We start from the raw sequence: 53,602 nt of genomic DNA on the forward strand, positions 1-53,602 counted from the left end.
CCCGGCCGGAGCACGGCGGGCGTCGTGCCGTGGAAGAGGCCGCGCCGCTCGCTGAGATAGGGCGCCAGCAGGTCGGGATCGGTCAGGACGTGGCGGTCGCCGAGGGCACCGCGCAGGGCGTCGAGGAGAGGGGAGGGGGCGGGCTCGGACATCGCATGAATTTTGCGCTCCACGGCCCGCTCAGCAAGCCCGGCCGGATGGCGGCCCGTGGCGGATGGCTTACAACGAGGCTCGCGCCCGGCAGCCTTCCTGCCGCAGGCGACGCGAAGACCTGAGGATCCCGATGCTCTCCGTCATCCAGAATCCGCCCCGGACCACCCTGCCCATCGTCGGCAGCCAGGATTTCTTCCCGGTACGGCGGGTCTATTGCGTCGGTCGCAACTACGCCGCCCATGCCCGCGAGATGGGCGCCGACCCGGATCGCGAGCCGCCGTTCTTCTTCATGAAGCCGTCCGACGCCCTGCAGGTGGTCGGCGCGGAGCCGGCCCCGCATCCCTACCCGTCCAAGACCAGCAACTACCATTTCGAGGTGGAGATGGTGGCCGCGCTCTCTGGGGGCGGCACCGACATCCCGGTCGAGGCGGCCCTCGATCTCGTCTACGGCTACGCGGTCGGCCTCGACATGACCCGCCGCGACTTGCAGGACGAGGCTAAGAAGATGTCCCGCCCCTGGGACACGGGCAAGGCGGCCGATTCCTCCGCGCCCATCGGCGCGCTCCATCCGGTCTCCCTGATCGGGCACCCGACCAGGGGCGCGATCACCCTCTCCGTCGATGGCACGGTGAAGCAGAAGGGCGACCTCGGCGATCTGATCTGGTCCGTTGCCGAGCAGATCGCGTACCTGTCGAGCTACTTCGCCCTTCAGCCCGGCGACCTGATCTTCACCGGCACGCCCTCCGGCGTCGGCCCGGTGGAGCGCGGGCAGCGCATGCTGGCGGCCGTCGAGGGCCTGGGCGCGATCACCCTGGACGTCGTGTGACGAAGCGGCTGATCCTCGACCGCCCGGCCCTCCGCCGGCTGTTCTTCTTCGGCGCCCTCGCCACGCGGGGCGTCACCCTCGGCGTGCGCGGGATCGCGCGGGACGGGGAGGGGCGCGTGTTTCTCGTGCGCCACACCTATCTCAGCGGCTGGCACCTGCCGGGCGGCGGCGTCGAGCGCGGCGAGACCGCCGAAGAGGCGATGGTGCGGGAATTCCGCGAGGAGGGGGAACTCCGCACCGAGGGGCCGCTGCGGCTCCTCGGGCTGTTCCACAACAACGCGGGCTCCGCCCTGGATCACGTCGCGCTCTACGAGGCGCCGGCCTTCACCGTGCTGCGCCCGAAGGCGCCGGATCGGGAGATCGCCGAGGGCGGCTTTTTCTCCGCCGACGCCCTGCCCGAGGGCACGAGCCGGGGCACCCTGGCCCGCCTGCGGGAGTTCCGGGAGGGCCTTTCTCCAGCTTTGCGATGGTGAGGTGGAAAACGGGCTTGCGTCGCCCGTCGGAATGGTGTTTAGAGAGCGCCGCCGGGGGCCGCCGGCACGGACTTCCGGGGCGGCCAACAGCACAGTGAGCGGGTGTAGCTCAGGGGTAGAGCACAACCTTGCCAAGGTTGGGGTCGAGGGTTCGAATCCCTTCGCCCGCTCCAGTTTTCCCAACCATACGACCGGACTAACGATAAGCCGCCTTCGGGCGGCTTCGTCGTTTCTGGGTGTCTTCAACCGTGCCTTGCTTGCAGTGGCCGGGGGACGGTCAGAACGTCCGCGCCATGGCAAGGCTCGACGATCCCGATGGCAGTGCAGCGGCCGCGACCCGGATGGATTTCGAGGTCAAGATCGCCAGGAACCTCGACTTCGGCGTCTGGTACGTTTCCGAGTCAGCGATCCCGGGTCTGAACGCCGAGGCAGCGACGTTCGACGAACTGGTGGAGATCATCACCGATCTCGTGCCCGATCTCGTGGCGGCCAACCACCTCGAGTCCGATGTCCCGGCGGGGCGTGGCATTCCGGTGCGCATCGCGCACCTCGTCCACGCCAAACTGGCCTCTGCCTGCTGAAGCGCGCCCGTGGGCGGCAACCTCTATCCGGCGCTCGTGTCTGCCGAAGGCAGTCTGAGGGGCGGTGGCCCCTCACACCCGCGCGGCGGCCCCGTCCAGCGCCGCGCGGATGCGGGGGAGGGCGGTGCGGGCCGCGTGGTAGCCGAGGGCGATGCCGTCGGCGGCGCGGTGGAAGTCGAACAGGCCGAAGGCCGCCACGTCCGGGCCGATGGCCACGTCCGGCGGGTCGCGCTCCAGGCGGGCGCGGGAGATGCGGTCCTGCGTGATGTTGAAGGCGTCGAGGACGACGCTGGCGATGCCCGGCAGCGGCGCGGCCTCCGGCGGCGTGCGGGCAAAGCCCGGCAGGCGTCCGCGCACGGCGTGTAGCAGGCCCCGGCGCGGCGTGGGTGCCGTCACCTCGCGGACCACCGGCCCGCCCGTGTCGCCGTTGAGGTTCACGCAGACGACGACGTCCGCCCCCAGGGCCCGCGCCAGCGCCACGGGCACCGGGTTGACGAGGGTGCCGTCCATGAAGAACCGCCCGGCGATGTCCACCGGGGGGAACAGGCCTGGAATCGCGTAGGAAGCCCGCACCGCCTCGACCAGCGGCCCCTCGGTGAGGGCGACCTCCGCGCCGGTGCCGAACTCCGTGGCGACGCAGCCGAAAGCGATCCGCAGGGTCTCGATCCGGCTGTCGCCGAGATCCGTCAGAAGGCGCCGCCGCAGGCGGTTGCCCGCGATGAGGCCGGAGCCCGGCAGGCGCGGGTCCACGAGGCGCACGACGCGGCCCCGCGTCAGGGAGCGGGCGAAGGATTCGAGCCGGTCGAGCCGCCCCGCCGCGTAGCAGGCGCCGACCACGGCGCCGATGGAGCAGCCGGCGACGACGGTGGGCGCGAGGCCCGCCTCCTCCAGGGCGCGGATGACGCCGATATGCGCCCAGCCCCGGGCCGAGCCGCCGCCGAGCGCAAGGCCGAGGCGCGGACCGGTCTCGGCGGCGCGCACCGGCTCGACGGCGCCGGGCGGGAAGACGGGCTTGGCCACGGGCTTGGCCCCGGACTTGGCCCACGCGGCGGGGCGCCGGGGCGCCTCGGCGCTGCGGGTCGGAACGGGGAGAGGGCGAGGAAGAGGCTCGCGCCGCTCGGGCCGGTGGGTCATTCCCCGGCGAGCCGCAGCCGCACCTGTCCGGTCTCCCGGTCGAGGGCGACGGTGCGGTAGAAGCAGGCGCGGCGGCCCGTGTGGCAGCAGCCGCCATCGCCGCCGACCGCGACGGTGATCAGCACGGCGTCCTGATCGCAATCGGTGCGCATCTCCAGGACGCGCTGGGTCTGGCCGCTCGTGGCCCCCTTGCGCCACAACTCGCCGCGGGAGCGCGACCAGTACCACGCCTCGCCGGTCTCGACCGTCCGCGCCAGGGACTCGGCGTTCATGTGCGCGACCATCAGCACCCGCCCGTCGCCGGCATCGACCGTGACGCAGGTCACGAGGCCGTCCCGGTCGAAGCGGGGCATGAAGAGGTCGCCCTCCTCGACCTCGGCCTTGCTGCCGGGTTCGGGGAAGACGATGCGGGACGCGGGCGACGGGGCGGTTTCGGGCATGGCGGTCAAAAAGCGTGAGGGCTTATTTGGCTCCGCCGCGGACGAGGGTCAGGAAGCGGACCTGCTCGTCGGGCGCATTCTTGAACACGCCGCGGAACTGGGTGGTGAGGGTCGAGACGCCGGCCTTCTGCACGCCGCGCATGGCCATGCACAGGTGCTCGGCCTCCAGCATCACGGCGACGCCGCGCGGCTTGAGGATGCTCTCGATCACGTCCGCGATCTGCGCCGTCATCGTCTCCTGCGTCTGCAGGCGCTTGGCGAAGGCATCGACCACGCGGGCGAGCTTCGAGAGGCCGACCACGCCCTTGGACGGGTAATAGGCGATATGCGCCAGCCCCATGAACGGCACCATGTGGTGCTCGCAATGGGAGTGGAACGGGATGTCCCGCACGAGGACGATGTCGGAATAGCCCTCGACCTCCTCGAACACCCGCTCCAGCAGCGAATCGGCATTCAAGCTGTAGCCGGAGAACAGCTGCTCGTAGGCCTTGGCCACGCGGGCGGGGGTCTCGATCAGGCCCTCGCGGGTCGGGTCGTCGCCGGCCCAGCGCAGCAGGGTGCGCACGGCGGCCTCGGCCTCCTCGCGGCTCGGACGGCCCAGGGCGAGGCCCTCGGGGACGCGGGTCGCGGAGGCCGGCTCCGGCGCGATCTCAGTCACGGCGGCGGTGCCGTCGCGAAACGGCCGATTATCGTTGCGCATGCCGTTCAGGGACTGACCATCGACACTGTAGGAAAGGGACTTGAGGGCGGCATCCATGGCATCTCCGGCCCGCGCCACACGGGTCTTCATCGTGGTGCTGTCGGGCTTGGCGTACATGCGGATCGGGCTCGGGCTCTGGTGTGGGACCCGCGCCCGTAGCTGGCGCACGGGCCGGTGCCCCGGATGGAATTGGGCGGATGAGCCCGACCTCGGCCTTGGGCGCGACCTCGGTCGACCGGCCGCCTCCTCGCGAAGCAGCGGCACATCGCCTATATCGTGCCTCCTGAGCAAACGCGCAATCCGACGCCGGCTGCGCAGGCGGTCTAGCTGCCCTTATGCTTGCTCAACTGAGGCTTTAATGCTGGACGATATATACAACCGACGCATCCTGGAACTCGCCGCCGACATCCCGAGGCTCGGCCGGCTCGACGCGCCCGATGCGAGCGCCACCGCCCATTCCCGGCTCTGCGGCTCGACCGTCACCGTCGACGTGACCCTCGGCGAGGACGGCCGGGTGACGGATTTCGCGCAGGATGTCAAAGCCTGCGCGCTGGGCCAGGCCTCCTCGTCGCTGATGGGCCGGCATGTGGTCGGCACCTCGGCGGGGGACCTGCGAGGCCTGCGCGAGGCCGTGCGGGCGATGCTGAAGGAGGGCGCCCCGCCGCCGGACGGTCCCTTCGCCGATTTCGCGGTGCTGGAACCGGTGCGGGACTTCAAGGCGCGGCACGCCTCGACGCTCCTGACCTTCGACGCGGTGGTGGATGCCCTCGACCAGATCGAGGCCAGGCGGAGGGCGGCGGCGTGAGCCTGCCGCAGCAGGCCGCGCGGCTGGCGCTGCGCACCTATCAGCTCAGCCTGTCGTCCCTGGTCGGACGCCAGTGCCGCCACTGGCCGAGCTGTTCCGCCTACGCGGACCAAGCCATCGCCACCTACGGCGTCTGGCCGGGGGCGTGGATGGGCTTCGCCCGCTTCTGCCGCTGCGGTCCGTTCGGCACCCATGGCATCGACCTCGTGCCCGGCCGCCTGCCGGAGAACGCGGCGTGGTACCGGCCCTGGTCCTACGGACGCTGGCGCGGTGTCGAGGCTCCGCCCCTGCCGGAGGGGTCGTTGCTCGTCTGCGAGGAGGTCGAGGAGCCGGCGCCCCTGCCGCCACCCACGCCTCCCGCCGAATCGCGGGCGGAGACCCCTCCGCTGGTGGACTTCCCCTTCCGCGCCCCGCCCTTCCGCTGGGAGTGACAGCCGGGCCCGTTCCACGCGTGCCCGTGAAACCTAATCTGCGGCCTCCGGTTGACCCGGAAAGAGCCCGGCGCGGCCGGGCACCTCCAGAGATCGGGATCGGGCGCCATGACGATGGGAACCGAGGGCAAGAGCCATATCGACATCTTCGACCGCGCCAGCCGGGCCGTCTGGGCCCAGCATTTCGGCGGGAGCGAGGAGCGCCTGCGCAAGGCGGTGACGATGGTGGGCACCCGCGTCACCAGCATCACCGCCTACCTGCACCGGCCCGGATCCTGAGGACGCGCCGATGGCGCGGCGCGTGGCACCGGTTCGGTAGGGCGCGATGACCTCAGAACGGAATGCAGGCGGGGATGCCCCCGGCCGGGACGTGATCACCTTCGATCAGATCCGGGAGCGCGCCTACGAATTGTGGGAGCGCAACCACCGGCCCGAAGGCCTCGAAATCGAGTTCTGGCTGATCGCCGAGCGCGAGTTGCGCGCAGAGCGGGGGCGCAGCAAGGACAAGCGGGGCGGCGGCGGGGCCTAGGACGCCCCGCCGGCCTCGGCCTCAGGCGGCCGGCTTGATGAAGCGGAACATGTTCGCCCGCGCCTCGTCGTCCATCTCGGCCTTGAAGGCGTGGCGGCCCTTCAGCGCCTCGGCGCGCTGGGCCGCCGGGCGGGCGTTGATCGTGTCGAGCAGCCGCTTGACGTTGGGCAGGCCGGCGAACGCATCCTCGCCGAGCACGAACGGCACCATCCGCGCCCAGCCCCAGGCCGCCATGTCGACGATCGAGTAGGCGTCGCCCACCATGAAGGACCGGCCTTCGAGATGCGTGTCGAGCACGTCCCAGTGGCGGCGTGCCTCGTAGACGTAGCGGTCCAGGGCGTAGGCGCCCGCGTCCTTCGGCGCGAAATGCCGGAAGTGGACGCACTGGCCGGAGAACGGCCCGATGCCGGTGGCCACGAACATCAGCCAGGACAGCATCTCGCCCCGCGCCGCGCCGTTCTGCGGCGGCAGGAACTGGCCCGTCTTCTCGGCGAGGTAGAGGAGGATGGCGTTCGAATCGAACACCGTCGTCTCCCCGTCCACGATCGCCGGCACCTTGGCGTTCGGGTTGACCGCCGCGTAGGCGGCGTCGAACTGGTCGCCCTTGCGGGTGTCCACCGGCACCGGCTCGTAGGGGAGGCCCAGCTCCTCCAGGCAGAGGGCGACCTTCATCGGATTGGGCGAGAGGTTGTAATAGAAGCGGATCACGCGCGCTCTCCGGGGCTGACGCCTATTCGGTGACGATCTTGTAGCTGCGGCCTGGCACGAGGGCCGCCCCGCGCTCCAGGCCGTTCAGGACGAGGAACCGGTCGAGGGCGCGGTCGGACACGACCATGCGCCGGGCAAGCTCCTCCGCATTGGCGCCCCCCGCCTGGACGATCTGCAGATGGGTCGGGCGCAGGGCCGCGACCTCCTCCGGCGGGACCTCGGCGAGGCTCGACACCCAGCGCTGGAAGGCGGCCTCCGGGTCGGCGCTGCCCTTGGCCGCCATGATCATCCGGTAGGTCGCGCCGCCGAGGCAGATCGCGGCGAGGCGGAACGTCCAGTCCTTGCCCCGCGACAGGGCGAAGGCGGCCGGGTTGCCGTTGACCTCCCGGCTCTCCGAGCCGGCGGGGTCGAGGCTGTCGTTCCAGGTCGCCTTGAGCATCGCGTCGAGGCCCTGGCCCTCCTTGGTCTCGATCTGGTCGAACAGGAGGCGGCGGTTGCCGTCCGCCGTGGTGCCGAGCACCGCCGAGCGGGTGTTCTCCAGGCTGAACCCCTCCGGCACCGCGAAGGCGATGCCGAGGCCGGAATGGATGAAGCGCCCGCTGCGCACCACGCCGTCGCGGGGGCTGTCGCCGTAGGCCAGCCCGTCGATGGCGGTGAGGTAGCGGCTGCGGTCGTCGGTGCCGATGCCCGGCGCGCCGATCTTGCGGGCGGCGCGGATGGCGAGGTTCACGCGCTCGGTCGTGCCGGGATGGGTGGCGAGCATGTCGGGCTCGCCCGCCGTGCCGCCGCCCTGCTTCAACTGGACGGTGCGGTTGAGCGCCGTGAGGAACCGCGCCGCCGCGAAGGGGTCGTAGCCCGCCGTCGCGAGGGTCTTCACCCCGGCGGCGTCGGCCTCCAGTTCCTGCTCGCGGGAGAAGCGGGCGAGGGCGAAGCGCGACTGGCTCTTGAGCTGCGCCCCCGTGTCGGGGTCGTTCAGCACGTCCGCCACCACCTTGCTCACCAGGGCGGAGCGCAGTTCCAGCTCGCTGCGGGCGGTGGCGTGGTTGAGGGTGACGTGAGCGATCTCATGCGCCAGCACCGCCGCGACCTCGGACGTGTCGTTGGCGAGCGCCACGAGCCCGCGCGTGACGTAGAGCCGCCCGTTCGGCAGGGCGAAGGCGTTGACGACGGGCGAATCCAGCAGGGTGACGGCGTAGCTCTGGTCCGGCCGGTCGCTCGCCTTCACGAGGCGGTCGGTGACTTCGGTCAGCAGGCGCGTGACGGCGGGGGCCTTCACCTCGCCGCCGAAGGAGGCGACGAGCTTCTGGTGGTCGGCATCGGTCGCGCGCTCGCGGCCCGTCACCTTGGGCGCCCCGGCCGGCACGCGCACGGCGGTGGGCGTGCTCACGGAACCGGTCTGGTCCGCCACGCAGGCGCCCAGAGCCAGGGCGGCGAGGCCGAGACAGGCCGCCCGCCGGAAACCGACCAACCCCCGCATCACGTCCATCGCGCTCAGCGCCGCATCCCAGAATCGTCCTGCCCGTGCAGCACCTCGATCGCATCGGGCGTCGCGGCCGCGATGACGGGGCCGCGCCCGATCTCGATGACGCCACGGACCCGCACGCGTGTGCCGTGCAGCGAGTCGGCAGTCAAACCATGGGCGGCCATCGTTCGCCAAGTGCGTTTCGTTACCGTGACGGTCAAGCCGTCGCCGCCCCGAGGGACGAAGTCGAGATAGGTGCGCGTGCCGCGCTCGCCGACATGGCGGACGATGCCCTCGATCACGGCGAAGCGCCCGGCCAACCGCCGGAGGGCGGGGCCGTCCTGCGCATCGGGGGAGGCTTCGCGCCACAGGCCGAGCCGGCGCCGCCGGGCGGCCTCCTCCACAAGGCGGAGGGCGGGGCGGCAGAGGGCGTCCGCCTCGCCGGGATCGACGGCGGCGAGGCCCGCCGCCACGAGGTCTCCGGCGAGGTCGGCGTCGTCGTCGAGGGCTTCGGCGCCGACGCGCTCCCGGCCCCAGCGGTTCGGCAGGCCGCGCGGCGTCACGAGGATGCGCTGCCCGGCCCTGGCCGAGAGCCTTTCGCACGCCGATTCGTCGTCCTCCGGCCAGCGGAGGGAATCGAGCACGGCCCGTCCGCCCGAGGCGAATCGCAATTCGCCCCGGGGGCCGAGTCCCGCCAGGGTCTCGGTCCGGGCCGGGGCCGCCCGGCAATCGGGGTGGGCGACGGGCTCGGCGGGGGCGGAACACGGCCACACCAGGAGCGTGAGAAGCGCCGAGTGACGCCGCACACCCATGGTTCCCGGCCTCCGACGGTGTTGGCCGCGCCCCACGGAGATGCTAAGGACGCGCGGTTGTCTCCGTAGCTCAGCTGGACAGAGCACAGGTTTCCTAGAGGTTCAAATTGGGCGTCGCGCTGGGAAACCGCGCGACGGATCCGCTCAAAGTCGGGGAAAGCTTCCGGCCCGGTGCCTCGGCACCACGGCCCTGCCGATCCCGAGCCAAGCCCGCCCCGGCGGGAAGGTGTAGAGACTAGACGGGCGGCACCTACAGGCCGAAAGGCCCAGGGTGAAGGGATAGTCCAGACCACGAACGCCTTGGGCCGACGGCCGGGCGGCGGCGAAAGCCGAGGTGGTATGAAACCTGGGGTCGCAGGTTCGAGCCCTGCCGGGGACACCATCATCCTCTAAGGCCTTGATTGGCCTGAAACTCCGACGATATCAGTACCTTAGCAGCCGCCGGTCCTACATCCGGTGATGCAAACGCTATGGCTCTGATGTCGTATTTCATCCGCGACCGCCACAGCACCTACTACTTCCGACGGCCGATCCCGGTGGCGCTGCGGCCCTTCATGCTGGTCCCGTGGACGGGCAAGACGGCTTGGATCAAGAGCCTTAGGACGAAGGTCCCGGCAGTCGCCAAAAAGGCTGGCGCGGCTGCCCTGAGGGACAGTCTCGCTGACTTCGAGGCGGCCGAACGGGCGCAACGTGGTGAGACCCCTGTGGCCCAAGCGCATCGGTTTGGCGCCATGCCTGCGGCGGAGGAGATTACCTCTGACTTCCTCGCCACCTTGCTCGCAGCGGATGAGGCCGAGCGGCTTGATGGTGATTCGCGGCGCCACCTTCAGACCGCAGCGGAGCGGGCTCAGTGGGCTGCTCTGGAGAAGGTCCAACACGGTCGCCGGGGGATGGGCCGGGACCATGCCCACGTCTACCGTCTTGAGCTAGAGGAACTGCACGCGGAGTACCGCGAGGCGCTGTCCCGGTTTGACCCCTCGATAGTGGACGCTGAGTGCCGGGCCTACCTCCGCGCTAAAAACACACCGATAGACCCTGAGTCCGAAGCCTTTCATGAGGCCGGTCTTGCGATCCTTCGGCCCCACACTGAGCCGCCACGGAGAAGTCGGAACGTCGCACCATACGGATGGTTGGCCTTCAAACAGGGAGGCTACGACATGAAGACCATCACGCTCGCCATTGCCGCCACGCTGGCGCTGGGTACCGCCGCCTACGCCGCGGAAGGCACCACCGCGACAGGTTCCGGGGAGACCCGCTCGGGCACCATGAACAGCACCGGGGCCAAGGACGCGGGCTCGGGGTCAACTCCAGGTGCTGCCGGGAGCGGGCCGTCAACGGGCAGCATGAGCCGTTCGGGTACGCAGAACAGCACGGGTGCCAAGGACGCGGGCTCGGGCTCGACACCGGGTGCCGCTGGCGGCGCAGGTAGCGGGCGGTAGGTTGCTTAAGGTCGGGCCCGCAGGACTGGGCCCGGCCGAATGCTTGCAAGCGGAACGAGACGACGGGTGCTACGGGGGAAATCCAACTCCCGCCTGTCTCGGGTGACGCCTCACGTGCGTGACCCCTCGGGGCGGAACTAAGCAGGGACAGGGCGACAAGGCGGAGGGCGGATGCAGCGCTACTTCTTTCACACTCACATTGGTGATGAAGTGATTGTGGACCCCGATGGCCGCGAGTTGGCGAACGCCGATGAAGCCTGGGAGGCCGCCAAAGTGCTGGCGCTGCAATTGCTCCAGGGCGCCGACAGCGATCCCGATCTGATGAGTGCGGTATTGTTTGTGTCTGATGACGCAGCGGAGCTTGTGCTGGAGTTCCCTCTAACGGAGGCTTTGACGGCAGAGCTAATTCCTGAGGCTGAGGAGGGCGGCAACACGCTGCATTGAAGCTCGATTGAGCGCTTTCGTCGCCTGATCCCCGGAGAAATGTAATGCAGCTCAGCCAACATCTCGCTCTGCCGAGATGCCCGCACTGCAAACGTGCTAATCCGACGCTCGCTATGCGATGGCCCCCTACCATCACCGAACGAGCTGATGGCGGCAAACAAGAACTCTGGGCGGGATATAGCTGCACAACGTGTGGTTCAGTCGTTTTGGCTCGGGCAAGACCGGAGGCTTACGGGAGCATTCACGAAAGCGATATCATCAGTCTCTACCCATCTACGCGATCTGTTCACGAAGACATTCCCCCGATAGCAAGAAAATTTCTGCAACAGGCGGTGGATACTCTTCACGCTCCCGATGCTTCAGCGGTCATGGCAGGAAGTGCTGTCGATGCTATGCTGAAAGAGCTTAGCTATACCGAGGGCTCGGTCTACAAGCGCATCGAATCCGCAGTTGCAGACCATAAGCTTACGGAGGGCATGGGTGAGTGGGCCCATTCGGTTCGCCTAGGATCAAATCGCCCGCGACATGCAGACTCGGAAAATCCGCATGTCTCTCCGAAGGAAGCCGAACAGGCAGTCGAGTTCGCTTTGGCCCTAGGGGATTTTCTGTTCGTTCTAAAGGCTAAGATCGATAGGGGGATCGCGAGGGCGAAAGCCTGAACCATTCGTTTGAAGCGAATTTCATATTGACTACCAACAAGCCACTCCTACTTATTACGCGGACTTGGCGTTGGCAAGATACTGTTATCGTTGGTTGATTAGTGTTCGGCACGCCCCCCTGCCGGGGACACCATTCTTCTTTCCACCCCACCGCCGCACCATGCCGCGTGGCATCCCCCCTCAGGCGGACTTCCGTCCGCCTGAATCTTGAATACAATCGCCCGCAGAAGAGAGCCCGGACGAGGCTCGACGGGGGGAATTCGTGGCGGCAGGGACGGCTGAGACACCCCGCGCGGCGGCGCGGAAGGATGCCGGGCTGGCCCGGCGGCTCGCGGAACGGCTCAAGGGCGAGGCGCGCTTCGACGCCTTCACCCGGGGGCGCTACGCCACCGACGCCTCGATCTACCAGATCACCCCCGCCGGCGTGGTCCTGCCGCGCTCCGGCGACGACATCGCCGCGACCCTGCAGATCGCCGCCGAGCACGGCGTGCCCGTCATCATGCGGGGCGGCGGCACCTCGCAGAACGGCCAGCCCATCGGCACCGGCCTCGTCGTGGATTGCTCGCGCCACTTCAACGGCGTGCTCGATTACGATGCGGAGGCCGGCACGATCACCGTCGAGCCGGGGGTGGTGCTGGAACGGCTGAACGCAAGGCTGAAGGCGGATGGGTGGTTCTTCCCCGTCGAGCCCTCCACGGCGACCCGCTGCACCATCGGCGGCATGGCCGGCAACAATTCCTGCGGCGCCCGCTCCCTCCGCTACGGCACGATGCGCGACAACGTGCTGGCGATCCGCGCCCTGCTGCCGGACGGCGAGCCCTTCGCCTTCTCCCTTACTGGCAACGACGCCTCGGGCGTCGCCGGATCGGCGCGGGCGGAAGACCTCGCGGTGCGGATGCTGCGCCTCGCCCACGACCACCGGGACGAGATCGAGGCGCGCTACCCGAAGGTGCAGCGCCGGGTCGGCGGCTACAACCTCGATGCGCTGGTGATGGACCGGCCGAACCTCGCCCACCTGCTCGTCGGGTCCGAGGGGACGCTGGCCGCCACCACGGCGGTGACGCTGAAGCTCTCGCGCCTACCGACGCACCGGGTGATGGGCGTCTGCCATTTCCCCTCGTTCCGCGCGGCGATGGAGACGACCCGGCACATCGTCGCCCTCGACCCGGTGGCGGTGGAACTCGTGGACAACAACGTCCTCGTGCTCGGCGCCGACATCCCGCTGTTCCGCACGACGCTGGCCGACATCACCCGCGGCAAGCCGAACTGCCTGCTGCTGGCCGAATTCGCGGGGGACGACCTCGCGGCCCTGAAGCGCGACCTCAAGCGCCTCGAGTCCTGCATGGCCGACCACGGCTTCCCGAACGCGGTGGTCGAGGTGATCGAGCCCGCCCGGCAGAAGCCGGTCTGGGAGGTGCGGGAAGCCTGCCTCAACATCATGATGTCGATGAAGGGCGACGCGAAGCCGGTGTCCTTCATCGAGGATTGCGCCGTCCCCCTCGAACACCTCGCCGACTACACCGACGCCGTGACCGAAGTGTTCACCAAGCACGGCACGCGGGGCACGTGGTACGCCCACGCCTCGGTGGGCTGCCTGCATGTGCGCCCGATCCTCGACATGAAGCTCGGGGGCGACGTCGCGAAGATGCGTGCCATCGCCGAGGAGACCTCGGAACTGGTCCGCCGCTACAAGGGCTCGTATTCCGGCGAGCACGGCGACGGCATCTCCCGCTCGGAATTCGTGGAGCCGCTGTTCGGCGCGACGCTGGCCCGCGCCTTCGAGACGGTGAAGGACGGGTTCGACCCGGAGAACCACCTCAACCCCGGCAAGATCGTCCGCCCCCTGCGGATGGACGACCGCAGCCTGTTCCGCTTCAAGCCCGATTACGCGGTGACGGCGCCCGCCCGGACGGCCCTCGACTGGGCGGACTGGGGCGGCTTCGGCGGCGCCGTGGAGATGTGCAACAACAACGGCACCTGCCGGAAGCTCGCGGGCGGGGCGATGTGCCCCTCCTACCGGGTGACGAAGGAGGAGCAGCACCTCACGCGCGGCCGGGCGAACTCCCTGCGGCTGGCCATCTCCGGCCAGCTCGGGACCGACGCCTTCACCAGCCCCGAGATGAAGCGGACGATGGACCTCTGCGTGTCGTGCAAGGCCTGCCGGCGCGAATGCCCGACCGGCGTCGACATGGCCAAGATGAAGGTCGAGTTCCTGCACCATTACCACGCCAAGCACGGCCTGCCCCTGAAGGACCGGCTGATCGGGCTGATGCCGCATTATGCGGGCGTGGCCGCGCGGCTCGCGCCGCTCCTCAACCTGCGGGACCGGCATCCGGCCCTGGCGGCGGTGTCGGAGCGGGTCACGGGCTTCTCGGCGCGGCGCACCCTGCCGCAATGGCGGCGGCCGTGGAAGGAGATCGGCGAGCCCGCCCACCCCTCCGACATCACGGGCGACTTCCGCGACGTGATCCTGTTCGGCGACACGTTCAACCGCGCCTTCGAGCGGGAGAACCTGGAAGCCGCCGAGCGGGTGCTCGCGGCGGCGGGCTACCGGCTGCACCGGGTGTTTCCGGCCAAGGGCCGCCGGCCCCTGTGCTGCGGCCGGACCTGGCTCGCCTCGGGCCAGACCGACCGGGCGCGGGCGGAGGCACGGCGCACCCTTGACGCGTTGCTGCCTTATGTCCGCGCCGGGGCGCGGGTGGTCGGGCTGGAACCATCCTGCCTGCTCACCTTCCGCGACGAGTTCCTGGCCCTGCTACCGGGCGAGGAGGCGCAGGCGCTCGCCCAGCAATCCCTGCTGATCGAGGAATTGCTGATGCGCGACCTTTCGGCGGGGCGGATCAGCCTGCCCTTCGTCCATCAGGGCGGCCGATTGGCGCATCTGCACGGGCATTGCCACCAGAAGTCGTTCGGCGTGATGGGCCCCGTGGAGACGCTGCTGCGCTCCGTGCCTGGTCTCGATGTCCGGGTGATCGAGTCGAGCTGTTGCGGCATGGCCGGGGCGTTCGGCTACGGCAAGGACACGGTGGACGTGTCCTTCGCCATGGCGGAGCTGTCCCTGTTCCCGGCCCTGCGGCAGGCGGGGCCCGAGGATCTCGTGGTCGCGGACGGCACGTCGTGCCGTCACCAGATCCACGACGGCCTGGGAATCCAGGCCAAGCATGTGATCCGCGTGCTCGACCAAGCTTTGACGCCTCGACACTGAATACAGGTGCACCTACACATATTGTTCCAGTGGCTCGGTCGTGCGCGACCGGGCGGGTTCTGTGTGTGCGCATGAACAAGATCGAATCCGGCTTCGGCATCAGCCGCCGCTACCTCCATGACGAGGTGGCGGACCGTATGCGCGAGTTGATCCAGTCCGGCGAGATGGAGCCGAAGGAACGGATCAACGAGAGCGAGTTGACAGAGCGGTTCGGCATCTCGCGCACCCCCCTGCGCGAGGCGATCAAGATCCTCGCCACCGAGGGCCTGCTCGAATTGCTGCCGAACCGGGGTGCCCGCGTCGCGAGCATCACCGAAGCCGAACTGGAGGACATGATCGAGGTCATCGCGGGCCTGGAGGCGACGGCCGGCGACCTCGCCTGCCGCACCATCACCGACGAAGAGATCGATGCGATCCAGGTCGATCACGACGCGATGGTCAGCGCCTTCAAGGCGGGGGACGAGGCCGGCTACTTCGCCCATAACCGCCTGATCCACGAGGCGATCATGGCGGCGGCGCGCAACGCGACGCTGACAAGCATCTATCTCAGCCTGTCGGGCCGGGTGCAGCGCTCGCGCTACCGCGCCCACCAGACGCAGGACCAGTGGCAGCAGGCCATGTCGGAGCACGAGCAGATGATCGTGCACCTGCGCGTCCGCGACGGCGCCGCCCTCGGGAGCCTGCTGCGGGAGCATATCCGCGGCAAGAAGCGGGTGATCGCGGCGAATTACGTCGACCTCGGTGCGGCCTAGGCCGCGTCCGGCGCCCTCAAGCCCGCCACGAGGTCGGCGAAGCGGTCGCCCTGCACGAGGACGTGGCTGCGCAGGCGGTCCGCCGCGAGGGCGTCGTCGCCGACGAGGATGGCCTCCACGATGGCCCGGTGCTCCGCGAGGGATTGCGGCAGCCTCTGGCGCACGCGCAGTTGCAGCCGGCGGTAGGGGGCGAGGCGGCGGTGCAGGGTCAGGGCCTGCTCCGCCAGGAAGGCGTTGCGGCTCGCCCGGTAGATGAGGCCGTGGAACACGTAGTTCTCGGCGTAATACGCCTCGCAATCGTCGGAGGCCGCCGCGCAGGCCGCGAGCGCCGCCTCCAGCGCCTCCCTGTCCGAGGCGGCGAGGCGCCGCGCCGCCAGCCGCCCGCAGGCCGCCTCGATCTCGGCCATGGTCTCGAACATCGCCACGAGGTTGTGAGGCTCCGGTGAGCTGACGATCGTGCCGCGCCGGGGCTTCGTCTCCACGAGGCCGCTCACCGCCAGTTGCAGCAGCGCCTCGCGAATCGGCGTGCGCGACACGCCGAACCGGGCCGCGAGCTGCACCTCGTCCAGGCGCGCCCCCAGGGCCAGCCGCCCCTCGACGATCTCGTCCTCGATCGTCTGCCGGAGATCCTGAGCGCGGCTCATCCTCCCCCTCCCGTCCTGGCGTCCGGGTTCGTTGATGCCCCGAATTGCGCAACCATTATGCGAGGGCGTTGACAAAATATACAAGAGGCCTTCTTCTGCATATCAGAATGGTATCGATGAATACCGCAGCGCACACAATATTCGCCGCCATTGTGCGGCGCGGGAGGTGCCCATGACGCCCACACGACGCCATTTCGTCGCCGCGACCCTTGCCGCCCCGGCGCTCCTGCGCTTCGGGTTGAGCGGGGCGAAGGCGGCCACCACGCTCAAGCTGTCGCACCAGTTCCCCGGCGGGACGATCGACGAGGGCGATTTCCGCGACCGGATGTGCCGGATGTTCGCCAAGCAGGTCGGCGAGAAGACCAAGGGCGCGCTGGACGTGCAGGTCTATCCCGGCTCGTCGCTGATGAAGACGAACGCCCAGTTCGGCGCCATGCGGAAGGGCGCCCTCGACATGTCGCTCTACCCGGCGCCCTATGCCGGCGGCGAGGTGCCCGAGATGAACATCGGGCTGATGCCGGCCCTCGTGACCTCCTACGATCAGGCCATCGCCTGGAAGAGCGCCCCCGTGGGGCGCAAGCTCACCGAGATCCTGGCCGCGAAGGGCATCGTGCTGGTCTCGTGGGTGTGGCAGGCGGGCGGCGTCGCGAGCCGCGAACGCCCGCTGGTCGGCCCCGCCGACGCCAAGGGCATGAAGGTGCGCGGCGGCTCCCGCGAGATGGACATGATGATGAAGGAGGCGGGCGCGGCCACCCTCTCCATCCCGTCGAACGAATCCTACGCCGCCATGCAGACCGGCGCCTGCGACGCGGTCATCACCTCCTCCACCAGCTTAATCTCCTTCCGCCTGGAGGAATTGTCGAAGGCGCTCACCTCCGGCCGCCAGCATTCCTACTGGTTCATGCTGGAGCCGATCATGATGTCGAAGATCGTGTTCGACGGCCTGCCCAAGGACCAGCAGGACGCGATCATGGCGACCGGCGCCGAACTCGAGAGCTTCGGCCAGGCCGGCGCCAAGGCGGACGACACCCGCGTCGAGGAGCTGTTCGCCAAGGCGGGCGCGAAGGTCGATCAGATCGACGAGGCGACGCTCGGCAAGTGGCGCGACATCGCCCGCGCGACGGCCTGGAAGGACTATGCCGGGAAGAACGCAAGCTGCGCCGAGCTCCTGAAGCTCGCGGAGCAGGTGGCCTAGCCGGAACTGTCACCGACCGGCCGCGCGGACAGGGATGAAATCCCGCCATGCGGCCGTTTGATGGTCTGCCGCGGGTGCGGCCGACGGCGCAGGAACGCCGCGACCGAACAGGGGGGAAGCCGGTGATCACACGACGCCATGTCCTTGGCGCGGCCTTGGCGATGGGCGGCCTCGTCGCCTGTCCGGCCGTGCTGCGCGCGCAAGCGCCGAAGATCCTGAAGCTGTCGCACCAGTTTCCCGGCGGCACCCTGGAGGAGGGCGACGCCCGCGACCGCATCGCCCGCCGCTTCGCCGCCGAACTCGAGAAGCGCACGGGCGGCGGCCTGCAAGTCCAGGTCTACCCGACCTCGTCGCTCATGAAGACGCTGGCCCAGTTCAGCGCCGTCCGGAAGGGCGCCCTCGACATGAGCCTCGTGCCGCTCTCCTACGCGGGCGGCGAGGTGCCCGAGACCAACCTCGCCCTGATGCCGGCCGTCGTGGCGAGCTACGAGCAGGCCGCCAAGTGGCGCGACGCCAGGATCGGCGAGGAATTCTCCAAGACGCTGGCCGAGAAGGGCGTCGTCATCCTCACCTGGGTCTGGCAGTCGGGTTCCGTCGCCTCGAAGGTGAAGCCGATTCTCCTGCCCGAGGACGTGAAGGGCGTGAAGGTGCGCGGCGGCGGGCGCGAGATCGACATGATGTTCCAGGCGATGGGGGGCATCGTCTCCACCATGCCGTCGAGCGAGATGTATATCGGCATGCAGACCGGCGCCCTGGAGGCGGCGATCAGCTCGTCCACCAGCCTGATCTCGTTCCGCCTGGACGAGATGACGAAGAACCTCACCGCCGGCCGGGGCCGCTCGTTCTGGTTCGTCCTCGAACCGCTGATCATGTCGAAGATCGTCTTCGACGGGCTGTCCCCCGAGCAGAAGAAGGCGCTCGTCGATGTCGGGCGCGAGATGGAGGCCTTCTCCTTCGCCGCCGCCAAGGCCGACGACGAGGAACTCGTGAAGATCTACGGCGCGCGCGGCGTGCAGATCCACGACCTCAGCGACGCCAACATCGAGAAGTGGCGAGAACTCGCCCGGGGCACGGCCTGGAAGGACTTCTCGGGCAAGAGCGCGCGCTGCGCGGAACTCCTCAAGCTGGCGGAGCAGGTTTCGTGAGTCACGGTTTCGACGCCGCCACGGCGATCTCCGAGGCGCATGCCCCGCCCGAGCCGCGAATCCCCGGCACCCTCGGGGTGCTCGACCGGATGTCGAAGGCGATCAACCGCATCATCATGGGGTTCGGCGGGCTGGCGCTGTTCGGCGCCTGCCTCGTGCTCAGCTACAGCGTGGTGATCCGCTACGTCTTCCACGAGCCAACCGAGTGGCAGGACGAGATGGCGGTGTTCCTCATCGTCGGCGCCACCTTCGGCTCGGCGGCGGCGGTGCAGGCCAAGCGCGGCCACGTCGCCATCGAGGCGCTGACCGGCCTGCTGCCGCCCTCCGTCAACCGGGTGCGGCTGGTGCTGGTCGATTGCGTCAGCCTCGCCTTCTGCCTGTTCTTCGCCTGGAAGAGCTGGTCCCTCGACCACGAGGCCTGGGTCGATGGACAGGTCTCGCAATCGACCTGGGGTCCGCCGCTCTGGATTCCCTACACCCTGATGGCGGTGGGCATGAGCCTGCTCTGCCTGCAGATCGCCCTGCAGATCGCCGAGGCGATCCGCTTGGGCCCGAGCGGCGCCGGCTGGGCCCGGCCGAAGATCGGGCTCGGCGCCGACATCAACCGCGACATGAGGGGACGCCCGGACGTGACGCCGGCCGGTCCCGACCCGATGGGGAAGACCGTCCGCACCGGCCAAAAGGCCGGACAGGCTCGCGGCTGAGGCAGGGGACACACGATGAGCGTCGCGACGATCGGTTTCCTCTACGCCGGTGCCACCCTGGGGGCGATGCTCTCAGGGATTCCCATCGCCTTCGCGCTGGGCGCGGTGGCGCTGGCCTTTATGCTGGCCTTCATGCCCGCCGCCTCCCTCGATACGGTGGCGCAGAACGTCTACGAGGAGATGGCCTCCATCACCCTCCTCTCGATCCCGCTCTTCATCCTGAAGGGCGCCGCCATCGGCCGCTCGCGGGCGGGGCAGGATCTCTACTCGGCCATGCATGCCTGGATGCACCGCATCCCCGGCGGGCTCGGCATCGCCAACGTCTTCGCCTGCGCCCTGTTCGCGGCCATGGCGGGATCGAGCCCCGCGACCTGCTCGGCCATCGGCTCGGCGGGCATCCCGGAGATGAGGAAGCGCGGCTACTCGCCGGGCTTCGCGGCGGGCATCATCGCGGCGGGCGGCACGCTCGGCATCCTGCTGCCGCCCTCGATCACCATGATCCTCTATGCGGTGGCAGCCGAGCAATCCCTCGGGCGGCTGTTCCTGGCCGGCATCGGGCCGGGCCTCCTGCTGGTCGGCCTGTTCGCGACCTGGGCGATGTTCCGCTTCCGCTCCGAATACGCCACCGCCAAGGCGGTGCTGGAGAACGGCGGCCCGGCCTCGCCGATCCTCGCCGAAGACAAGTACAGCATGGCGCAGCGCTTCTCGACGCTGCCCCGCGTGGCGCCCTTCGTCATCCTGCTGACCGGCGTGATGGTGGCCCTCTACGGCGGCTACGCCACGCCCTCCGAGACGGCGGGCCTCGGCGGCCTGCTGGCGCTGGCCCTGATCGCGGCGATCTACGGCGTGTGGCGGGCGCGTGACGTGAACCCGATCCTCACGGCGACGCTGCGGGAATCGACCATGCTGATGCTGATCATCGGCATGTCGCTCCTCTACGCCTACGTGATGAGCTACCTCCACATCTCGCAATCGGCGGCGGCGGCGATCGTGGCGATGCAGCTCTCGCCCTGGCTGCTGCTGCTGACGATCCTCGGCCTCGTGATCGTGCTCGGCTTCTTCCTGCCGCCGGTCTCGATCATCCTGATGACGGCGCCGATCATCCTTCCGCCGCTCAAGGCCGCCGGGTTCGACCTCGTGTGGTTCGGCGTGGTGATGACGATCACCATGGAGATGGGGCTGATCCACCCGCCGGTGGGCCTCAACATCTTCGTCATCAAGAACATCGCCCCCGACATCCCGCTTTCGGACATCATCTGGGGCACGCTGCCCTTCGTGATCCTGATGGCGGTGGCGATCCTGATCCTGTGCCTCGTGCCCGGAATCGCCATGTGGCTGCCGGACCTGCTGCTCAGCAACACGCGGTAGGGGCGGGCTTAGGCCCGCGCGATCCCCGTTTGGTCGAGCTTGGCCAACGCATCGCTCACCTTTTCGCCCCCGATCGTCAGGTCGGGGGCGATCTCGTTCAGGGGCACCAGCACGAAGGCGCGCTCGCGCACGTAGCGATGGGGCAGGACGAGGCGCTCGTCCTCCACCGCCGCGCCCTCGTAGGCCAGGACGTCGATGTCGATGATCCGGGGGCCCCAGCGTTCCTCGCGGATGCGGCCGAGGTCGCGCTCGATGCCCTGGCAGGCGTCGAGCAGGGCATGGGGAACGAGATCGGTCTCGATGGCGACCGCGCCGTTCAGGAACCAGGGCTGGTCCGTCTTGCCCCAGGGCGGGGTGCGGTAATCCGGGGAGCGGGCGACGACCCTGATGCCGGGGATGGCGGCGAGCTTGTCCACCGCCCGGTCCAGCATCGCGGCCATGTCGCCGATATTGCTGCCGATGCCGAGCCACGCCTTCACCGCGCGCCCTCCCGGCGGCGGGTGATGGTGACGCCGACCCGCTCCAGGATCGCGGGCACCGGGGCGCTCGGCTTGTCGACCCGCACGGTGATCGCCGCGATGGCCGGGAAGCCAGCCAGGATGTCCTGCGCGATGGTCTCGGCCAGGGCCTCGATGAGCTGGAAGCGGCGCTCCGTGGCGATGGAGACGGCGATGGCCGTCAGGTCCGCGTAGCTCACGGTCTGGGCCACGTCGTCCGCCCGGCCGGCGGGGGCGAGGTCGAGCTCGGCGTCGAGGCCGAGATAGAAGCGCTGGCCCAGCACCTCCTCTTCCGGCAACACGCCATGGCGACCGAAGACGGCGATGCCCTCGACGCGGATATGGTCGCTCATGCCCGCGACTCCGGCCGCATCACCGCATCGACGACGCGCATCGCGTCCACATGGGCGGCGACGTCGTGGACGCGCACGATGTCGGCCCCGAGCGTGCCCGCGAGCGCATGTGCGGCAAGGGAGCCGTAGAGCCGGTCGGCCGGCTTGGTCTCGCGGTCGTGCAGGCGCCCGAGCAGCGATTTCCGCGAGACGCCGACGAGGAGCGGGAAGCCGAGCGCCCGGATCTCCGGCAGGCGCCGCAGGGCTTCGAGATGCTGCTCCCAGGTCTTGCCGAAGCCGACGCCGGGATCGAGCACGATGTCCCCGTCCGGGATGCCGGCCTTGCGGGCGATGCCCAGCGAGCGGTCGAAGAAGGCGAGCATGTCGGCCACGATGTCGAGGCCGGGGTCGATGGTCTCGCGGTTGTGCATCACGATGACCGGGGCGCCATGGGCGGCGGCCACCGAGGCGATGTCCGGCTCGCGCTGAAGCCCCCAGACGTCGTTGACGATTCCGGCGCCCGCCGCGAGGGCGAGGTCGGCGGTGGAGGCCTTGTAGGTGTCGATGGAGATCGGGATCCGAAGGTGCCCGGCGAGCGCCCGGATCACCGGCAGGACGCGGGCCTGCTCCTCCTCGGCCGGCACGGGGGTGTGGCCGGGGCGGGTGGATTCGCCGCCGATGTCGAGGATCGCCGCCCCTTCCGCCGCCAGCCTCTCGGCCTGGGCACGGGCCTCGGCCTCGCCCCGGAACAGCCCGCCATCCGAGAAGGAATCCGGCGTGACGTTGAGGATGCCCATTACGAGACTTCGCCGCCCGAGATCGGGCAGCAAACCGGGGAGGGCGGGGGAGCGGGGTGTCTCGGTCACGGACCCGGTGTGCGGGAAACGGGGGCGGCGCGCAACGGGACGTCGCCCCCGAATTATGGGCCGATCAGCCCCGGTAGCAGCGGATCTCGGCCTCGGCCTGGGCGCGGCGCAGGTCGGCGACCTTGTCGTCGAAGATCTTGGTCGACTTGAACTCGTTGGCCCGCTGGCCGATGCCCTGGCGCATCGACAGGATCGTGCTCGCCTGCACGTACTTGTCGTAAGGCAGGATCGCGGCGAGCTGATCCACCGAGCAGGAGCACTTCTCCAGGCTCTCGCGGGTCTGCCCGTTGGCGGCCATGCAGCCGAACACGTAATCCACCCGCGCGTTGGTCGGGTAGTCGTTCTCCTCGGCAGCGCGGCCGGGCGCGGCGGCGAGGCCGGCCCCCAGGGCGGTGAGGATCGCGAGACTAGCCAGCCTTCTGCTCATAGCCGAGCTTCTCCTCCAGCAATTCGCCGCCATCCTTGGTCTTGGACACGGCTTCCATGGACACGATCTCGCCCGGGACCGAGGGCGAGGTGACGAACGTATAGGTGAGGTTCTCGAGGCCGCGCATGCGCTCGCCCATCGGATCGCCCAGGAAGGGCTGCATCTCGATGCGATACGCATCGACCTGCTTGCCGTCGAACGGGATCTTGACCGGCGTGACGGTCGCCTTCTCGCGCATGCCCTTGCGGATCGCGAGCTTCAGGTAGCGCGGGTTCGCCTCCAGCACCTTGGAGAGCGCCATCACGTGGTTTTCGAGGAAGAGCGGCACGATGGGGTTGCCCACCATGTCCTCGAACGGCCCCGCCGGGCGGCGGTTCAGGCCGGAGAACATGGCGACGTCCATGTTGCGGCCGTCGGGCTGCTTGCCCGGCTCGACCTTGATCGTCACCGTGTCCTGCAGCGGCGCGCCGAAGGGGCCCTTCGCGATGCCGGAGCGGCGCAGGTAATCGTAGGTGAGGGTGCTGCCCGGCGCCGCGTTCTTCATCTGCGGCTGCTCGAACAGCAGGTCGGCGGCGCTGGGCGCGGCCGTGGCGTTGGCTTGCGTCGGCGCGGGCGTTTCCGTGGCCGACACGAGGGTCGGGGCGGACAGGCCGAGGGCGAGGGCAGCCGCGACGGGGATGAATCTCACGAAGAGGCACCTTCTTTCAGCGGCGAGCGGATGTTGCTGCCGATCGTGCGGTAGACGTAGTCGGGAGGCGTCTCGGCCGCCTCCTCGACGGCGAGGGCACGCACCTTGGCGTGCAACGGGGAGAGGGAGCAGGCCGGATCGGTCGCCGCCGCATCGCCCGCCAGCGCGAGCGCCTGGCAGCGGCATCCGCCCCAATCCTTCTCCCGGCGGTCGCAGGAGCGGCAGGGCTCCTGCATCCAATCGGTGCCGCGATAGGCGGTGAAGGCCGGCGAATCGCGCCAGATCTCCCCGAGAGAGTGGTCCGTCACGTGCCAGAATTCGAGGCCGGGGATCGTTTCCGCCGCGTGGCAGGGCAGCACCTTGCCCTGGGGCGTGACGTTCATGAGCTTGCGGCCCCAGCCGCCGGCACAGGCCTTCGGGTACTTGGCGTAATAATCCGGCACCACGAGGTCGATGACGAGCTGGCCCTTCAGGCGCTCGCGGGCCGCCTCGACGATGCGGATCGACTCGTCCACCTGGGCCTTGTTCGGCATCAGCGCGGCGCGGTTCACGTAGGCCCAGCCGTAATACTGCGTGTGCGCCACTTCGAGGCGCTTGGCGCCCATCTTCACCGCGAGGTCGATGAAGCCCGCCACCTCGTGGATGTTGCCCCGGTGGATCACCGAGTTCAGCGTCAGCGGCAGGCCGAGTTCCACCACCTTGGCGGCGAAGGTCATCTTCTGCGGCTGGGCGTTCTTCAGGCCGCCGATCTTCTCGGCGTTGGCGGCATCGACGCCCTGCACCGACAATTGCACATGGTCGAGCCCGACGTCGTAGAGCGCCTGGAGCTTGTCGAGCGCGCCACCGACGCCGGAGGTGATGAGGTTCGAGTACAGGCCGAGATCGGCGCAGGTCTTGGTGATCTCGACGATGTCGTTGCGGGCGGTGGGCTCGCCGCCCGACAGGTGGACGTGCAGCACGCCGAGGCCCGCCGCCTCCCGCAGCACCCGCTGCCACGTCGCAGTGTCGAGTTCCCCCGAGCGGCGGTCGAGTTCCAGCGGGTTCGAGCAGTAGGGGCAGCGCAGGGGGCAGCGGTGGGTCAGCTCCGCGAGGAGCCCCACCGGGGCCGGCGCTTCCGGGCGGATCGGCGCTTGTGCGTTCATCGCTCCAACACCCGCTTCTCGGCGAGGCCGTCGAGCATCACGCAGATATCCGCCTCGATCGCACGCGGATCGGCGGCGTAGATCGTACCCAACTCGTCGGCGATCTGGGACACCGTGCGCGACCCGTCCACCAGCTTGAGGACGGCGACGGCGTTGTCATCGAGGTCGAAGGTGCGCTCGGGGGCGAGCAGCACGGTCTTGCCGCGCGTCTCGTCATCGCGCAGGCGCACGCCGCGCGGCAGGCGCGGGGTATCGCCCGGCACGGTCCTGCGCGGGCCGGCTTCCGCCTTGGCCGCATCCGCCCCCGCGACGAGGCCGACGCCCGGCTGCCACGCATCCGGCGGGATCATGCCGGGGGCCACGTAGGCGAAGTAGAGCGCGTCGAGCTGCACCCAGAGGACGTTGCACTTGAAGGTCAGCGCGGCCATCGCTTGGCGCTGCAGCTCCGGCGTCGTCGCGTGCTTCTTCACGTAATCGAGGGCGAAGTCGGCATCGCGCGGCGCCTGGGTGAGGCGCTTGTCGAAATAGGCCAGCGTCTCCTTCGTGATGAAATCGTAGTTCTTCAGCATCCCGGCGACGCGCTCGGAGATGATGGTCGGCGAGAACATCTCGGTCAGCGACGAGGCGATGGCCTCCAGGAGCGATCGCTCCGAGACGAAATGCACATAGGCTTCCACGGCGAACTTGGTCGCGGAGAGGATGCCGTTCGTGGAGAGCACATAGTCGCGCTGGAAGCCGACGCCCTCGGCGAGCTTCAGCCAGCGCTCGATGCCGCCGTCGCCGGGGGCGTCGCCGTCATGGTCGACGATGCGCTGGCGCCAGATCCGCCGAAGCTCGGCATCGTGCATCCGGGCGAGGACGGCGGAATCCTTCACCGGGATCATCGCCTGATAATAGTAGCGGTTGAGTGCCCAGGCCCGGACCTGATCCTTCGAGAGCTTGCCGTCATGCAGCAGGCGGTGGAACGGGTGCAGGTTGTGGTAGCGCCGGGCGCCGATGTCGCGCAGGGCGGCTTCCATTTCGTCGCCGGTGAGGAGGCGTTCGCTCTCCGTGGCATCCGGGGTCGGGAAGATGGCGTTCATGGCGTTTCCGGCGTCCGACTTCGGCTCGTGCCCGATGGTCTTGTGACCGACTTCTTGGCGTTGCCCGGACCGAGTGCACGGCCCCAGACCGGGAATGTAGGTACGAGACGCGCCCACTTAAATGGTGCGCGACGCTCAGAGCTGTAGGGCCAGCCCGTCGTGAGCGACCGTCCAACCCGCCGATTCGACGTCGGCCCGCTCGGCCGAGCCCTCCACGAGGACGGGATTGGTGTTGTTGATGTGGACGAAGACCCTCTGCCCGATGGCAACGCCCGACAGGGCCTCGATCGAGCCGTTCTCGCCCCGCATCGGCACATGGCCCATGCGCCAGCCGGTCTTGGTGCCGACACCGGCCCGGATCATGTCGTCGTCGTGCAGCACCGTGCCGTCGAAGAGCAGGGCGTCCACCCCGTCGAGGCGGGCCCGCACCGCGTCGTCCACCAGGGCGCAGCCGGGAATGTAGGCGAGACGGCGGCCGTTGGCCTCGATCATCGCGCCGACCGTCGTCTCGGTCGCCGCGCCGATCTCGACCTCGGCGCCCTCCAGCCAGAGCGGCACCTTCCCCGGCACCGCGAACAGCGTGACGGTGAGGCCGGGCAGGGGCTCGAAGGGGGTTTCCAGCGCCACGTTCGTGCGTCTGACGACGCCCTCGGCCATCACGTCGAACACCCGGTTCGCGTTGACCGAGTCGAGGATGCCGGAGGTGGCGTAGAGCGTATAGGGCTGGCCCTCGCGCAGGGTCAGCAGTCCGGCCACATGGTCCACGTCGCCGTTCGTGAGGAGCACGGCGCGGATGGGGGAGTGGCGCAGCCCCTCGCGCGGATGCATCGTGCTGTTGTCGAACAACTGCTGGCGGATGTCGGGGGAAGCATTGATCAGCAGCCAGTCATCGCCATCGGCGGACACGGCAATGCTCGATTGCGTCCGGGGGCGGACGCGCTCCGGTTCGCTGCGTGCGAGGGAGCAGATGGGGCAGCGGCAATTCCATTGAGGAAGCCCGCCGCCCGCAGCGGAGCCGAGAACCACGACGCGCATGGTGCGTCTCCCGCGATTCCCGGCCCGCCTGAAATCAGTTGAACGTGTCGATCTCGGCCGACTCGTAGCTCGTCACTTCCATGCCGACGCAGATCTCGGACACGACGGGGGCAGCCCAGGCCATGGTGTTTCTCCTTAGTAATTCGTTCACCGAGCGTCCTCAGATCAATCCTAAGAGGACCCTAAGACACTGATGGCGCTCTCGTTTCTGGCGCAGGACTGATATTGTCCATTTGCCCTTCGCATTCAAGCACCAAATTGCCGGATCATCCCAAATTTTTCGTGAGAGGTGAGCCGAAGGGATTGATCCAACAAAATAATTCCGCTCGGACCCCCGCTATCCCCCAAAGGTCCAAGAGCGGGGGATTCATTGCCGGAAATCCGGCCCTCGGGATTCGAGCATGAAGCCCTTGCCGCGCACCGTGGTGAGGACCGGGCCGCCGTAGCGGACGAAATCGGCCATCTTGGAGCGGAGATAGCCGATATAGACATCGACCACGTTCAGGGAGAGCCCGCCCTGGCTCGCCCAGAGCCGGTCGAAGATCTCGGCGCGGGAGACCGGCTTGCCGAGGCTGTCCATGAGCATGGCGAGGAGTTCCGCCTCCCGCGGGGTGAGCCGGGCGCTGGCCTCGCCGCAGGTGACCTGCCGGGTGTCGAGGTCGAAATGCAGCCGGCCGGCGACGAGGCGGGAGCGCGGCGCCTCCGCCTGCTGGCGGCGCATCAGGTGGGTGCGCAGCCGCGCGACCAGTTCGTCGAACTCGAACGGCTTGACGATGTAGTCGTCGGCGCCGAGCGCCAGACCCTCGGCCCGGTCGCGGATCTCGTCGCGGGCCGAGAGGAACAAGATCGGGCCGGAGAAGCCGCCCTCGCGGAGGGAACGGCAGACGTCGTGGCCCGATCCGTCGGGCAGGCCGACATCGAGGAGCACTGCGCCGGGGGCGGGGTCGCGGGCGGCCTTCAGGGCGTCGCCGACGCTGTCGGCGGTGCCGACCTCGAACCCCTCGGCTTCCAGGCCACGGGCGAGAAGGCCCCGGATATCGATGTCGTCCTCGACGATCAGGATCCGCGTCATGCGGCCGGCTCCCTCAGCTTCCCTCCGGCATCCGTTTGCGCGGACGCTCGGCCCATCCATGCCGGCTCGGCGGCGGGAATGTCCAGGCGGACGCGAGCGCCGCGTCCGCCCCCGCCTTCACCGAGATGCAGCGTGCCGCCATGCTGCTCCACCACCCAGCGGGCCAGGGCGAGGCCGATGCCGAAGCCGGTCTCGTCCGGGGCGGGGGCGCCGTCCACGCGCTTCCCGCGCCTGAACCGCTCGGTCAGTTCGGCCTCCGGCGCGCCGAAGCCCGGCCCGTCGTCGGTGACGGTGATGCGCGCCGCGTTCCCCTCGACCCGCGCCAGCGCGACCTCGACGCGGGTGAGTCCGGTGGCGTGGCGCAGGGCGTTGTCGATCAGGCTCTCCACGGTCTGGCGCAGCCATTCCCGGTCGGCCACGCATTCCACGTCCTCGGCGCCGGGCAGGAGGTCGAGGACGACCCGGCGGCGGGCGGCCTCGGAGGACATCGTGTCCACCGCCTCGGCCAGGACGGCGGCGACGCCGAGGGGCCTGCGGTCGAGCTCGATCTCCCCGGATTCGGAGCGGGCGACGCGGAGCAGATCCTCCACCCGGCGCTTCAGGCGCTGGGCTCGCTTGCGGATGGTGGTGAAGGCCGGCATCGGGTCGGCGGCGCGGGCGGCGCCCCGCATGGCGATGTCGCATTCGCCGAGGATGACGGTGAGCGGCGTGCGCAATTCGTGGCTGACATCGGCGAAGAAGCGGCGGCGGGAGCGGTCCACCGCCTCAAGGCGGGCATTGGCGGCGCGCAGATCCGCCGTGCGGGCGGCGATGGTCGATTCGAGGGCCGCCCGGTCGGCCGCGACATGCACCTCCCGCCGGGAGAGGCGCGCGGCCATGCGGTTGACGTTGGCCATGAGCAGGCCGAGCTCGTCGCGGGATTGCACCGGCAGCCGCGTGTCGAGGGCGCCCCGCCCGATGGCGCTGGCGGCGAGCCGCACCTCCACGATCCGCGCCAGGATCGGCCGGGTCAGGGTGCGGTAGAGGATCAGGAGCAGCGCCAGGGCCGCCGCCACGGCGACCACCGCCGCGATCCGCAGGCGGCTCGACAATTCGCGCGCCTCCTCGGAGCCCCGCGTCATGCTCCGCCGCTCGGCCTCGATCAGGAAGGAGAGCGGCTGGCCGGTCATGGCCCCGAAGCCGTTGAGGGCGCCCTTGATCGAATCCTGGCGCTTCTCCGGGTCCATCTGGCGGCTGATGAGCGAGACCTGCCGGTCGAGGATCGCCCGCGCCCCGCGCAATTGCGACATCGGCCGCGAGCGCATGGCGTATTGCATCCGGTCGGTCGGGTCCTCGCTCGGCGGGAAGGAGCGCGCCATGGCCTCGTCCACGGCGATCAGCGCCTTGTCGACGTTGGCGCGGGCGATGGCCATGGCCTCGGGCTGGCCGTCCGGGTTGCCCACCGTCTCCACGGCGGCGAGGCCGAACTGGGTGAGCCGGCCGGAGAGTTCCGCCAGGAGTTCCAGTCGCCCCTGGGCGGCGAGCGTCCGGTCCACCGTCCGCTCCGCGAGCCCGATCGAGGCCAGCACGGCCGCCGCCGCCAGCAGCACCACGATGGCGCTGACGGCGAAGAGGATGGCGAACCGGGCCTTCAGCGAGCCCATGGGCGCAGGCCCCTCACGGCTTCTTGGCCGCGCAGCGCCACTTCGCGACGTGCCATTCGGGATGCTCGTCCTGCCACTGGGCGAGCACGCTCTGCGAATTGCGCAGGCAGACGAAGGCGTTGGCGGACCCGCCGCCCACCGGGATCTGCTCGTCGCGGCAGGTGGCGGGCTGGGCGATGAGGCAGGCGGACAGAAGCAGCAGCAAGGGCGATCTCCCGAATGCCGGCCATCGTCTCGGGCCGGCTTGCGCTCAGCATAATCCGGCCCGGCGCCGCGTGGACAGGGCCAAGGCCCGCGCCCAGGGGGCGCAGGCCCGCGCCTTCAGCCCGCGACCCAGAGCTCGCCCTTGGCCAGGGTCGCGAGGTCGCCGGAATAGCGCCGCAGGGGCCTGTCCAGCAGCGCGGCATGCGCCTCGCTCACGGCGCGCAGGTGCTTGCCGAGGAGGCGCAGGAACACGAGGTCGTGGCTCCCGGTCTCCACGAAGGTCGGCGACAGGGTGCCGTGCTTGCCGGTGACGAGGGTGCCCCGGCGCATGCCGTAGCCCGGCAGGTCGCCAACTTCGAGGGCGGCGATGGTGCCCGCGATCATCCGCGCGCCGGCATGGGCGCCGGCCTGGCCGACGAGGATCAGCCCCCGGCGCATCCGGTCGCCGCAATGGGCCCCGGCCCGGCCGCGCACGATCAGGCTCGCCCCGTCGAGCCCGGCCTTGGCCGCGTAGACGGCGCCGCCCGCGTAGTCGCCCGCGTCGCCCTCGATGGTGATGGTGCCGCCGGTGGCGCCGGAGGCCGCATAGGGGCCGGCATGTCCGGTGACGGTGAGCGTGCCCGACGCCATGCCCGCGCCGAGGCGCTGGCCGACATCGCCGACGACGCGGATCGTCCCCCCGGAGAGGGAGGCACCGACCCGGTCGAGGCGCTCGTGCCCGCCCTCGATGGTCAGGGTGTCGGAGCCGTCGAGGGAGACGGCGAAGCAGTCGCCGAGCTTCACGCCCCGGCGGCTGGTGCCGATTTCCAGCCGCTCGGCCTCGGCCTGCGACAGGCCGCTCAAGGCGAGGGGCGAGATGGAGAGGAAGTCCAGGCGCTCAGGGGGCGCCTCGCGGAGCGTGAGGGTGCTCAAGGCTCAGCCCTCCTGGCCGGCGGCCGGCGCGAGCAGGTCGCGCAGGTGGTAGTGGTGGCGGCCGAGATTGCCGCCGTAATTGCCCGCCGTGACGGCGATCAGCCCGTGCCGCTCGCCGATCTCCGTGGCGGCGTGGAGCCCCGCCCGCATGGAATCGGACACGCCCTGCGAGGTGAGGGCGTCGATGACGATCTCCAGCACCACGCCGCATTCGGGCGGCAGGGCGGAGCCGGCCCGGCCCTTGAGGGTCGGGCAATAGGCGTCGTTGGTGGAGGCCATCATGCCCTTGGTCCGTCCGCCGACCTTCGAGCCGGAGCGGACGATGCCGCCGGGGAAGGGCAGGATCGCGCCGGGGATGGAGGAGGCCGCCTCCACCGCGATTTCGGCGACCTTCAGCGTCTCGGCATGGGTGCGGCCGAGGAACAGCAGGTTGCCGCCACCCACCGCGCCCTCGACGGCGCGGACGGAATCCTCGCAGAGGAATTCGCCGTCCATCACAGGGATGCGCCAGTAGCGGCGCTCCTTGCCGGTCTCGTCGGGCATGCGCTTGGCGATGGCGAAGCCGTCACCGAAGTAGCGGATCGCGCCGCCGAGCTTGATCTTGTTCGGCCCGTCCACGCCCGCGTAGCAGGCGGTGCCGGGGCAGGTGAGGATGCACTGGCCGACCCGCTTGATCAGCTGTTCCTTCAAGCCGTTCGGCTCGAAGCCGAACAGCAGGATGCGCACGCCCGGCCGTCCGTCCGGCGTCTGGTCGGGTGAAAGGATGGCGTCGATCCCGGCCTCGGCGCCGCAGCCGATCACCGAGGTGGCGAAGCCGGTCATGGTCGTGGCCGCGATCATCGCCCATTTGGGCGTGTCGTTGGTGACGACGATGGCCGTGCCCGCGACATCGAACGCCTCGGCGAAGGTGTCGATGACGCGGATGCCGTTGAGGGTGAGGTCAGACATGGGGTGCGGCTCGCTGGTCACGCCCGACATGGCACGGCCTCGAAGGTCGGTGCATCGAACGCCTCGTCCGGCACGGTGAAGCTGTCGAGCCCGGTGCCGAAGCGGTCGGTGAGGTAGGAATCGGTGCGCTTCTCCATCGCCCGGTCCGATTCGACGGTGAGCGACAGGGTGCGGCCCACCCGCCATTCCACGACCTCGCCGTTCTCGACGATCGGCGTGCCGTCCTTGAGCACGAGCTTGGCGGCGGTGAACATCGCCGTGCGGTTCGGGTCGTCGCGGTAGACCGCCACGTCCGCCCTCGCCCCGGGGCGCAGGTGCCCCCGGTCGGCAAGGCCCAGGAGCTTCGCCGGCCCGGAGCGGGTGAGCTGCGCGATCTCGGACAGGGTGTATTCCCGCTCGATCCCCGGCAGGCCGCTGCGCTCGCCGACGATACCCGGCAGCGTTGCGATCTCGCGCTCGCGCTCGGACCTGTCCATCAGCAGGTGGATGATACGCGGGTATTGGGTGAACGGGCCGCCGTTCGGGTGGTCCGTGGTGAGGATCGTCCGCTCCGGATCGGGCGACAGAAGCATGATCTCCAGGCCGATCGCCCATTGCAGCGAGGAAGTCGGGCCCTTCGGCCGGTAGAGGAACGGCACCACGCCGCCGCCCTCCGCGTCGCCCGCGTTCAGCACCCACTTCTTCGGGTTGGCGCCCTTGCGGCCGGCGAACTGGCGCAGGATATCGAGGGAGACCGTCACGGTCTGGCCGAACACCACCTGCCCGATATCGAGTGTGGCCTGCGGGTTGTCCCCGATGGCGCGGGCGATGCGCTCGGCGGCCGAGCGGAAGCCGTTGCCGTCGTCGGTCTCGCCATAGGCGTAGAACTGCGCGTGGGCGAAGTGGATGCGCCGCCCCTCCGCCGCGTCGAGGGTCGCCATGAACGAATCGTCGGCGCCCGGCAGGCCGAGGTTGTTGCAGTGGACGTGCAGCGGATGCGGCACGCCGATCTCCTCCACCGCGTCGAGGAGGGAGCCCATGATCCGCCGCGTCGAGAGCCCGTAGCAGGGGATCTCGTCATCGAGGGAGAGCTTCAGCGCGCCGTCCTTGAAGGCCGAGGCGCCGCCCGCATTGATGCACTTCACCCCGAGCCCACGCGAGGTCGCGACGTTGAGGGCCACGAGGTCCCGCACCGCTGCCTTGCCCTCGCCGTCGCGGAGCAATTGCAGCAGCTGGTCGTCGTTGCCCATCACCGTCAGGGCGCCCCGGTCGAGGAGCGGGATGTCGGCGAGTTCGAGTTGCGTGCCGAGCGCATGGGTCGGCGGCATCGCCGGCTCGACGGCGGTGGTGTAGCCCATCCGCGCATAGGTCGAGCCGATCCAGGCGGCCGCGCCGCCGGCATGGGCGAAGGGGTGCCCCTCCGGCGCCGCCTCGCTCACGTAGAGCTCGGGCAGCAGCAGCCGCGAGGTGATGACGTTGCCGCCCGCGATGTGCGAATGCACCTCGACGCCGCCGGCCATCACGACGCAGCCCGCCGCGTCGATCACCCTGTCGGGCTCGCGCCCCGGTGCCTCGATCACCCGGCCGTCCTCGATCCAGACGTCGCCGACGGCATCGCGAGACGCGGTCGGATCGACGACGCGCCCGCCCCGGATCACACTCAGCATGCGGTGCCACTCCTCGCCGCAAGTCGGTCGGTCAGCATTCCCAGCACCGCGGCGGCCGTGGGCCGATCCGCCGGGGCGGATCCTCCCGCCTGAGCCGGCCAGTAGGTGAGGGCGCTCCGCGTCTCGTTCCACAGCACCCCACCGACGTCGCGGCCGGGCACGCCCACGGCGATCACCACCTCGGCGGCGTCGGGGCTCGCCTCGCCGACCAGCGCGACGGAGGGCACTTGCCCCAGCCAGTCGGGCCGGGGGGCGGGCAGCGAGGACAGCCACAGGGCGGCATCCGCCTCGCCCGCCGCGACCTGCCTCGCGGCATCGAAGCGCCAGGGATCGTGCTCGGGCACCTTGCGGCCGAGGCCGACGCGCGGGGCCTGCCCCGTCGTCCAGGCCGAGACGGGCACCACGGCCCTGTCCTGGTTCCGGTGGCCGCCGGAGACCGCGAGGGAGAAGGCGCGCGTCCTGTCGTTGAGGTCGGTCACGAGCCCCTGAACGGTCTCGACGCCCATCTCACCGATCTCGGCGGGATCGTAGAGCACCACCACATATTGCGCGGCGGCGAGCTTGGAGGCCAGCACGGCGGTGGGCGATTCGTCGGCGAGGTGCCCCCGGAAATGGGCGCGCAGCCGCGCCAGGGCCGGCAGCACGCCGCCCTCGTTGGCACCGTCCAGCGCCAGGATGGCGCGGGCGGCGCCCGCCGCCCGGCCCCGCGTGGGGGCGCCGGCCGAGATGCGGCCGAGAAGTTCGCTCTTCGCCGGCGCCGAACCGAGCACGAGCACGGCATCGGCCCGGCCGACCGCCTCGGCCGGCGTCGAGGTCATCGCGCCGACGCGGGACAGGGCGCCGAGTTCGGCATAGGTGCCGGCGGCACCGTCCGTGTCGAGGGAGGCGCCCACGCGCCCGGCGAGATCGAAGGCCGCCCGAATGGCGGAGACTTCGGCGTTGAGGCCGGCGATGACCGGCATCCGTGCCGCGCCCAACAGGTCGGCGGCCGCTGCGATGGCGGCGTCGATGTCGGTGGCCGCGCCTTTGACCCAGGCTGGCATTGCTCCCCTCGCTCGATCTTTCTTGCGACCCGCGGGGTGGAGGCCCCGGGAATCGTGAATCTCTGTCGGGCGGGCGACGGCCGTAAGACCGGAGGAGCGGGACATTCCATAAAGTCCCGCCGGCTCGGAATGGCCTGCCCGCCGGACCCTTGCCCGGACGGACGGCAAACTCGGCACGCCGTCGCGGGCCTAGGTTTGCCTTCATCGGGCGCGTCCGGCAAGGGCCTTGGCGGTTGCCCCGCCGGGTTTCCCGTGTGAGAAGCGCGCCAGTTCCGACGCTTGACCCGGAGGAAGGGGATCGCCGTGTCCGACGTCCCCGATTCCGCAGCGGAGAGCGTGCGCATCGAAGCGCCCGCGCGGCTGCATTTCGGTTTCCTCGACCTGCATGGCGGCCTCGGCCGCCGGTTCGGCAGCGTCGGGCTGGCCATCGACGCCCCCTCCCTGATCCTCACGGCGCGGCCCGCCGACAGCCTCCACGCCGAGGGGCCGGAGGCCGAGCGCGTCCGCCGCTATGCGCAAGCCGCCGCCGCCCATCTCGGGGTCGGCACGCGGGTCGCCTTCCGGGTGGAGCAGGCGATTCCCGCCCATGCCGGGTTCGGCTCCGGCACGCAGCTCGCGCTCGCCGTCGCGGCGGCCCTGGCGCGGCTCGCCGGGCGGCCCTTCTCGCCGGAGGACTTCTCCAACGCGCTCGATCGCGGCAACCGCTCCGGCGTCGGCCTGCGCGCCTTCACCGAGGGCGGGCTCATCGTCGATGGCGGGCGCGGGGCCAATGCCGCGCCGCCGCCGGTCATCGCCCGGCTGCCCTTCCCGGACGCATGGCGCCTCGTCCTGATCCTCGACACCTCCATGGCCGGCGTTCACGGCACGCGGGAGGTGGAGGCGTTCCGCGATCTCCCGCGCTTCCCCGAGGCGCAGGCCGCCGAGATCTGCCGCATCGTGCTGATGCAGGTGCTGCCCGCCTGCGTGACCGGCGACGCGGACGCCTTCGGCGCCGGCATCACGCGGATGCAGGATCTGGTGGGCGATCATTTCGCCCCGCACCAGGGCGGGCGCTACGCCAGCGCGGCCGTCGCCCGCGTGCTCGAACAGGCGGCGCAGCGCGGCGTCGCCGGCTACGGGCAGAGCTCCTGGGGGCCGACCGGTTTCATCCTCGCCCGCTCCGAGGAGGAGGCCAGGGCGCTCGTTTCCGACCTCGACGGCGGCGGGTCCTTGCGCTTCCTGATCGCCCGGGGGCGCAACACCGGTGCAACGGTCGCCGGGGGGACCCGCGCCTGACGCGGGCGGGTTCCGCTTGACCGGAGGGGTCGCGGAAGACTTGTTTAAATGAATCGGCCTCAGAAGGGGCCGATCAATGGGAGAGGTCGAAGGAATGGCCCGCTCGATCCTGCACATGCTCACGCCGCTCCGGCACATGAGCCCGTTCGACGTGAACATGGCCGTCGATGCCGGCTTCGAGACGCTGGTGACGTACACGGAGGTCAGCCTCTCCGATGTCGTGTCGCTCACCCAGGACTCGATCTTCTCCCGCTCGCCCCAGGACGGGACACGCACCGGCCTCTTCATCGGCGGTAAGAACGCCGAGGACGCCCTCGACATGGTCGACCGGGCGAAGAAGGCCTTCGTGCCGCCCTTCGTGAACCACGTCTTCGCCGATCCGGCGGGTTCGTTCACCACGGGCGCGGCCATGGTCGCGCAGGTCTCCCGCGCCCTGCGGGTGAAGTTCGGCACCGATCTCAAGGGCAAGCGCATCGTGATCTTCGGCGGCGCGGGCGTCGTCGCCTACGTGGCGGCGGTGATCGGCGCGCTGGAAGGCGCCAAGACCGTCCTCGTCGGCCATGACGGCGAGGAGCGCGTCTCCAAGATCGCCTTCACCATGAAGTGGCGCTTCGGGGTCGAGGTCGGCGCCGTGGACGGCACCACCCCCGCCGACCGTCGCGAGGCGATCCGCGACGCCGACGTGATCCTCTCCGCCGGCCCCGCCGGCATCCCGATCCTCACCGCCGACGATTTGTCCTGCGCGGGCAAGCTCCTTGTCGCCTCCGACGTGAACGCCGTGCCCCCGGCCGGCATCGCCGGGATCGACGTGAACGCGGTGGATGTGGAACTGCCCGGCGGCCGGGGCTTCGGCATCGGCGCCCTGGCGGTCGGCAACGTGAAGTACCAGACGCAGAAGCGCCTGTTCCAACGGATGCTCGAATCCGACACGCCCCTCTGCCTCGATTTCCGCGACGCCTACCCCCTCGCGGTGGAGATCGCCGGCTGATTCGCTCATCCGTGGGCGAGGCCATCGTGATCGCGGCCCAGTCCGGCCGCGCCCTCGCGCAGGCGGCGCGGCGGGCGGGCCTGCGCCCCTACGTCGCCGACCTGTTCGGGGACGCGGATACGGCCGCCCTCGCCGAATCGACACGGGTCATGCCGGGCCGGTTCGGGCGGGGCATGGTGCCGGAGGCGGCGCTCGGTGCCATCGACGCCCTCGCTGAGGAAGCGGGCTCGCCGCTCGGCGTGGTGCTCGGCAGCGGGTTCGAGGACGATCCCGGCCTGATCGCGCAGATCGCCCGGCGTCACCGGCTGATCGGCGCCGGGGCCGAGGCCGTCGCGGCCCTGAAGGACCCCTTCGCCTTCGCCGCGCTCTGCGCCCGGCTCGGGGTGCCCCATCCCCCCATCACGGCGGGGCCGGTGGACGAGCCCGCCCGCTGGCTCGTGAAGGCCGTCGGCGGATCGGGCGGCGGCCATGTCCGCGCCGCGACCGGGGCGGCGCCGGAGGTTGGCCATTACCATCAGGCCCGCGTGCCCGGCCGTGCTTACGCGGTGAACATCCTCGCCGGCCCCGGCGGCGCGGAGGTGCTGGCGGTGACGGCCCAATGGTCCATCCCCTCTCCGGAGCGGCCGTTCCGCTACGGCGGCGCGCTGGCCCTCGCGGCGGGGGAGGCGCATCCCCTGCCGGCCGCGATCCTCGCGGAGGTGGAGGAGGCCGCGCGTCTTATCGCGGAGGTGACCGGGCTCGTCGGCCTCGCCAGCGCGGATTTCCTGAGCGACGGCGCCGGCTGGTGGCTCATGGAGATCAACCCGCGCCCCGGCGCGACCCTCGACGTGCTCGACCGGCGGGCGACGCCGCTCCTGGCCGCGCATGTGGAGGCCTGCCTTTCGGAGCGCGGGTCTCCTTCGATCGCAGCGCCGCCGGAGGATGCGGCGGCCTCGGCGATCTGTTACGCCCTGGCCGACCATGCGCCGGTCCCCGCCGTCGCGTGGCCCGCCCATATCCGCGACCGGCCCGCCGCCGGCAGCACCGTGAGGCGGGATACGCCGCTCTGCACCGTCTTCGCCACGGGCGCGGATGGCGCGGCGGCCCGCGCCGCCCTCGACGCACGGACGGACCGTCTGCGGACGGTTCTGAACGAGAACATGAGACACGAGGAAGCCCGAGTATGAGCGACAGCCAGAGCCCCCCGAGCATCAACGCCCTGAGCGCCCCCCTGGTCGAGCGCTTCGTCGCCGATGCCCAGGCCCTGCGGCTCGCCGTCTCGCAGGCGCCCGGCGGCGCGCGGATGGTGGATGCGGGCTCCACCGCGCGGGGCTCCATCGAGGCCGGGCGGCGCATCGCCGAGATCTGCCTCGGCGGCCTCGGCACCGTCACCGTGGTCCCCTCCGGCCCGGTCGCCGCGTGGCCCTACACGCTCACCGTCCACTCGGCCGATCCGGTGCTCGCCTGCCTCGGCAGCCAGTATGCCGGCTGGAGCCTCGCGGACGAGACCGGCGGCACGGGCTTCTTCGCCCTCGGCTCCGGCCCTGGCCGCGCCGTCGCCGCCGTCGAGGAGCTCTACGGCGAACTCGGCTACCGCGACACCGCCACCAAGACGGCCCTCGTCCTCGAATCGGCCGGCGGCCCGCCCGACAGCGTGGTGGCCAAGGTGGCCGAGGCGGCCAATGTCCGCCCCGAGGACCTGACCTTCATCTTCGCCCCGACCCAGAGCCTCGCCGGCTCCACCCAGGTCGTGGCCCGCGTGCTGGAAGTGGCCCTGCACAAGGCGCACACGGTCGGCTTCGATCTGCACGCCATCCTCGACGGGATCGGCTCCGCGCCGCTCTCGCCCCCGCACCCGGATTTCATCAAGGCCATGGGCCGCACCAACGACGCCATCATCTATGGCGGCCGGGTGCAGCTCTTCGTGGATGCCGACGATGCCGACGCGAAGCAGCTCGCCGAGCAGCTGCCCTCGTCGGGCTCGGCCGACCATGGCTCGCCCTTCGCGGAGATCTTCTCGCGGGTGAACGGCGACTTCTACAAGATCGACGGCGCCCTGTTCTCCCCTGCCGAGGCCATCGTCACCTCGGTGCGCACCGGCTCGACCTTCCGCGGCGGCCGGCTGGAGCCGTCGCTGGTCGATGCGTCCTTCGCCTGAGCCGCGATGAGGATCGCCCTCGCGGCCGATAACGGCAACTGGCACAAGGCGCGGCTGCTTGCGGCCCTGCGGGCGCAGGGTGTCGAGCCGGTGCTGTTCTCGCTCGCCGACGTCACCATCGAGACCGGCGCCGGGGAACCCCTGCGGGTGCCGGGCTTCGACGGCGCCCTGCCGGACGGGGTGCTGCTGCGGACCATCGCGGGCGGCACCTTCGAGGCGACGACGATGCGCCTCGGGGTGCTCCACGCCCTGGTGGCGGCGGGCTGCGTGGTGTGGAACTCGCCGAGCGCCATCGAGCGCTCGGTGGACAAGGCGGCGACCTCGCTGCTCATCGCCCGCGCCGGCCTGCCGACGCCCCAGACCTGGGTGGTCTCCACCCGCGAGGCCGCCTGCGCCGTCGCGGCGCGGGAGGCGAGGCCCGGCAACCCGCTGGTGCTGAAGCCGCTCTTCGGCTCGCAGGGCGAGGGGCTGGCCTTGATCGAGCGGCCCGAGGACCTTCCCGAGGAGGAGGCGGTGTCGCGGGTCTATTACTTGCAGCGCTACGTCCCCCGGCGGGACGGGCTGTGGCGGGACTTTCGCGTCTTCGTCTGCGACGGGCACGCCGTCGCGGGCATGATCCGCGAGGGCGACGGCTGGATCACCAACGTCCACCGGGGCGGCCGCCCGCTGCCCTGGGCGATGCCCCCGGCGGCGGCCGAACTCGCGGAGGCGGCAGCGGCGGCGGTGGGCGTCGCCTATTCCGGCGTCGACCTCGTGGAGGACGGGGAGGGCGGCTATGCCGTGCTCGAAGTGAATTCCATGCCGGCGTGGTCTGGCCTCCAGACCGTCTGCGAGACCGACATTGCGGCGACGGTGGTGCGCGGCTTCCTGTCGGCGGTGCGGGGGCAGGTGCGCCCGCGCCTCGTCGTGGCGTGAGATGCAGCCCGCCCAAATCGCCGATCTCTATCGGACCGCCTGCCTCGCCGAACTCGACGCGCTGAAGGTAGGCAACGTCCATGCCTACGCGGCGGGGCACCGGATGGAGGTGCGCGATTTCGCCCGCAGCGCCGAGGTCTCGGCTGAGGGCCTTGCACGGGCGGGGGCGGGGATCGGCGCGCGGGTGCTGGCGGGCGTCACCGCCACCCACGCGGCGGTGGGGCAGAACACCAATCTCGGCATCCTTCTCCTTTGCGCGCCGCTGGCGAAGGCGGCCGAGCGGGGCATCACCCTGGCGCAGGCGCTCGATTCCCTCGGGCCGGAGGAAGCAAGCGACGTCTTCGCTGCGATCCGCCTCGCCTCGCCGGGCGGGCTGGGGCAGGCGGCCCGCCACGACGTGACCGATGAATCGGCCCCGCCGCCGCCGCTCGCCGCCGCCATGGCCGAGGCCGCCCCGCGCGATCGGATCGCCCGCGCCTACGTCACCGGCTTCGCGGATGTCCGCGCCATCGGCCTGCCGGCCCTCGACGCGGCCCGGGCGGCCGGGCTCGATGCCCCCTGGTGCGCCAGCGCGGTGCATCTCGCCTATCTGAGCGCCGTCCCGGACAGCCACATCCTGCGCAAGCACGGGGCGGCGGTGGCGGAGGAGGTCCGCGCGCAGGCCGCCCGGCTCCGGGAGCGCGTCGATATGGCGGCCAAGCCCGTCGCCGATCTCCTGGCCTTCGATACCGCGTTGAAGGAGCGGGGCATCAATCCCGGCACCAGCGCCGATTTCACCGTGGCCACGCTGTTCTATCACGCGCTGGTCATGGCGGGGGCGGGGCTCGCCTGAACGGGGCTTTGCTCGGCCGATCCTTTCGCCGGCATAGAGATATTCCTCAAAATCAGGGCGTTGCGCGCCTTGTTACAGTTCGGGGGTCGCTGTAGGGTCCGCCGCGCTATCCGGCCCAACCGGCCCGGCCTGACCCCATCGGGGGCGTGCCGGGCGCCGATAACAAGGATGGCTTCCCGGCAGCGGCTTCGCCCGGCGCCGCAGCCACTTACGGATTCAGGGAGAGACACCGAATGGCGAAGATCAATAAGGTCATGGTTGGCGAGGCTCTCGTCGGCGATGGCAACGAGGTCGCCCACATCGACCTGATCATCGGACCGCGCAACTCGCCGGCCGAGACGGCTTTCTGCAACGGCCTGACCAACAACAAGCACGGCTTCACCAGCCTGCTCGCGGTGATCGCGCCGAACCTGCCGTGCAAGCCGAACACGCTGATGTTCAACAAGGTCACGATCAACGACGCCCGCCAGGCGGTGCAGATGTTCGGACCGGCCCAGCACGGCGTGGCGAAGGCGGTGCAGGATTGCGTCGCCGAAGGCATCATCCCGGCGGACGAGGCCGACGACCTGTACGTGCTGGTCGGCGTGTTCATCCACTGGGAAGCGGCCGACGACGCCAAGATCCAGCAGTACAACTACGAGGCCACCAAGCTCTCGATCCAGCGCGCCGTCAGCGGTGAGCCGAAGGCTTCCGTGGTCACCGAGCAGCGCAACACGGCCAAGCACCCCTTCGCCGCGAACGCTTAGATCGGGGACGGCCCTGGGCAGAGCGCACCTCCGCCCGCACCGCGGGGTCTGCTCCAGCGGTTGGCTTCGATCTTCCTTGGCCGTTGAGGCGTGACGCCGGACACCGGGCACCGGTTGTCCGCTCAGCGACGGTTTGAGGAACACTAAGGTCGCGCCGTCATCCTCCGGGATGGCGGCGTGGTCCGGGCGGTGCTCCGCCCGGGGCGTTTCAGGGTTGGGCCGAAGGCCCCGACGGAACACAACTCAACGGGGCGGCGCGAGCCGTCCCGTTTTTCATGTGCGCTCCCTTCGTTGCCGGGCGCAGGGGGCGACACCATGTCTGGGGCTCCTGACTGCGCGAGCCCCGCGCCCAACACGGTTCCCCCGATGCCGAAGCCCCTCATCGTCGACATCCCGCACGATCTCGGACAGGCCGAGGCCAAGCGCCGCCTGGTGGAGGGGACCGAGCAGGTCCGCGCCCTGCTCCAGAAAGGCGGCATCACCATCGACCAGCTGGGCTGGACCGGCGACCGGCTCGATTTCGGCGTCTCGGCGGTGGCCCAGAAGGTCGCCGGCTCGATCGATGTCGGGACCGAGAGCGTACGCCTCGAAGTGAAGTTGCCGTTCCTGCTCGCCCTGTTCGCGGAGAAGATCCAGAAGGTCGCGAGCAAGGAAGCCACGCTCCTCCTCACCAAGAAGTAGGCGGAACATCCCGCGCCCACGGGCCGTTCGACTGCCGAAAACTCGAGGAGGAATGCCCGATGGCGAATCCCGGCTCCGTTCCGGAGGTGCCCCAGCCCGCCCCGACGCCCGCGCCCGACACGCCCTACGATCCGCCGCAGGTGCCGACGCCCAGCCCCGAGCCGGAGATCCCCGGCAACACGCCGGCCGAGGCGCCGGGCATCCAGCCGCCGGAGATTCCGGTGAACGACCCCGGCAGCCAGCCGATCAGCCCGCCCGGCCCCGCTAACCCGACGGCGTGACGCGGGACTGAGCGTTTGAAGAGCCAGCGCGGCGCTGCCATAAGCGCCGCATGGCCGCCCCCCCGCTTCTCACCCTTCAGGATGCCGCGCTGACCTTCGGCGGAACACCGCTGATCAGCCGCGCCGATCTCACCATCGCGCCGGGCGACCGGACCTGCCTCGTCGGCCGCAACGGCTCCGGCAAGTCGACGCTGATGAAGATCGCCGCCGGGCTGGCGGAGCCGGACAAGGGCCGGCTCTTCGTCCAGCCCGGCACGACGATCCGCTACCTCGCGCAGGAGCCGGACTTCTCGGGCTTCGCCAACACCCTCGACTTCGTGGAAGCCGGCCTCGCGCCGGGCGATCCGATCCACCGCGCCCGCTACCTCCTCGAAAGCCTCGGCATGACGGGTGAGGAGGATCCGGCCAAGCTCTCGGGCGGCGAGGGCCGCCGCGTGGCGCTCGCCCGCGCGCTCGCGCCCGAGCCCGACGTGCTGCTCCTCGATGAGCCGACCAACCATCTCGACCTGCCGGCCATCGAATGGCTCGAAGCCGAGCTGAAGGGCATCCGCGCCGCCCTCGTCCTCATCAGCCACGACCGGCGCTTCCTCTCCTCCCTGTCGCGGGCGACGATCTGGCTCGACCGGGGCGAGACCCGCCGGATCGAGCAGGGCTTCTCCGGCTTCGAGGCGTGGCGCGATGCCTTCCTCGAAGAGGAGGAGCGCAACCAGCACAAGCTCGACCGCAAGATCGCCGACGAGGAGCATTGGCTGCGCTACGGCGTCACCGCCCGGCGCAAGCGCAACGTGCGGCGCCTCGGCAACCTCCATGCGCTCCGCAAGGACCGGCGGGAGCATCGCCGCCCGGTCGGCTCGGTGAGCATGCAGGCGGGGGAGGCGGAATCCTCCGGCGCCCTGGTGATGGAGGCGCGCGGCGTCTCGAAATCCTACGGCGAGCGCAGGATCGTCGACACTCTGAGCCTGCGGGTGATGCGCGGCGACCGCCTCGGCATCGTCGGAGCCAACGGCGCGGGCAAGTCGACCCTCATCAAGCTCCTGACCGGCGAGATCGCCCCCGATTCGGGGGAGATCGTGCTCGGCACGAACCTCAAGCCGGTGATCCTCGACCAGGGCCGCGCCGGCCTCGAACCGGGCATGACCGTCACCGACGTGCTGACCGGCGGGCGCGGCGACAGCGTCGTCGTGAACGGCCGCAGCCGGCACGTCATCGGCTACCTGAAGGACTTCCTGTTCGCGCCGGAGCAGGCGCGCACGCCGGTCTCGGTGCTGTCGGGCGGCGAGCGCAACCGGCTGCTCATCGCCAAGGCCCTGGCGCAGCCCTCGAACCTCCTCGTGCTCGATGAGCCGACCAACGACCTCGATCTCGAAACCCTCGACCTGCTGCAGGAGATGCTGGACGATTACGAGGGCACCCTGCTCCTCGTGAGCCACGACCGCGACTTCTTGGACCGGGTGGTGGGCAGCGTCCTCGTCTCGGAGGGGGAGGGACGCTGGGTCGAATATGCCGGCGGCTATTCGGACATGCTGACCCAGCGCGGCAAGGGCGTCGAGGCGCGGGCCGCGGCGGGCAAGAAGTCCGAGGGCAGGGCGGAGAAAGCCGAACCGCGCGAGCGCGCCGCCCCGCCGCCCGGCAAGCCGAAGCTCGGCTTCAAGGACCAGCACGAGCTGAAGACCCTGCCCGAGCGCATCGCCAAGCTCGAAGCGGCGATCGGGCAGCTCAAGACGATCCTCGCGGATGCCGGCCTCTATGCCCGCGACCCTGCGCGGTTCGAAAAGGCGAGCACGATGCTCGCCCAGGCCGAGGCGGACCTCGCCGCCGCCGAGGACCGCTGGCTCGAACTGGAAATGCTGCGCGAGGGCTGAGACCGTCGCGCCGCCTTCATACTGCCGGAATGGCTTTGTGCTATGGCGGTGCCTCCCCGTAATCGGACCCGATCCGTGCCGCAGACCGAGACGTCCGCCCGAGCCCTGCGCCGCGCCGGCTGGCTCGCCGGCCTGCTGCCGCTGGCCGGGCTCTGGGCCGGCCTCGCCATCTATGCGGCGCCGGGCATCGGCGCGCGGGTCGTCGCCAAGGGCGAAGGCATCGCGGCCACCACCTTCACCAACGGCGAGCCATGGCTGCGGATCGCCGCGCGGGGGCGGGATCTGGTGGCGCAGGGCGAAGCGCCCGACGAGGCCGGGCGGGCCATCGTCCTCGCCCGCCTCGCCGCCCTCGACGGCCCCCGCCGGATCGTCTCGGAGATCGGCCTCGTGGAGACGGCCGCGCCCTTCCAATGGGCCGCGACCTGGACCGGCGGCACGGGCGTGACCCTCGAAGGCAGCCGCCCCGTCGAGATCGGCCGCAAGGCCCTCGAAGTGGAGGTGACGGGGGCCATCGGCGCGGGCACGCCCCTGCGCGATGCCGCCCGCGCGGCGCGGGGCGCGCCCCCGGACTTCTCCGCCGCCGCCACCTTCCTGGCCGCGCGCCTGCCGAGCCTCGCCCCCGGCGCGAAGGCGGTGCTGACCGACACGGTGCTCAGCCTCTCCGGCGAGGCGGTGGACCTCGCCGCCTACGATGCCCTGCGCGCCGCGCTCTCGCGCCCGCCGGACGGGTTCAGCCTCGGCAAGGTCGAAATCCTGCCGCCGCGCATCACCGATTACCGCCTCGCGCTCACCCGCACCGGAACGGGGGCGACACTCAACGGCTACGTCCCCTCCGAGGCCGCCCGCCAGATGGCCCTCGCCATGGCCCGCACCCTCACCGAGGGTGGGCCGGTGGAGGACAGGCTCCAGGCCGCGCGCGGCCTGCCGGGGTCGGTCGATCCGCGGGGCCTCATCGACTTCATGGGCCAACTCGCGGGGCTGATCCAGGCCGGCGAGGTCACGTATGCGGGCGGGGCGGTCTCGGTGAAGGGCGATGCCATCGATCCGCAGGCGATCCCCGAGGCGCAGGCGCTCCAGAAGGAGGGCCGACCGGCCGGCGTCGCCGCCGGCACGGTGACGCTCGCCGCCAAGCCGCTCTCGCCTTACCGGGTGAGCCTGCGCCGCACGCCGGAGGCGCTGACGGTGAGCGGCCACCTGCCCGACGAGGAGGCCCGCCGCCGGGTGCTCGCCGCCCTGCGCCAGCGGGTGTTCCGCGAGCCGGTGATCGACCGCACCCGCCTCGCCGACGGGGCCCCGACGGGTCTCGCGAACGCCCTCGACGGGGCGGCCGTCATGCTTTCCACCCTCGCCACGGGGGAGGCGGTCCTCACCGACAGGAGCCTCTCCCTCACGGGCGAGAGCCTCTATCCCGAGGCCGCCGACCGCGCGCCGAACCGGGTTGCCACCCTGCTGCCCGCCGGCTGGACCGGCGAGGTGGCCGTCTCTGCCAAGGAGGCGGACACGCGGCGCGACGGGGAATCCTGCCGCCAGGGCGTCGCCGCCGCGACTGCCACGGCGGATTGGCGCTTCGCCGTGGGCAGCACGGCCCTGACGCCGGCCTTCTATCCCGGCCTCGATGCCCTGGCCGCCCTGGCCAAGACCTGCCCGGACCTGCGTGTGGCGGTCTCCGGCCCCGCCGACCCGCCGGGCGCCAAACCGCCGCCCACCGAGGAGCCGAAGAAGCCGGCCGAGAAGAAGGTTGGCAAGGCGAAGGCCGAGAAGGCGGCGGAGCCCGCGCCCGAGGCCAAGCCGCCGGAGGAGGAGAATTCCGGCCTCGCCCGGCAGCGGGCGCAGGCCGTGATGGAATACCTGCTGCAGGCGGGGATGCGGCCGGGACAGGTCGCGGCGGGCCCCGACCGGGGCGCCGGCCCCGCGACGGTGGCGCTCGCGCCATGACCCTGCTTCTCACCGCCTTCTGGCCCGGCCTCGCCGGGGCGATCCTGCTCGGCTGCGCCGTGGGATTCCTCTCGGGCTGGCCCGAGAACCGGGCGATCTCCTTGGGCCTCGCCGGGCTCGCCCTGGTGCTGCTGTTGCTCGCCGCCGCCCAGGCTTTGCCCGGTCTGCCCGGCCTCTGGCTCGAAGGGGCGGCCCTGATGCTGCCCCTCTACCTCGCGGGGTGCGCGCTGGGCGCGCTGGGGAACCGAACGACCGGCGCGGGACGTTGAACCGCCATCGACCGGCCTTCATGCGCCGGCCTCGGATCGCGACACGCCACGGAGGGAGGCCCCCATGGGCATGCTGGAATCGGTGATCGGTGGCGTCCTTGGGCAGGTCTTCGGCGGCCGCCAGGGCGGGATGTCGCCCGTGGTGAAGGCGCTGCTGATGCTGCTCCTCGCCAAGGGCGCCAGCGGCGGCTTCGGCGACATCTTCGGCCGGGGGCACCAGGGCGAGCCCGGCCCGGAGGCTGACCGCACCGGCACCCGCCCGCCTCAGCCGATGCCGCGCGACGAGCCCGGCGATATCGGCGGGTTCGACCAGTATGGCGGGCGCCGCAACACCGGCCCCTCGGCGGACGGGCCGGTCGATGACTCGCTCCCCGGCAGCGGCTTCGACGACCTGTCGGGGATGCTCGGCGGCGGTGGTGGCGGTGGCGGAAGTCAGGCCCGCCCCGACCCGGAGGAAGTCGGCGGCCTCGGCCCCCTGGTGGACCGCTTCCGCAATGCCGGGCTCGGCGACGTGATCGGCTCGTGGATCGGCCATGGGGCCAACCATGCCATCGATCCGGACCAGCTCGCCCATGCGCTCGGCGGCGACACCGTCGCGACGCTCGAGCGGGAAACCGGCATGGACCGCTCGGCGCTGCTCGGCGAGCTGTCGCGGGCCCTGCCCGAGGTGGTGCACCGCCTGACGCCCGAAGGGCGGGTGCCCTAAGACCCCTGCCTTCTCCTGGGACCAAATGCCCCCCAGCCCCTTGACCGCCGACACGGCCGGCGGCCAAGTGGCGGATGGGGCGGTACGCGCCGCCCTGGGGTTGGGAAGCCCCTCCTAAGCGGTTTTGGCGCCGGCTGTTACGGCGCCATGTTCCTTGACCATGCGGTCGGGGAGCCGACGACGTATGTCCAGGCGCTCCGGTGCTAAAGGTCGTAGGAGCCGTCTTAGGCGGTTTTCCCACTCCCCGACTATGGGTGGTCCGAGGCTCGTCAGCGGGGGCGTACCGCGGACACGGGCCTGCCGGGAGTTGAGGATGTCCGAACTCGCCGAAACCAGGGAGCGGCTGGCGCTGCTCCGCGTCACCGTCGAGGCCCTGCCCGACGCATGGCCGACCGATCCCCTCCACCGCCGCTCCCGGGCGATGCTCATGCAGCTCATGACGCTGCTGACGAAACCGGCCGAGCGTCCCGCGCGGCGGATGTGAAGGCAACCTGCCCCTTCCAGCCCTGTCCCTCATCCTCAGGTGCGGCGGCAGCCGCCTCGAAGGAGGGGGCCAGTCAGCGCGCGATTCCTGGAGGCCTCCTTCGAGGCCTCTTCGCGGCACCTCAGGATGAGGGGGAGGATGGGAGTGTGGGAGGATGGAAACCCTTTCCGTCCTCCGTGCGGCGCCCCCCTCAGACCCGGCGCATCACCAGCGAGGCGTTCGTCCCGCCGAAGCCGAAGGAGTTCGACAGGGCGATGTCCACGCGCTTGCGCTTGGCCTCGTGCGGCACGAGGTCGATCTTCGTCTCGACGCTCGGGTTGTCGAGGTTCAGCGTCGGCGGGATCACGCCGTCGCGGATCGTGAGGACCGAGAAGATCGCCTCCACCGCGCCGGCCGCGCCGAGGAGGTGGCCCACCGCGCTCTTGGTGGAGGACATCGTCGCCTTGGCCGCGCCGCCGCCGAGGAGGCGTTCCACCGCCTTCAGCTCCAGCTCGTCGCCCATGGGCGTCGAGGTGCCGTGGGCGTTGATGTAATCGATCTCGGCCGGGTCGATCCCCGCCCGCTTCACGGCCGCCGTCATGCAGCGGAAGGCGCCGTCCCCGTCCGGGGAGGGGGAGGTGATGTGGTAGGCATCGCCCGAGAGGCCGTAGCCGACGATCTCGGCGTAGATCTTCGCGCCGCGCGCCTTGGCGTGCTCGTATTCCTCCAGCACCACGATGCCCGCGCCTTCGCCCATCACGAAGCCGTCGCGGTCCTTGTCGTAGGGGCGGGAGGCCTTCTCCGGGGCGTCGTTGAAGCCGGTGGAGAGGGCGCGGCAGGCCGAGAAGCCCGCGATGGACAGGCGGTTCACGGGCGATTCGGCGCCGCCCGCCACCATCACGTCGGCATCGCCCAGCGCGATCAGGCGGCTCGCGTCGCCGATGGCGTGCGCGCCGGTCGAGCAGGCCGTGACCACCGCGTGGTTCGGGCCCTTCAGCCCGTGCTTGATCGAGACCTGGCCCGAGGCGAGGTTGATGATGCGGCCGGGGATGAAGAACGGCGAGATGCGGCGCGGCCCCTTGTCGTGCAGGGTCACGGAGGCGTCGTAGATGCCGCCGATGCCGCCGATGCCGGAGCCGATCAGCACGCCCGTGGCGCAGCGGTCTTCCTCGTCGGTCGGGTGCCAGTTCGCGTCGGCCAGCGCCTCGTCGGCCGCCGCCACCGCGTAGACGATGAACGGATCGACCTTGCGCTGTTCCTTGGGATCCATCGCGGCGTCGGGGTTGAACGAGCCGTCCGACCCGTCGCCGAAGGGGATCTGGCAGGCGATCCGGCACGGCAGGTCGGCCGATTCGAAGCCGCGGATCGTCCCGGCCCCGCTATCCCCCGCGATCAGGCGGCTCCAGGTGTGCTCCACCCCGCTGCCCAGCGGCGTGACCATCCCCAGACCCGTGACCACAACCCGCCGCATCGATTCCGTCCCGTCAGTCCTTCAAAAACGAACAACGGCGCGGGGGCGAAACCGCCTCATCCGCGCCGCGTGAAAACTCGCGTCGGCCCCTCAGGCGGCCGAGTTCTTCTCCAGGAACTTCACCGCGTCCCCGACCGTCTGGATGGTCTCGGCGGCGTCGTCCGGGATTTCGACGTTGAACTCTTCCTCGAAGGCCATGACCAGCTCGACGGTGTCGAGGCTGTCGGCACCGAGGTCGTCGATGAAGTTGGCGCTCTCGACCACCTTCTCGGGCTCCACGCCCAGGTGCTCGACAACGATCTTCTTCACGCGCTCAGCGATATCGCTCATCGGTCTTGCGTCCTCGTCCTTGCTGGTCTCTGTCGCGTCTTCTTGTGTGCCGTGGCTCACCTTGCCTGAGGGCACTGGAGAGCCGGTGTCCGATCGCGCGTGTTTCGAGGTGAACCGGGTTAGCCCCGATGCAGGGGCTTTGGACTGAAAACCCGCTTAACCGTCAACCCCCTGTACGGCTAAAGCGGGTGGTAGCACAGGGTTCCGGCGCTGGCGAGAGGCCGTTCACAAACCGTTCAGAGGTGTGGTTTTTCAGTGCCTTGACCCCGTTTCGGGTCAGATCATCGCCATGCCGCCATTCACATGCAATGTTTGGCCGGTGACATAGCCCGCCTCCGCAGAAGCGAGGTAAAGCGCCGCCGCCGCCACTTCCGCGCCCTCGCCGAGGCGCCCCGCCGGCACGCGGGTGAGGATGCCCTCGCGCTGCTTCTCGTTGAGCGCGTCGGTCATCGGCGAGGCGATGAAGCCCGGCGCGATGCAGTTCACGGTGATCCCGCGCGAGGCGACCTCGCCCGCCAGCGCCTTGGTGAGGCCCACGAGCCCGGCCTTCGCGGCGGCGTAGTTGCCCTGGCCGGGGTTGCCGGTGGTACCGACCACCGAGCCGATGCCGATGATCCGGCCGTACCGGCGGCGCATCATGCCCTTCACGGCCGCCCGCGACAGGCGGAAGGCGGCGGTGAGGTTCACGGCGATCACCGAATCCCACTCCTCGTCCTTCATCCGCATGAAGAGGTTGTCGCGGGTGATGCCGGCGTTGTTCACGAGGATGTCGAGCGGACCGATCGCCGCCTCGGCGGCGGGCACCAGCGCCTCGACGGAGGCGGTGTCGGCGAGGTTCGCGGGCACGATCGCCGTGCGGTCGCCGAGTTCCGCCGCCAGGGCCTCCAGCGCCTCGGCGCGGGTGCCCGACAGGGCGACCGTGGCGCCCGCCGCGTGCAGGCCGCGGGCGATGGCGCCGCCGAGGCCGCCGGTCGCGCCGGTGACGAGGGCCTTCCGGCCGGTCAGATCGAACATGGGTCGGGTTCCGTTCGTGATCAGAGCGCGAAGGCGGCGACGTCGGCCGGGGTGCCGACCGACAGGGCCTGCGCGCCGGGGGCGATGCGCTTGACGAGGCCGGCGAGGACCTTGCCCGCGCCGAGTTCGATGAAGCGGTCCACGCCGGATCCGGCCATGGCGGCGATGCTCTCGCGCCAGCGGACGGTGCCCGTGACCTGCTCCACCAGGGCGGCGCGGATCTCGTCCGGCCCGCCGACCGGCGCGGCGGTGACGTTGGCGTAGAGGGGCACGCGGGGGGCGCTCAGCTCCACCGCCGCCAGGGCCTGCGACATCCGCATGGCGGCCGGGGCCATCAGGCGGCAATGGAACGGCGCGGAGACGTTGAGCATCACCGCGCGCTTGATCCCCTTGCCGGAGGCCAGGGCGACCGCCCGCTCGACGGCGGCGCGGCTGCCGGAGAGCACCACCTGCCCGCCGCCATTGTCGTTGGCGACGTCGCAGACCTCGCCCTGCGCCGCCTCCTCGGCCAGCGCGTGGGCGGCGGCAAGATCGGTGCCGATCAGCGCCGCCATGGCCCCGGCGCCGGGGGGCATCGCCGCCTGCATCGCCTCGCCCCGGACGCGCAGCAGGCGCGCGGCGTCGGCGATGGAGAGGGAGCCGGCGGCGGCGAGCGCCGCGTATTCGCCGAGCGAATGGCCGGCGACGCAGGATACGTCCCGCGTCAGGTCCAGGCCCTTCTCGGCCTCCAGCACCCGCAGCGCCGCGAGGCTCGCGGCCATCAGGGCCGGCTGGGCGTTGGCGGTGAGGGTCAGCTCGTCGGCTGGACCCTCGGCCATCAGGTGCGAGAGCTTCTGGTTCAGGGCGTCGTCGACCTCGTCGAGCACCGCCCGCGCCTGCGGGAATGCCGCCGCCAGATCCTTGGCCATGCCCACGGCCTGGCTGCCCTGGCCCGGAAAGATGAGTGCGCGCATTCCAGCCGCGACGCCCAGCGCCGCCCTCTCCGGGGTGCCCCTCCCGGCGCGGCGGAGACCCCTCGTTAACGAAGGCGGCGCAGTCGCACCCGTTGCGGCGCGTTGTCAACAACGCGCCGCACAATCGTGTCCTTTGCGGAAGAGGCTGCCAAGCGCCCGCGCCCGTGGCACAGAGCGGGCATGATCGTTCGCCCGCGCCCCACGCTCATCACCGTCCTGTTCGCCCTGCGTGGCTCGATCCTGCCGCAGGTGGCGCCGACGGTGATCGGGATCACCGCGTTCTCGGTGGTGGTCGTCGCGGCCGAGCAGCGCTGGCCCTGGGCCTTCCCCGTCACCGCCGGGGTCGGGCCGTTCACGCTGATCGGCCTCGCCCTGTCGATCTTCCTCAGCTTCCGCAACAACGCCTGCTACGACCGCTGGTGGGAGGCGCGGAAGGTCTGGGGCTCGCTCATCGTGGAGACGCGGGGGCTCGCCCGCACCGTCCCCGCCCTGCTGCCGGGGGAGGATCACGCCGCCTTGCGCCGGGCGAGCCTCCTGCGGGTGCTCGCCTTCACCAGCGCCCTCCATGCCTCTCTCCGCGACGGGGATGAGTCACAGGCCGCCGCCGCGTGGCTGAGCGAGGACGAGGCCGCCGCCCTGCGCGACCGGCCGAGCCCCGTGGACGCCACCCTCCGGCCGCTCCTCGGCGACCTCGCGGCGGCGATGCGGGCGGGGGCGATCACCGACGTGCTGTTCGGCCTGCTCGAACGGAAGGTCTCCGACCTCTGCGCGATCCAGACCGCCTGCGAGCGCATCCGCCACACGCCCGTGCCCTTCGCCTACACGCTCCTCGTCTACCGGACAGCGTGGCTCTACTGCCTATTCCTGCCGGTGGGGCTGTCCGGCTCGCTGGGCTGGGCGACGCCCTTCGCCGTGGCGCTGGTCGCCTACACGTTCTTCGGCCTCGACGCCCTCGGCGACGAGTTGGAGGAGCCCTTCGGCACGGCGCCCAACGACCTGCCCCTCGACGCGATGCTGCGCATCGCCGAGCGCACCGTCCTCGACGCCTTGGGCGACCCGCTGCCGCCCCCGGTGGCGGCCGACCGTTACTGGTTGCGCTGACCGGCGCTCTTGCTCCCCGTCCCGGATCGTGCTGCACCGTTCGGCAAAAATCCGGGAGGAGAGGCCATGTCGTTGTTCGCGCAGTTGCAGCGTCGCGCGCAGGAGAAGCGGCCCGTCCGCGTGGGGCTGATCGGGGCCGGCAAGTTCGGCTCGATGTATCTCTCGCAGGCGCCGCGCACCCCCGGCATCCACCTCGTCGCGGTGGCCGACCTCTCGCCGCCGCGCGCCATGGATTCCCTCCGCCGGGTCGGCTGGGCCGACGAGCGGTTCGGGGCCGCGAGCCTCGAACAGGCGTCCCGCGAGGGCACGACCTGCGTGACCGACGACGCGGACGGGATGATCGCCAGCCCGTTCATCGACATCGTCATCGACGCCACCGGCAGCCCGGCGGCGGGCATCCACCACGTCCTCAAGGCCTGCGAGCACCGCAAGCACGTGGTGATGGTCAACGTCGAGGCCGACGTCCTCGCCGGACCCTACCTCGCCCGGAAGGCCGCCGAAGCGGGCATCCTCTACAGCATGGCCTCCGGCGACCAGCCCGCGCTCATCGCCGAACTGGTCGATTGGGCGCGCACCATCGGGCTCGAGGTCGTCTGCGCCGGCAAGGGCACGAAGTACCTGCCGGTCTACCACGCCTCCACCCCCGACACGGTGTGGGGCCATTACGGCTTCACCGACGAGCAGGTGGCCGGCGGCGACTTCAACCGCCAGATGTTCAACTCCTTCCTCGACGGCACCAAGTCGGCGCTGGAGATGGCGGCGGTGGCCAATGCCTGCGGCCTCACGCCCCCGCGCGACGGCCTCGCCTTCCCGGCCTGCGGCGTGGACGACCTGCCGACCCTGCTGCGGCCGGTCTCCGACGGCGGCATCCTCGCCGAGAAGGGGACGGTGGAGGTCGTCTCGTCCCTCGAACGGGACGGGCGCCCGGTGTTCCGCGACCTGCGCTGGGGCGTCTACGCGGTGTTCGAGGCGCCGAGCCGCTACGTCGCGGATTGCTTCGCGCAATACGGGCTGAAGACCGACAGCACCGGCCGCTACGCCGCGACCTACAAGCCCTATCACCTGATCGGGCTGGAGCTCGGCCTCTCGGTCGCCTCCATCGCGATCCGGGGCGAAGCGACGGGGGCCACCACCGCATGGCGCGGCGACGTGGCCGCCACCGCCAAGCGCGCCCTGAAGGCCGGCGAGAGGCTCGACGGCGAGGGCGGCTTCACCGTCTACGGCAAGCTGATGCCCGCCGCCGACGCGCTGGCGCAGGACGCCCTGCCGATCGGCCTCGCCCACAACATGGTGCTGCGGAACGACGTCCCGGCCGGGCGCCCCGTGCGCTGGAGCGATGTGAGCTACGACGAGGGCCAGGAGGCGATCCGCGTCCGCCGGGACATGGAAGCCCTGTTCCGAGGCGAACTCGACGCGGCCTGAGCGCTATTGCTGCCAGCGGTAGATGTCGAACACGCTGCGCTTGGTGCGGAACCAGCGGCGCCCGGTCTCGGGATC

Annotated in this window: 60 protein-coding genes, 1 tRNA gene and 1 pseudogene (2 of these 62 cut by a window edge); 33 read left to right on the forward strand and 29 right to left on the reverse strand. The window is 70.6% G+C overall.

The features are described from left to right. Positions 1-152: the start of an FAD-binding oxidoreductase gene (locus tag ACXJ1Y_RS19405; protein ID WP_463847739.1), read on the reverse strand. It extends 1,282 nt beyond the left edge of the window; 152 of the gene's 1,434 nt are visible here — the first part of the coding sequence; its start codon is at positions 150-152; the stop codon falls past the left edge of the window. 131 nt (positions 153-283) lie between these two features. Here ACXJ1Y_RS19405 and ACXJ1Y_RS19410 point away from each other — a divergent pair, with 131 nt between their 5' ends. From ACXJ1Y_RS19410 to ACXJ1Y_RS19425, 4 genes are all read left to right on the forward strand, one after another. After that, positions 284-979, forward strand: a complete 696-nt coding sequence (locus tag ACXJ1Y_RS19410; RefSeq protein WP_463847740.1) for a fumarylacetoacetate hydrolase family protein — start codon at positions 284-286, stop codon at positions 977-979. A gap of 8 nt (positions 980-987) precedes the next feature. Further along, positions 988-1,452 carry an NUDIX domain-containing protein gene (locus ACXJ1Y_RS19415; protein WP_463850178.1) on the forward strand — a complete coding sequence of 155 codons (465 nt, stop codon included), beginning with the start codon at positions 988-990 and terminating at the stop codon, positions 1,450-1,452. Between the two features lie 98 nt (positions 1,453-1,550). Next, positions 1,551-1,625: transfer RNA gene (locus ACXJ1Y_RS19420), tRNA-Gly, on the forward strand. A gap of 120 nt (positions 1,626-1,745) precedes the next feature. After that, positions 1,746-2,033 (forward strand): DUF1902 domain-containing protein, encoded by a 288-nt coding sequence (locus ACXJ1Y_RS19425; protein ID WP_463847741.1) that lies wholly within the window; start codon positions 1,746-1,748, stop codon positions 2,031-2,033. 72 nt (positions 2,034-2,105) lie between these two features. Here the strand turns inward: ACXJ1Y_RS19425 and ACXJ1Y_RS19430 are convergent, their stop codons facing one another. The 3 genes from ACXJ1Y_RS19430 to folE all read right to left on the reverse strand — a co-directional run bounded on the left by ACXJ1Y_RS19430 (position 2,106) and on the right by folE (position 4,307). Beyond that, positions 2,106-3,053: a patatin-like phospholipase family protein gene (locus tag ACXJ1Y_RS19430; protein ID WP_463847742.1), complete on the reverse strand. Its 948-nt coding sequence runs from the start codon at positions 3,051-3,053 to the stop codon at positions 2,106-2,108. Positions 3,054-3,163: 110 nt separating this feature from the next. Continuing rightward, the gene (gene hisI / locus ACXJ1Y_RS19435; protein ID WP_463847743.1) at positions 3,164-3,607 is read right to left on the reverse strand and encodes a phosphoribosyl-AMP cyclohydrolase; all 444 of its coding nucleotides are present in this window, start codon (positions 3,605-3,607) and stop codon (positions 3,164-3,166) included. Positions 3,608-3,629: 22 nt separating this feature from the next. Continuing rightward, the gene (gene folE / locus ACXJ1Y_RS19440; RefSeq protein ID WP_495885047.1) at positions 3,630-4,307 is read right to left on the reverse strand and encodes a GTP cyclohydrolase I FolE; all 678 of its coding nucleotides are present in this window, start codon (positions 4,305-4,307) and stop codon (positions 3,630-3,632) included. 358 nt (positions 4,308-4,665) lie between these two features. Here folE and ACXJ1Y_RS19445 point away from each other — a divergent pair, with 358 nt between their 5' ends. From ACXJ1Y_RS19445 to ACXJ1Y_RS19460, 4 genes and pseudogenes are all read left to right on the forward strand, one after another. Continuing rightward, positions 4,666-5,112 carry an iron-sulfur cluster assembly scaffold protein gene (locus tag ACXJ1Y_RS19445; RefSeq protein WP_463847745.1) on the forward strand — a complete coding sequence of 149 codons (447 nt, stop codon included), beginning with the start codon at positions 4,666-4,668 and terminating at the stop codon, positions 5,110-5,112. After that, positions 5,109-5,408: pseudogene (gene yidD, locus ACXJ1Y_RS19450) on the forward strand (membrane protein insertion efficiency factor YidD); the annotation flags it as partial. The gene ACXJ1Y_RS19445 and the pseudogene yidD, both read left to right, overlap by 4 nt. Before the next feature lie 243 nt (positions 5,409-5,651). Continuing rightward, the gene (locus ACXJ1Y_RS19455; protein WP_463847746.1) at positions 5,652-5,822 is read left to right on the forward strand and encodes a DUF3606 domain-containing protein; all 171 of its coding nucleotides are present in this window, start codon (positions 5,652-5,654) and stop codon (positions 5,820-5,822) included. 91 nt (positions 5,823-5,913) lie between these two features. Continuing rightward, positions 5,914-6,072, forward strand: a complete 159-nt coding sequence (locus ACXJ1Y_RS19460) for a DUF2934 domain-containing protein (protein ID WP_463847747.1) — start codon at positions 5,914-5,916, stop codon at positions 6,070-6,072. 21 nt (positions 6,073-6,093) lie between these two features. Here ACXJ1Y_RS19460 and ACXJ1Y_RS19465 read toward each other — a convergent pair whose 3' ends face one another. From ACXJ1Y_RS19465 to ACXJ1Y_RS19475, 3 genes are read right to left on the reverse strand one after another with little or no spacing between them, the layout of a single operon-like run. Next, positions 6,094-6,780 carry a glutathione S-transferase family protein gene (locus tag ACXJ1Y_RS19465; RefSeq protein ID WP_463847748.1) on the reverse strand — a complete coding sequence of 229 codons (687 nt, stop codon included), beginning with the start codon at positions 6,778-6,780 and terminating at the stop codon, positions 6,094-6,096. Positions 6,781-6,802: 22 nt separating this feature from the next. Beyond that, positions 6,803-8,257 carry a M48 family metalloprotease gene (locus tag ACXJ1Y_RS19470; protein ID WP_463847749.1) on the reverse strand — a complete coding sequence of 485 codons (1,455 nt, stop codon included), beginning with the start codon at positions 8,255-8,257 and terminating at the stop codon, positions 6,803-6,805. Between the two features lie 14 nt (positions 8,258-8,271). Beyond that, positions 8,272-9,054, reverse strand: a complete 783-nt coding sequence (locus tag ACXJ1Y_RS19475) for a pentapeptide repeat-containing protein (RefSeq protein ID WP_463847750.1) — start codon at positions 9,052-9,054, stop codon at positions 8,272-8,274. Between the two features lie 479 nt (positions 9,055-9,533). On the opposite strand from ACXJ1Y_RS19475, the gene ACXJ1Y_RS19480 reads away from it, so the two are divergent. From ACXJ1Y_RS19480 to ACXJ1Y_RS19500, 5 genes are all read left to right on the forward strand, one after another. Beyond that, entirely contained in the window at positions 9,534-10,493 is a 960-nt protein-coding gene (locus ACXJ1Y_RS19480) for a DUF6538 domain-containing protein (protein ID WP_463847751.1), read from the forward strand. Between the two features lie 171 nt (positions 10,494-10,664). Next, a complete protein-coding gene (locus tag ACXJ1Y_RS19485; RefSeq protein WP_463847752.1) occupies positions 10,665-10,937 on the forward strand; it encodes a DUF6894 family protein in 273 nt (90 codons plus the stop codon). Positions 10,938-11,050: 113 nt separating this feature from the next. Further along, positions 11,051-11,596: a DUF4145 domain-containing protein gene (locus tag ACXJ1Y_RS19490; RefSeq protein ID WP_463850179.1), complete on the forward strand. Its 546-nt coding sequence runs from the start codon at positions 11,051-11,053 to the stop codon at positions 11,594-11,596. Positions 11,597-11,858: 262 nt separating this feature from the next. Then, positions 11,859-14,801, forward strand: a complete 2,943-nt coding sequence (locus ACXJ1Y_RS19495) for an FAD-binding and (Fe-S)-binding domain-containing protein (protein WP_463847753.1) — start codon at positions 11,859-11,861, stop codon at positions 14,799-14,801. Positions 14,802-14,872: 71 nt separating this feature from the next. Beyond that, complete coding sequence (locus tag ACXJ1Y_RS19500; RefSeq protein ID WP_463847754.1) at positions 14,873-15,553, forward strand: GntR family transcriptional regulator; 681 nt, start codon at positions 14,873-14,875, stop codon at positions 15,551-15,553. On the opposite strand, the gene ACXJ1Y_RS19505 is transcribed toward ACXJ1Y_RS19500, so the two are convergent. Further along, complete coding sequence (locus tag ACXJ1Y_RS19505; RefSeq protein WP_463847755.1) at positions 15,550-16,197, reverse strand: GntR family transcriptional regulator; 648 nt, start codon at positions 16,195-16,197, stop codon at positions 15,550-15,552. The genes ACXJ1Y_RS19500 and ACXJ1Y_RS19505 overlap by 4 nt on opposite strands. A gap of 172 nt (positions 16,198-16,369) precedes the next feature. On the opposite strand from ACXJ1Y_RS19505, the gene dctP (ACXJ1Y_RS19510) reads away from it, so the two are divergent. The 4 genes from dctP (ACXJ1Y_RS19510) (at position 16,370) to ACXJ1Y_RS19525 (ending at position 20,609) form a co-directional block, all read left to right on the forward strand. Further along, on the forward strand, positions 16,370-17,392 hold the full coding sequence (gene dctP, locus ACXJ1Y_RS19510; RefSeq protein WP_463847756.1) for a TRAP transporter substrate-binding protein DctP: 1,023 nt from the start codon (positions 16,370-16,372) through the stop codon (positions 17,390-17,392). Between the two features lie 161 nt (positions 17,393-17,553). Then, positions 17,554-18,537, forward strand: a complete 984-nt coding sequence (dctP, locus tag ACXJ1Y_RS19515; protein WP_463850180.1) for a TRAP transporter substrate-binding protein DctP — start codon at positions 17,554-17,556, stop codon at positions 18,535-18,537. After that, entirely contained in the window at positions 18,534-19,241 is a 708-nt protein-coding gene (locus ACXJ1Y_RS19520) for a TRAP transporter small permease (RefSeq protein ID WP_463847757.1), read from the forward strand. Before dctP (ACXJ1Y_RS19515) ends, ACXJ1Y_RS19520 begins: the two co-directional genes overlap by 4 nt. A 15-nt stretch (positions 19,242-19,256) precedes the next feature. Next, entirely contained in the window at positions 19,257-20,609 is a 1,353-nt protein-coding gene (locus tag ACXJ1Y_RS19525) for a TRAP transporter large permease (protein ID WP_463847758.1), read from the forward strand. Between the two features lie 8 nt (positions 20,610-20,617). Here the strand turns inward: ACXJ1Y_RS19525 and folK are convergent, their stop codons facing one another. The 16 genes from folK to ACXJ1Y_RS19605 all read right to left on the reverse strand — a co-directional run bounded on the left by folK (position 20,618) and on the right by ACXJ1Y_RS19605 (position 34,146). Then, positions 20,618-21,088: a 2-amino-4-hydroxy-6-hydroxymethyldihydropteridine diphosphokinase gene (folK, locus tag ACXJ1Y_RS19530; RefSeq protein WP_463847759.1), complete on the reverse strand. Its 471-nt coding sequence runs from the start codon at positions 21,086-21,088 to the stop codon at positions 20,618-20,620. Further along, positions 21,085-21,459 (reverse strand): dihydroneopterin aldolase, encoded by a 375-nt coding sequence (folB, locus tag ACXJ1Y_RS19535; protein WP_463847760.1) that lies wholly within the window; start codon positions 21,457-21,459, stop codon positions 21,085-21,087. Before folB ends, folK begins: the two co-directional genes overlap by 4 nt. Then, a complete protein-coding gene (gene folP, locus ACXJ1Y_RS19540) occupies positions 21,456-22,235 on the reverse strand; it encodes a dihydropteroate synthase (RefSeq protein ID WP_463850181.1) in 780 nt (259 codons plus the stop codon). Before folP ends, folB begins: the two co-directional genes overlap by 4 nt. Positions 22,236-22,368: 133 nt before the next feature. Then, entirely contained in the window at positions 22,369-22,731 is a 363-nt protein-coding gene (locus ACXJ1Y_RS19545; protein WP_463847761.1) for a hypothetical protein, read from the reverse strand. Beyond that, positions 22,712-23,419, reverse strand: coding sequence for a hypothetical protein (locus tag ACXJ1Y_RS19550; protein ID WP_463847762.1), 708 nt, complete (start codon positions 23,417-23,419; stop codon positions 22,712-22,714). The genes ACXJ1Y_RS19545 and ACXJ1Y_RS19550 overlap by 20 nt, the downstream gene beginning before the upstream one ends. Then, positions 23,416-24,561: a pyrroloquinoline quinone biosynthesis protein PqqE gene (pqqE, locus tag ACXJ1Y_RS19555; protein ID WP_243958932.1), complete on the reverse strand. Its 1,146-nt coding sequence runs from the start codon at positions 24,559-24,561 to the stop codon at positions 23,416-23,418. Before pqqE ends, ACXJ1Y_RS19550 begins: the two co-directional genes overlap by 4 nt. After that, positions 24,558-25,643: a pyrroloquinoline-quinone synthase PqqC gene (gene pqqC, locus ACXJ1Y_RS19560; RefSeq protein ID WP_463847763.1), complete on the reverse strand. Its 1,086-nt coding sequence runs from the start codon at positions 25,641-25,643 to the stop codon at positions 24,558-24,560. The genes pqqE and pqqC overlap by 4 nt, the downstream gene beginning before the upstream one ends. A 135-nt stretch (positions 25,644-25,778) precedes the next feature. Beyond that, positions 25,779-26,678, reverse strand: a complete 900-nt coding sequence (gene pqqB, locus ACXJ1Y_RS19565; RefSeq protein WP_463847764.1) for a pyrroloquinoline quinone biosynthesis protein PqqB — start codon at positions 26,676-26,678, stop codon at positions 25,779-25,781. A gap of 34 nt (positions 26,679-26,712) precedes the next feature. Beyond that, a complete protein-coding gene (gene pqqA / locus ACXJ1Y_RS19570) occupies positions 26,713-26,802 on the reverse strand; it encodes a pyrroloquinoline quinone precursor peptide PqqA (protein ID WP_238204934.1) in 90 nt (29 codons plus the stop codon). Between the two features lie 243 nt (positions 26,803-27,045). Continuing rightward, entirely contained in the window at positions 27,046-27,750 is a 705-nt protein-coding gene (locus ACXJ1Y_RS19575) for a response regulator transcription factor (RefSeq protein ID WP_243958926.1), read from the reverse strand. Beyond that, entirely contained in the window at positions 27,747-29,393 is a 1,647-nt protein-coding gene (locus tag ACXJ1Y_RS19580) for a sensor histidine kinase (protein ID WP_463847765.1), read from the reverse strand. The genes ACXJ1Y_RS19575 and ACXJ1Y_RS19580 overlap by 4 nt, the downstream gene beginning before the upstream one ends. Positions 29,394-29,406: 13 nt before the next feature. Then, the gene (locus ACXJ1Y_RS19585) at positions 29,407-29,598 is read right to left on the reverse strand and encodes a hypothetical protein (RefSeq protein WP_463847766.1); all 192 of its coding nucleotides are present in this window, start codon (positions 29,596-29,598) and stop codon (positions 29,407-29,409) included. 116 nt (positions 29,599-29,714) lie between these two features. Beyond that, positions 29,715-30,509, reverse strand: coding sequence for a formylmethanofuran dehydrogenase subunit C (locus tag ACXJ1Y_RS19590; RefSeq protein ID WP_463847767.1), 795 nt, complete (start codon positions 30,507-30,509; stop codon positions 29,715-29,717). Between the two features lie 3 nt (positions 30,510-30,512). Further along, positions 30,513-31,457, reverse strand: a complete 945-nt coding sequence (gene fhcD / locus ACXJ1Y_RS19595) for a formylmethanofuran--tetrahydromethanopterin N-formyltransferase (RefSeq protein ID WP_463847768.1) — start codon at positions 31,455-31,457, stop codon at positions 30,513-30,515. Between the two features lie 17 nt (positions 31,458-31,474). Further along, positions 31,475-33,103 (reverse strand): formylmethanofuran dehydrogenase subunit A, encoded by a 1,629-nt coding sequence (locus ACXJ1Y_RS19600; RefSeq protein ID WP_463847769.1) that lies wholly within the window; start codon positions 33,101-33,103, stop codon positions 31,475-31,477. Next, positions 33,097-34,146, reverse strand: coding sequence for a formyltransferase (locus tag ACXJ1Y_RS19605; protein WP_463847770.1), 1,050 nt, complete (start codon positions 34,144-34,146; stop codon positions 33,097-33,099). The genes ACXJ1Y_RS19600 and ACXJ1Y_RS19605 overlap by 7 nt, the downstream gene beginning before the upstream one ends. Positions 34,147-34,449: 303 nt before the next feature. Here ACXJ1Y_RS19605 and ACXJ1Y_RS19610 point away from each other — a divergent pair, with 303 nt between their 5' ends. The 14 genes from ACXJ1Y_RS19610 to ACXJ1Y_RS19675 all read left to right on the forward strand — a co-directional run bounded on the left by ACXJ1Y_RS19610 (position 34,450) and on the right by ACXJ1Y_RS19675 (position 47,257). Next, the gene (locus tag ACXJ1Y_RS19610; RefSeq protein ID WP_463847771.1) at positions 34,450-35,421 is read left to right on the forward strand and encodes a beta-ribofuranosylaminobenzene 5'-phosphate synthase family protein; all 972 of its coding nucleotides are present in this window, start codon (positions 34,450-34,452) and stop codon (positions 35,419-35,421) included. Between the two features lie 94 nt (positions 35,422-35,515). Further along, the gene (locus ACXJ1Y_RS19615; protein ID WP_463847772.1) at positions 35,516-36,409 is read left to right on the forward strand and encodes an NADP-dependent methylenetetrahydromethanopterin/methylenetetrahydrofolate dehydrogenase; all 894 of its coding nucleotides are present in this window, start codon (positions 35,516-35,518) and stop codon (positions 36,407-36,409) included. A gap of 11 nt (positions 36,410-36,420) precedes the next feature. After that, a complete protein-coding gene (locus ACXJ1Y_RS19620) occupies positions 36,421-37,575 on the forward strand; it encodes an ATP-grasp domain-containing protein (protein ID WP_463847773.1) in 1,155 nt (384 codons plus the stop codon). Then, entirely contained in the window at positions 37,572-38,546 is a 975-nt protein-coding gene (mch, locus tag ACXJ1Y_RS19625; RefSeq protein WP_463847774.1) for a methenyltetrahydromethanopterin cyclohydrolase, read from the forward strand. Before ACXJ1Y_RS19620 ends, mch begins: the two co-directional genes overlap by 4 nt. Before the next feature lie 6 nt (positions 38,547-38,552). Next, complete coding sequence (locus ACXJ1Y_RS19630; RefSeq protein ID WP_463847775.1) at positions 38,553-39,461, forward strand: ATP-grasp domain-containing protein; 909 nt, start codon at positions 38,553-38,555, stop codon at positions 39,459-39,461. 1 nt (position 39,462) lies between these two features. Then, positions 39,463-40,293, forward strand: coding sequence for a triphosphoribosyl-dephospho-CoA synthase (locus tag ACXJ1Y_RS19635; protein WP_463847776.1), 831 nt, complete (start codon positions 39,463-39,465; stop codon positions 40,291-40,293). Positions 40,294-40,526: 233 nt separating this feature from the next. Next, on the forward strand, positions 40,527-41,039 hold the full coding sequence (fae, locus tag ACXJ1Y_RS19640) for a formaldehyde-activating enzyme (protein ID WP_243958899.1): 513 nt from the start codon (positions 40,527-40,529) through the stop codon (positions 41,037-41,039). A gap of 366 nt (positions 41,040-41,405) precedes the next feature. Further along, on the forward strand, positions 41,406-41,720 hold the full coding sequence (locus ACXJ1Y_RS19645) for a polyhydroxyalkanoic acid system family protein (protein ID WP_463847777.1): 315 nt from the start codon (positions 41,406-41,408) through the stop codon (positions 41,718-41,720). 59 nt (positions 41,721-41,779) lie between these two features. Continuing rightward, positions 41,780-42,001, forward strand: coding sequence for a hypothetical protein (locus ACXJ1Y_RS19650; RefSeq protein WP_463847778.1), 222 nt, complete (start codon positions 41,780-41,782; stop codon positions 41,999-42,001). Between the two features lie 50 nt (positions 42,002-42,051). Further along, on the forward strand, positions 42,052-43,863 hold the full coding sequence (locus ACXJ1Y_RS19655; protein WP_463847779.1) for an ATP-binding cassette domain-containing protein: 1,812 nt from the start codon (positions 42,052-42,054) through the stop codon (positions 43,861-43,863). A gap of 75 nt (positions 43,864-43,938) precedes the next feature. After that, positions 43,939-45,798 (forward strand): OmpA family protein, encoded by a 1,860-nt coding sequence (locus ACXJ1Y_RS19660; RefSeq protein WP_463847780.1) that lies wholly within the window; start codon positions 43,939-43,941, stop codon positions 45,796-45,798. After that, entirely contained in the window at positions 45,795-46,067 is a 273-nt protein-coding gene (locus tag ACXJ1Y_RS19665) for a hypothetical protein (protein WP_463847781.1), read from the forward strand. The genes ACXJ1Y_RS19660 and ACXJ1Y_RS19665 overlap by 4 nt, the downstream gene beginning before the upstream one ends. Positions 46,068-46,131: 64 nt before the next feature. Next, a complete protein-coding gene (locus tag ACXJ1Y_RS19670) occupies positions 46,132-46,773 on the forward strand; it encodes a YidB family protein (protein WP_463847782.1) in 642 nt (213 codons plus the stop codon). 313 nt (positions 46,774-47,086) lie between these two features. After that, positions 47,087-47,257 carry a hypothetical protein gene (locus ACXJ1Y_RS19675; protein ID WP_463847783.1) on the forward strand — a complete coding sequence of 57 codons (171 nt, stop codon included), beginning with the start codon at positions 47,087-47,089 and terminating at the stop codon, positions 47,255-47,257. A 190-nt stretch (positions 47,258-47,447) separates the two neighbouring features. Here ACXJ1Y_RS19675 and fabF read toward each other — a convergent pair whose 3' ends face one another. The 4 genes from fabF to fabD all read right to left on the reverse strand — a co-directional run bounded on the left by fabF (position 47,448) and on the right by fabD (position 51,004). Continuing rightward, positions 47,448-48,707, reverse strand: a complete 1,260-nt coding sequence (fabF, locus tag ACXJ1Y_RS19680; RefSeq protein WP_463847784.1) for a beta-ketoacyl-ACP synthase II — start codon at positions 48,705-48,707, stop codon at positions 47,448-47,450. 90 nt (positions 48,708-48,797) lie between these two features. Continuing rightward, on the reverse strand, positions 48,798-49,037 hold the full coding sequence (locus tag ACXJ1Y_RS19685) for an acyl carrier protein (protein ID WP_007559070.1): 240 nt from the start codon (positions 49,035-49,037) through the stop codon (positions 48,798-48,800). Between the two features lie 276 nt (positions 49,038-49,313). After that, positions 49,314-50,051, reverse strand: a complete 738-nt coding sequence (fabG, locus tag ACXJ1Y_RS19690) for a 3-oxoacyl-[acyl-carrier-protein] reductase (RefSeq protein ID WP_463847785.1) — start codon at positions 50,049-50,051, stop codon at positions 49,314-49,316. A gap of 20 nt (positions 50,052-50,071) precedes the next feature. Beyond that, the gene (gene fabD / locus ACXJ1Y_RS19695; protein WP_463847786.1) at positions 50,072-51,004 is read right to left on the reverse strand and encodes an ACP S-malonyltransferase; all 933 of its coding nucleotides are present in this window, start codon (positions 51,002-51,004) and stop codon (positions 50,072-50,074) included. A 180-nt stretch (positions 51,005-51,184) separates the two neighbouring features. Here fabD and ACXJ1Y_RS19700 point away from each other — a divergent pair, with 180 nt between their 5' ends. Then, positions 51,185-52,105, forward strand: a complete 921-nt coding sequence (locus tag ACXJ1Y_RS19700) for a bestrophin family protein (protein ID WP_463847787.1) — start codon at positions 51,185-51,187, stop codon at positions 52,103-52,105. 66 nt (positions 52,106-52,171) lie between these two features. Further along, positions 52,172-53,527, forward strand: coding sequence for an NAD(P)H-dependent oxidoreductase (locus ACXJ1Y_RS19705; protein WP_463847788.1), 1,356 nt, complete (start codon positions 52,172-52,174; stop codon positions 53,525-53,527). Positions 53,528-53,530: 3 nt separating this feature from the next. On the opposite strand, the gene ACXJ1Y_RS19710 is transcribed toward ACXJ1Y_RS19705, so the two are convergent. Continuing rightward, positions 53,531-53,602, reverse strand: the 3' portion of a protein-coding gene (locus tag ACXJ1Y_RS19710) for a hypothetical protein (protein WP_243958874.1). Its footprint extends 141 nt past the window's final position; the window shows 72 of its 213 coding nt (coding positions 142-213); the start codon falls outside the window, past its right edge — the gene reads right to left on this strand; the stop codon is at positions 53,531-53,533.

It is taken from the genome of Methylobacterium sp. TK26 (genome assembly GCF_055361565.1).

Bases quoted from the DNA above. Each gene is read 5' to 3' on its own strand.
- ACXJ1Y_RS19410 (WP_463847740.1), top strand. From the start codon at position 284: ATGCTCTCCGTCATCCAGAATCCGCCCCGGACCACCCTGCCCATCGTC.
- ACXJ1Y_RS19425 (WP_463847741.1), top strand. From the start codon at position 1,746: ATGGCAAGGCTCGACGATCCCGATGGCAGTGCAGCGGCCGCGACCCGG.
- hisI (WP_463847743.1), bottom strand. From the start codon at position 3,607: ATGCCCGAAACCGCCCCGTCGCCCGCGTCCCGCATCGTCTTCCCCGAA.
- folE (WP_495885047.1), bottom strand. From the start codon at position 4,307: ATGCGCAACGATAATCGGCCGTTTCGCGACGGCACCGCCGCCGTGACT.
- ACXJ1Y_RS19445 (WP_463847745.1), top strand. From the start codon at position 4,666: ATGCTGGACGATATATACAACCGACGCATCCTGGAACTCGCCGCCGAC.
- ACXJ1Y_RS19455 (WP_463847746.1), top strand. From the start codon at position 5,652: ATGACGATGGGAACCGAGGGCAAGAGCCATATCGACATCTTCGACCGC.
- ACXJ1Y_RS19470 (WP_463847749.1), bottom strand. From the start codon at position 8,257: ATGCGGGGGTTGGTCGGTTTCCGGCGGGCGGCCTGTCTCGGCCTCGCC.
- ACXJ1Y_RS19475 (WP_463847750.1), bottom strand. From the start codon at position 9,054: ATGGGTGTGCGGCGTCACTCGGCGCTTCTCACGCTCCTGGTGTGGCCG.
- ACXJ1Y_RS19480 (WP_463847751.1), top strand. From the start codon at position 9,534: ATGTCGTATTTCATCCGCGACCGCCACAGCACCTACTACTTCCGACGG.
- ACXJ1Y_RS19485 (WP_463847752.1), top strand. From the start codon at position 10,665: ATGCAGCGCTACTTCTTTCACACTCACATTGGTGATGAAGTGATTGTG.
- ACXJ1Y_RS19490 (WP_463850179.1), top strand. From the start codon at position 11,051: ATGCGATGGCCCCCTACCATCACCGAACGAGCTGATGGCGGCAAACAA.
- ACXJ1Y_RS19500 (WP_463847754.1), top strand. From the start codon at position 14,873: ATGAACAAGATCGAATCCGGCTTCGGCATCAGCCGCCGCTACCTCCAT.
- ACXJ1Y_RS19505 (WP_463847755.1), bottom strand. From the start codon at position 16,197: ATGAGCCGCGCTCAGGATCTCCGGCAGACGATCGAGGACGAGATCGTC.
- dctP (WP_463847756.1), top strand. From the start codon at position 16,370: ATGACGCCCACACGACGCCATTTCGTCGCCGCGACCCTTGCCGCCCCG.
- dctP (WP_463850180.1), top strand. From the start codon at position 17,554: ATGGGCGGCCTCGTCGCCTGTCCGGCCGTGCTGCGCGCGCAAGCGCCG.
- ACXJ1Y_RS19525 (WP_463847758.1), top strand. From the start codon at position 19,257: ATGAGCGTCGCGACGATCGGTTTCCTCTACGCCGGTGCCACCCTGGGG.
- folB (WP_463847760.1), bottom strand. From the start codon at position 21,459: ATGAGCGACCATATCCGCGTCGAGGGCATCGCCGTCTTCGGTCGCCAT.
- folP (WP_463850181.1), bottom strand. From the start codon at position 22,235: ATGGGCATCCTCAACGTCACGCCGGATTCCTTCTCGGATGGCGGGCTG.
- ACXJ1Y_RS19545 (WP_463847761.1), bottom strand. From the start codon at position 22,731: ATGAGCAGAAGGCTGGCTAGTCTCGCGATCCTCACCGCCCTGGGGGCC.
- pqqE (WP_243958932.1), bottom strand. From the start codon at position 24,561: ATGAACGCACAAGCGCCGATCCGCCCGGAAGCGCCGGCCCCGGTGGGG.
- pqqC (WP_463847763.1), bottom strand. From the start codon at position 25,643: ATGAACGCCATCTTCCCGACCCCGGATGCCACGGAGAGCGAACGCCTC.
- pqqB (WP_463847764.1), bottom strand. From the start codon at position 26,678: ATGCGCGTCGTGGTTCTCGGCTCCGCTGCGGGCGGCGGGCTTCCTCAA.
- pqqA (WP_238204934.1), bottom strand. From the start codon at position 26,802: ATGGCCTGGGCTGCCCCCGTCGTGTCCGAGATCTGCGTCGGCATGGAA.
- ACXJ1Y_RS19575 (WP_243958926.1), bottom strand. From the start codon at position 27,750: ATGACGCGGATCCTGATCGTCGAGGACGACATCGATATCCGGGGCCTT.
- ACXJ1Y_RS19580 (WP_463847765.1), bottom strand. From the start codon at position 29,393: ATGGGCTCGCTGAAGGCCCGGTTCGCCATCCTCTTCGCCGTCAGCGCC.
- fhcD (WP_463847768.1), bottom strand. From the start codon at position 31,457: ATGTCTGACCTCACCCTCAACGGCATCCGCGTCATCGACACCTTCGCC.
- ACXJ1Y_RS19600 (WP_463847769.1), bottom strand. From the start codon at position 33,103: ATGCTGAGTGTGATCCGGGGCGGGCGCGTCGTCGATCCGACCGCGTCT.
- ACXJ1Y_RS19605 (WP_463847770.1), bottom strand. From the start codon at position 34,146: ATGCCAGCCTGGGTCAAAGGCGCGGCCACCGACATCGACGCCGCCATC.
- ACXJ1Y_RS19615 (WP_463847772.1), top strand. From the start codon at position 35,516: ATGGCCCGCTCGATCCTGCACATGCTCACGCCGCTCCGGCACATGAGC.
- mch (WP_463847774.1), top strand. From the start codon at position 37,572: ATGAGCGACAGCCAGAGCCCCCCGAGCATCAACGCCCTGAGCGCCCCC.
- ACXJ1Y_RS19630 (WP_463847775.1), top strand. From the start codon at position 38,553: ATGAGGATCGCCCTCGCGGCCGATAACGGCAACTGGCACAAGGCGCGG.
- ACXJ1Y_RS19635 (WP_463847776.1), top strand. From the start codon at position 39,463: ATGCAGCCCGCCCAAATCGCCGATCTCTATCGGACCGCCTGCCTCGCC.
- fae (WP_243958899.1), top strand. From the start codon at position 40,527: ATGGCGAAGATCAATAAGGTCATGGTTGGCGAGGCTCTCGTCGGCGAT.
- ACXJ1Y_RS19645 (WP_463847777.1), top strand. From the start codon at position 41,406: ATGCCGAAGCCCCTCATCGTCGACATCCCGCACGATCTCGGACAGGCC.
- ACXJ1Y_RS19650 (WP_463847778.1), top strand. From the start codon at position 41,780: ATGGCGAATCCCGGCTCCGTTCCGGAGGTGCCCCAGCCCGCCCCGACG.
- ACXJ1Y_RS19655 (WP_463847779.1), top strand. From the start codon at position 42,052: ATGGCCGCCCCCCCGCTTCTCACCCTTCAGGATGCCGCGCTGACCTTC.
- ACXJ1Y_RS19665 (WP_463847781.1), top strand. From the start codon at position 45,795: ATGACCCTGCTTCTCACCGCCTTCTGGCCCGGCCTCGCCGGGGCGATC.
- ACXJ1Y_RS19670 (WP_463847782.1), top strand. From the start codon at position 46,132: ATGGGCATGCTGGAATCGGTGATCGGTGGCGTCCTTGGGCAGGTCTTC.
- ACXJ1Y_RS19675 (WP_463847783.1), top strand. From the start codon at position 47,087: ATGTCCGAACTCGCCGAAACCAGGGAGCGGCTGGCGCTGCTCCGCGTC.
- fabF (WP_463847784.1), bottom strand. From the start codon at position 48,707: ATGCGGCGGGTTGTGGTCACGGGTCTGGGGATGGTCACGCCGCTGGGC.
- ACXJ1Y_RS19685 (WP_007559070.1), bottom strand. From the start codon at position 49,037: ATGAGCGATATCGCTGAGCGCGTGAAGAAGATCGTTGTCGAGCACCTG.
- fabG (WP_463847785.1), bottom strand. From the start codon at position 50,051: ATGTTCGATCTGACCGGCCGGAAGGCCCTCGTCACCGGCGCGACCGGC.
- fabD (WP_463847786.1), bottom strand. From the start codon at position 51,004: ATGCGCGCACTCATCTTTCCGGGCCAGGGCAGCCAGGCCGTGGGCATG.
- ACXJ1Y_RS19700 (WP_463847787.1), top strand. From the start codon at position 51,185: ATGATCGTTCGCCCGCGCCCCACGCTCATCACCGTCCTGTTCGCCCTG.
- ACXJ1Y_RS19705 (WP_463847788.1), top strand. From the start codon at position 52,172: ATGTCGTTGTTCGCGCAGTTGCAGCGTCGCGCGCAGGAGAAGCGGCCC.